This is a genomic window from Xanthomonas sp. LMG 12461 (genome assembly GCF_009192935.1).
Taxonomy (GTDB): domain Bacteria; phylum Pseudomonadota; class Gammaproteobacteria; order Xanthomonadales; family Xanthomonadaceae; genus Xanthomonas_A; species Xanthomonas_A sontii.
Window position 1 is genome coordinate 1 of record NZ_NQYT01000062.1, and the last position, 44695, is coordinate 44695.

The following is a 44695-nucleotide window of genomic DNA, read 5'->3' on the forward strand; positions in this document are numbered from 1 at the left end:
GCGGACTCTGGATACCGTTCGGACACACAAGGGCCAGCATGTGGAGGGCGGAGCCGATCTACGATGCAAGCTCGAAGCTTTAGGAGCGACTGGACCTCCCGCACCTCCTCCGATGATCAGTCGGAAGACATGACGCCTGTTTAGGGGCGACATGTCCAGATACAAGGAGCGACTGGACCTCCCGCACCTCCTCCGATGATCAGTCGGAAGACATGACGCCTGTTTAGGGGCGACATGTCCAGATACAAGGAGCGGCTTCAGCCGCGATGGGCTTGACCGGGAACGCCCCGTCGCGGCTGAAGCCGCTAACGCTGGATCCGGTGCGATTGAGGCGGAAACCGGTGCTGAGAGGCGCCGCTAGTCGCCGGTCCCGCCCGCGCGGCCGCGCAGCTTGTCCAGCCGATCCAGCAGGCCGATCCAGAACGCCGCCGGCAGCTCGGCGACCAGCGGCACGCTGAAGCACCAATCGTTGACGAAGGCGGCGCACTTGACTGCGTCCTTCTCGGTCATCAGCACCGGCAGTTCGCTGCCGAAGGCCAGATCCGCGGCGCGGTACTGGTGGTGGTCGGGAAAGGCATGCGGGACCACGCCGATGCCCTGCGCGCGCAGCATGTCGAAGAAGCGCTGCGGGTGGGCGATGCCGGCCACGGCGTGCACGCGCTGGCCGGCGAAGCTGCGCAACGGCCGCGCACGGCCGCCGTGCAACGGTTGCGCGCTGTCGATGCGCAGGCGCATCGCCCATTCGCCGAAGCCGACTTCGAGCGCGCCGCTGTCGCTGGCCTGTCCCAGATTGACGACCCGGAAATCGCATTCGTTGCCGCGCGCCACCGGCTCGCGCAGCGGCCCGGCCGGCAGCAGGCGGCCGTTGCCGTAGCGGCGCTGGCCGTCCACCACCTCGATCTCGATGTCGCGCTGCAGCCGGTAATGCTGCAGGCCGTCGTCGCAGACCACGATGTCGCAGCCGGCCTGCAGCAGCGCGCGCGCCGCGGCCACGCGGTCGCGGTCCACCCGCACCGGCACGCCGGTCTTGCGCGCGATCAGCACCGGCTCGTCGCCACCCTGCTCGGCCGAGGTGCCCGGCTCGATCCAGCGCGGCTCCTGCGGCTGGCTGCGGCCGTAGCCGCGGCTGGCCACGCCCGGGCTCCAGCCGGCGTCGCGCAGGCGCTGCACCAGGGCGATGGTCAGTGGCGTCTTGCCGGTGCCGCCGGCGGTCAGATTGCCCACCACCACCACCGGCGCGGCGATGCTGTGGCGCTTGCGCCAGCCGCGCCGGTACAGCGCGCGGCGCAACGCGATCGCCGCCGCGTACAGCGGGGTCAGCACGCGCGCGTGCAGCGGCGGCGAACCCGTGCCGTACCAATAGGCGGGGGTGTGCGGCCCGCGCTCGCTCATCCGAACTGCCTTTCGCGGAACTGCATGCTGTGCAGGTGCGCATACACCCCGCCCAGCGCCAGCAGCTCGCGGTGGGTGCCGCGCTCGACGATGCGGCCGTGGTCCATCACCAGCACCTGGTCGGCGTGTTCGATGGTCGACAGGCGGTGGGCGATGACCAGCGTGGTGCGGTCGGGCATCAGCCGGTGCAAGGCGTCCTGCACCAGCCGCTCGGATTCGTTGTCCAGCGCCGCGGTAGCCTCGTCGAGGATCAGGATCGGCGCGTCCTTGAGCATGGCGCGGGCGATCGCCAGGCGCTGGCGCTGACCGCCGGACAGGCGTCCTCCCTTGGCCCCGACCTGCGCCTGCACGCCCTCGGGCAGGTGCTCGACGAACTCCATCGCGTTGGCATCGGCGATCGCCTGCTGCAATTGCGCAGGGCTGGCCTCTCGCATCTCGCCGTAGGCGACGTTCTCGGCGATGCTGCCGTCGAACAGCATCACCTGCTGGCCGACCAGGGCGATCTGTCGGCGCAGATCCTCCAGCCGATAGTCCTGCAGCGGGTGGCCATCGAGCAGGATCTGCCCGGACTGCGGGTCGTAGAAGCGCGGGATCAGCTTGACCAGGCTCGACTTGCCGCTGCCGGAGCGGCCGACGATGGCGGTGACGGTGCCGGGTTCGGCGACGAAGCTGACTTCGGCCAGCGCCGGCCGCGCCTGCCCCGGATAGGCGGCGGTGACCTCGCGGAACTCGATCCGGCCCTGCGCGCGCTCGATGTGGCGGGTACCGCTGTCCTGTTCCTCCGGCGCATCCAGCACCACGAACAGCCGCTGCGCCGAGGCGACGCCCCGCTGCAGCATGTTCTGCACATTGGTGAGGTTCTTCAGCGCCGGGATGATCGCCATCATCGCGGTCATCAGCGAGACGAACTCGCCGGCGGTCAGGCGCCCGGCCAGCGCCTCGTGGCCGGCGATCAGCAGCAGCGCGGCCAGGCCGATCGCGCCCAGCAACTGCACCGCGGCCGAGGAGATGCCGCGGGTGGACTCGACCTTCATCGCCAGGTGCAGGTTGGTGTCGGCCAGGTGCTGGTAGCGCTCCATCTCGCTGGCGCGCGCGCCGTAGACCTTGACCTCCTGGTTGCCGGACAGGGCCTGCTCGGCGGACTGCATCAGCTCGGCGTTGCTCTCCTGGATGCGGTGGCTGACCCGCCGGTAGCGCTTGGCCACGCGGTCCATCACCCACGCCAGCGGCGGCGCCACCAGCAGGATGGTCACGGTCACCGTCCAGCTGTACCACAGCATCACCGCCAGCGCGCCGACGATCTGCAGGGTCTGCTGCACCATCACCTTCATCGCGTCGACCGCGGCCTGCGCCACCTGCTCGCTGTCCGAACCCAGCCGCACCAGCATCGACGCCACCGGCTCGGCATCGAAGCGGCTGCCCGGCAGGCGCAGGTACTTGTCCAGCACGTTGACCCGGAAATCGCGGGAAATGCTCCGCGCCGCGCGTCCCATCGACATGTCGGTGACGTAGCCAGCGATGCCGCGCAGCACGAACAGGCCGACGATCTGCAACGGCAACCACATCGCCACCTCGCGATTGCGGGCGATGAAGGTCTCGTCGGTGATCGGCTTCATCAGCGCCAGGAAGCCCGAGCCGGCCAGCGCTTCCAGCAGCGCGCCGACGGCGGCGATCAGCAGCAGACCGCGGTAGCCGCCGGCATAGGACAACAGGCGGCGATAGGTCCGCCAGGGGGAATCCTGGACGGGCACGTCGGTGGGTACATTCACTTGGAGCTTCCGTCCCTGTTGACTTCGGGGGCAGTGGCGATGGCGATGCGGCGGAACCCGAGCTGGCCCAGCGCGTCCTGCGCGGTGACCACCGCCTGGTAAGGCGTGCGCGCGTCGGCGCGCAGCAGCACCGGCTGCTCGCGGTCGTCGCCGGCGACCTGGGCGATGCTGCGCTTGACCGACTCCACGTCGGTGCGCAGCACTTCCTGGTCGTTGATGAAGTAATGCCCGTCGGCGTTGATCAGCACGCTCAGCGCGCGCGCCGGCGGCGGCGCGTTGCGGTCGCTGGCGTTGGGCAGCTGCAATTGCAGCGTCGAACGCGCATCGAAGGTGGTGGTCACGACGAAGAAGATGATCAGCACCAGGATGACGTCGATCAACGGCACCAGGTCGATGTGCGGCTCGTCCTGGCCACGGTCGTCGCGGATCCGCACCGGCTCAGCCCTTGGCCGACGCGGCGTTCGACGCGGCGCCGCGTGCCGGCGCAACCGCACGGCCATGGCCGTCGAGCGCGTCGGTCAGCGCGGTGGCTTCCTGCTCCATCTCGATCACGTAGCCGGCGATGCGGCCCTTGAAATGGCGATGGAAGATCAGCGCCGGCACCGCGATGATCATGCCGGTGGCGGTGCACACCAGCGCCTTGCCGATGCCGCCGGCGAGCTGGTTCACGTCGCCCAGGCCATGGTCGAGGATGCCGAGGAACATCTGGATCATGCCGACCACGGTGCCGAGCAGGCCGAGCAGCGGCCCGGCCGAGGCGATGGTGCCCAACGCGTTCAGGTAACGCTCCATGCGGTGCACGACGTGCCGGCCGGTATCCTCGATGCGCTCGCGCACGATCTCGCGCGGACGGTTGCGCACGTCCAGGCCGGCCGCGAGCAGCGCGCCCAGCGGCGAATTGCGCCGCAGCGATTCGATGTGGGTGGGGTCGAGCTTGCCGCGCGTGGCCCAGTTGCGCACTTCCTGGCCCAGTCCCGGCGGCAACACCTCGCTACGGCGCAGGCTCCAGAACCGCTCCAGGACGATCGCCAGCGCGACCACGCCCAACAGCAGCAATGGCACCATCGGCCAGCCACCGGCCTTGACCAGTTCCCACACGTCGCAACCCTCCGGCACGCTCGGCCGTTCGTTCACTGGCCGATAGGATAGCAGCCGCCCGCGCCCGCTCCGCCGCGTCCCACAGCCGCGCCCGCCAGGGCCGCCGCTCGCGCAGTTGCAGGCCGGCGCGCCCCAGCCACACGCGCAGCGCACCGCCCTGCGGCGTGCCGGCGACCTCGGCGCCGGCGGCCTGCCAGCGCGCCACTACGCCCGGATGCGGATGACCGAAGCGGTTGCCGTAGGCCGCCGACACCAGCACCAGCCGCGCGCCGGTGGCGGCGACGAAGGCCGGCTGCGAGGAATGCGCGCTGCCATGGTGCGGCGCCACCACGACGTCGGCGCGCAGCGCCTGCGGCGCCTCGCGCAGCAGCGTGCGCTCGACCACGTCGCCGATATCGCCGGCCAGCAACAGCGCGCCATGCACGGTTTCCACGCGCAGCACGCAGCTGGATTCGTTGCGCAGATAGGGAAAGTGCGGCGCCGGATGCAGGAACCGGAACCGCACGCCATCCCATTCCCAGGCATCGCCGGTCACGCAGGGGCGGTCCAGCGGCACCGGCGCGCCGGCCGGAGCCTGGACCAGGCCGATCGGCAGCGCCGCGCGCACCGCGCCCAGGCCGCCGGCGTGGTCGTTGTCGCCATGACTGATCACCGCGCGATCCAGCCGCGCCACGCCAAGCGCATGCAGCGCCGGGACCACCACCCGCTCGCCAGCGTCGTAGCCGTCCTCCACCGCCGGCCCGGTGTCGTACAGCAGTTGATGGTGGGCGGTGCGCACCAGCAACGACAGCCCCTGCCCCACGTCGAACATCACCAGATCGACCTCGCCCGGTCGCGGTCGCTCCAGCGGCGGCCACAGCAAGGGCAACCACAGCATCGCCGCCAGCGGTTTGCCCGGCACCGCGCGCGGCAACAGCAACCAGAACGCGCCCAGCAGGGCCAGCGGCAGCGCCCAGTCGCGCGCCTCCGGTAGCCAGCGCAGGGCGAAGCGGCTCTCGCCCAGGGCGACGAACAATGGCCAGGTCAGGTCGAAGCAGGCCGCGGCCAGGCGCCACAGCCAGGCGCCGGCACCGGCGTGCAACGCCTCCAGCGCGGTGCCGAGCAAGGCCAGCGGGACCACCACCAGGCTCCACCAGGGGATCGCCAGCAGGTTGGCCAGCGGCCCGACCACGGAGGCCTGCCCGAACAGCATCGTGCTCACCGGCAGCAGGCCGACCGTGGCCACGCCTTGCGCGGTCAGGAAGCTGCGCAGCGTCTCGCGCCAGCCACGACCGGCATCGGGCATGCACCAAGCCAGCCAGGCGACGCCGAGGAAGCTCAGCCAGAAGCCGGCCGAGAGCACCGCCAGCGGGTCGCAGAGCAGCATGGCAATCGCCGCCAGCGCCAATGCGTCGACCACCCGCACCGGTCGCCGCCACAACCGTGCCGCCACCAACACCGCGATCATCAGCGCGGTGCGCACGGTCGGCAGGGCCATGCCCGACACCAGGGTGTAGCCGCCGGCGCCGAGCAGCGCCAGCGCCGCCGCGGCCTGGCGGCGCGACCAGTAGCGGCCCAGTTGCGGCCACAGCCGCCACAGGCCGCCGCCGAGCAGTGCGAAGGCGCCGGCGACCAGGCCGACATGGAAGCCGGAAATGGCGATGAGATGGGTCAGGCCGGCGGCGCGCAGGATGCGCCAGTCGCGATCGTCCAGCCGCCGGGTATCGCCCAGCGCCAGCGCCTGTACGTAGCGCGCCGAGGCCTGCGGCACGGCCGCGGCGATGCGTGCGGACATGTCGGCGCGCCAGGCGTCGATGCCCTGCCCCGGCGTCAATTGCGCTGCCGCCTGCGGCGCCACCACATAGCCGCTGGCGCTGATCCGCTGCGCCAGCGCATAGGCCTCGGCATCGAAGCCGCCCGGATTGCTCAAGCCGCGCGGCGCGCGCAGGCGCACCTGCAACTGCCAGCGCGCGCCGGCGCTCAGGGCGCTACGCGGCCCGGCCTGGTGCGTGCCGAAGTCGTCGTACCACGCCAATTGCAGCAGGCGCCCGCGCAACGGCGCCGGCTGCGCCGCGTCGCTGTCCACCCGGAACAGGAAGCGGGTGCGGCGGGTCTCCGCCTGCGGCAGTTCCACCACCTGGCCGCGGACGTCGACCACGCGTTTTTCCCAGTCGGCCGGCAACTGCCGCGCCAGCACCATGCCGGCGATCAGCGCCAGCCAGCCGGCGCCGATCGCGAAGGCGCCCAGCCAGCGCCAGCGCGGCGCCGCCACGTACAGCGACGCCCCGGCGAGCAGGATCGCCACGGCCAGCGGCCAGGGCAGCAGGCGCGGCAGCCACAGCGCGGCCAGCACGCCGGCGGCGAGGCTGGCCGCGACCGCAGCGCCGAACGGCGCCGGTGCCGGCCAGCGGGCAGCGCGAGCCGCGGCGGGGCCCTGGCGAGGCACCGCGTCTGCCGACGGTTGCATGTGCTTGCCCTCCTTGGCATCGATGGATCGGAAGCAGCGAGACGAAGCGGCGCGACATGCGCATCGCGCGACACCGTCTTTATCGCGATGCCAGCGTCGCATCCAGCCTGGACGCGAGCCATCGGTCCATGCCGCGGCACCGCGTCAGAATTCGCCTAACGCGCGAGCGCGCGCCGCGTCACAGTCCCGACGCAGTTCTCCGCAGCTTCATCGCCCCGCGCCTAAGGTGCGATACCCCACGTCGTAAGGAGTTCGCGCATGCGCAAGGGCATCGCATTGATCGTCGGAGTCACTGGCATCTCCGGCTACAACCTCGCCAACGTGCTGGTCGCCGAGGGCTGGACCGTCTATGGGCTGGCACGCCGTCCGGTGCCGCAGGAAGGCGTGATTCCGGTGGCGGTCGATCTGCTCGACCGCGACGCCACCATCGCGGCGCTGCGCGGGCTGCCGATCACCCACGTGTTCTTCTGCACCTGGACGCGGCGCGACACCGAGAAGGAGAACGTCGCCGCCAACGGCGCGATGTTGCGGCACCTGTGCGAGGGCCTGGACGGCGCGACGCTGCAGCACATGGCGCTGGTCACCGGCACCAAGCATTACCTGGGCTCGTTCGAGCACTACGGCAGCGGCAAGGCGGAGACGCCGTTCCGCGAGAGCGAACCGCGGCAGCCGGGCGAGAATTTCTACTACACGCTGGAAGACCTGCTGTTCGACGCCGCCGCGCGCCATGGCTTCGGCTGGAGCGTGCACCGCTCGCACACCATGATCGGCCAGGCCAACGGCAGCAATGCGATGAACATGGGCGTGACCCTGGCGGTGTACGCGACGCTGTGCAAGCACACCGGGCAGCCGTTCGTGTTCCCCGGTTCGCGCGCGCAGTGGGACAGCCTCACCGACCTCACCGACGCCGGCCTGCTCGGCCGCCAACTGGCCTGGGCCGCGACCAATCCGGCCGCACGCAACCAGGCCTTCAACACGGTCAACGGCGACGTGTTCCGCTGGCGCTGGATGTGGGGCGAGATCGCCGCGTTCTTCGGCCTGGACCCTGCCCCTTATCCGGAGGCGCCGATGCCGCTGCAGCCGCGCCTGCAGGACACTGCGCCTGCGCTGTGGCGCGAGATCGCCGAGCAGCATGGGCTGGTGCAGGCGGATGTGAACCAACTGGCGTCGTGGTGGCATACCGATGCCGATCTGGGCCGCGAGATCGAGTGCGTCAACGACATGACCAAGAGCCGCGATCTCGGCTTCCTCGGCTACTACGACAGCCGCGCCTCGTTCCTGGAGCTGTTCACGCGGCTGCGCGCGCAGCGGGTGATTCCCTGAGGGACGAGGCTTGGTCAGGCGCTGTCGGCAACCGGGGCCGACGACATGGTCGGCTGCGTTCGTCGCAATGAAGTCGCTCCCGCATGCGGTTGCACTTGCAGGAGCGGCTAAGCCGCGACAGGGGCTATCGGTAACGTTCGTGTCGCGGCTGACGCCGCTCCTACCGCACGACGATGCGCCGGCGTACCTGTGAGAAGGATCTCCCTGTGGGAGGGACTTCAGTCCCGACGCGGCCTGCGTCAGCCGCAGGACAGCGCTGTCGTCGGGATCGAAGGACGGCCACGGGAAGCATGGCTGCCACGCCAGCCCCCCCCTGAAAGAGGCTTGAGCCCCTCGCGATCGTCAGGCCGCGATCATGCTCGACCACCCGCGGTTCGGGGCCGCCGTGCGGCAGCCTCCCCATTCAAACGTCCGCAGGCGCCAGTTCGCGCAGCTTGCCCTGGTGCAGTTCCAGCACCCGGTCCAGCTTGCGCGCCAGGCTGCGGTCGTGGGTGACCAGGGCCAGGCTGGTGCCCTGCGCGCGGTTGAGTTCGAGCATCAGCGCGAACACGTTGGCCGCGGTCTTGTCGTCGAGGTTGCCGGTCGGCTCGTCGCCGAGCACGCAGGCCGGGCGATTGACCAGCGCACGCGCCACCGCGGCACGCTGGCGCTCGCCGCCGGACAGTTCGCCCGGCTTGTGCTCCAGGCGATGGCCCAGGCCCACCGATTCCAGCAGCGCGCGGGCGCGGGCATCGGCGTCCTGGATCGGCGCGCCGCCCAGCAGCACCGGCATCATCACATTCTCCAGCGCGGTGAACTCGGGCAGCAGGTGATGGAACTGGTAGACGAAGCCCAGCGAACGGTTGCGCAACTGCCCACGCGCCGCGTCGGTCAGCGCCGACATGCGCTGGCCGGCCACGTAGACCTCGCCGGAGGTCGGCACGTCGAGGCCGCCGAGCAGGTGCAGCAAGGTGCTCTTGCCGGCACCGGACGCGCCGACGATGGCCACGGTCTCGCCGGCGGCCACGCTCAGCTCCAGCCCGTCGAACACCGGCGTGCGCATCTTGCCTTCGGCATAGGTCTTGGCCAGGCCTTCGGCGCGGATCGCCGCGTCCGCTTGTCGCTTCTGCATTCCCGATTCCCGATTGCCCATTCCCGATTCCCGGCTCTCATTCATAGCGCAGCGCCTCCGCCGGCTGCGTGCGCGCCGCGCGCCAGGCCGGGTACAGCGTGGCCAGGAAGCTCATCAGCAAGGCGACGATGGTGATCACCATGACGTCGTGCGGCTGCATGTCGGTGGGCAGGCCGGTGATGTAGTAGACGTCCTCCGGCAGCAGCTTGATGTTGAACACCGCCTCGATGCCGGCCAGGATCCGCTCCAGGTTGAGCGTCAGCACGATGCCGCCGATCACGCCGGCGACGGTGCCGATCACGCCGATCAGCGTGCCCTGCACCATGAACACCTGCATCACCCCGCCCGGGCTCAGTCCCAGCGTGCGCAGGATCGCGATGTCGGCCTGCTTGTCGGTCACCAGCATCACCTGCGAGGACACCAGGTTGAACGCACCCATCGCGATGATCAGCGACAGCAGGATGCCCATCACTGTCTTTTCCATCTTCAGCGACTGGTAGAGGTTGGCGTTCTCGCGGGTCCAGTCGCTGACCATGTACGGGCCGTGCAGGTTCAGCGCCAGGTCGCGCGCCACGTTCCAGGCCTGATCCATGTCGTACAACTTCAGGCGCACGCCGGTGACGCCGTCGCCCATGCGCAGCACCCGCTGCAGGTCCGGCATGCTGGTCACCGCCAGGCCGCGGTCGATCTCGTTGTAGCCGGCCTCGAAGATGCCGCTGACGGTGAAGCGCTTGTAGCGCGGCACCATGCCCATCGGGCTGGCCTGCGGCTCGCCCAGCATCACCACCACCTTGTCGCCGACGCCTACGCCCAGCCACAGCGCCAGTTCCTGGCCGAGCAGGATGTTGTAGGACCCCGGGGTCAGGCTGTCGACCGAGCCCTGCTTCATCTTCTGCGCCAGCACCGAGACCTTGGCCTCTTCCTTGGGCAGGATGCCGCGAACGATCGCTGGCTGGTTGCGCTGGCCGGTCAGCAGGGCCTCTTCCTCGACGTAGGGCGCGGCGCCGGCGACGCGCTTGTCGCGCATGGCCACGTCCACCGCGTGCTGCCAGTCCTCCATCGGCGCGCCCTGCGCGCTGACCGTGGCATGCGCGGCCATCTGCAGCAGGCGGTCGCGGATCTCCTTCTGGAAGCCGCTCATCACCGCCAGGGTGGTGATCAGCACGGTCACGCCCAGGGCGATGCCGAGGATCGAGGCCATGGAGATGAAGGAGATGAAGTTGTTGCGGCGCTTGGCGCGCAGATAGCGCAGGCCGATGGCCACGGGTAAGGGTTTGAACATGCGCAGCCACCATCCAGGGAGCGCTATGGTGCCATTTGCGGCGGCGCAGACGAAGCGGCATGGGCGGCAGCGGCCAGACGCAGTTCACGTCGTGCCGCCGGCGGCAGCGTGTCCGGCCACCACGCCAGGCGCTGCGTACGCCCCTGCGCATCGCGCCAGCGCACGAACGCCAGCGGTCCGCGCCAGGCGACCTGCAGCGCGCTCACCGCCACGCCATCGACGCTGGGCGCACCGGCACCGGCAGGAATCAGCAGCGCGCGCGGCGCCCGCCCGGCCTCACGGCGCAGCAGCCACGCCGCGTACAGCAGCGCCAGCGCGGCCGCCGGCCAGGCCAGGTGCGGCGGCAGGTCGGAGCCGAGCAGCGACAGCGGCGCCAGCGCGCCGAGCAGGGTCAGCGCGGCCAGCAGCCAGCGCGACGGGCGCCAGTCAAGCCGGCATGGCGCGGATGGAAGCGATGAGATCGGCGGCGCGCGCATCGGGACAGGCCTCGTAGCCCATGAACCATCGCCACAACTTATCGTCCTCGCAATCGAGCAGGTATAGGAAAACCCCGCGCTCGTCCTCGGAAGCTTCCCCCCAGCGCCGGTCCAGGTAGCGGCCGAACAACTGGTCCAGTTCGCGCATGCCGCGCCGGCAGCGCCAGCGCAGCTTCTTCAGTTCGGTGCTCTCGTCCATCGCATGCGCCCTTGCCTGGGGGCGGCGCCGCACGGCAGCCGCCGAAAACGAACGCGGCACCGAACCCGAAAGCCGGTGCCGCGCGGTCGGCGGGCAGGCCCGCCGTATGGAACGTGTGCCGCTGCGATCAGGCGCGGCGCGCCATCATCAGCTTCTTGATCTCGGCGATCGCCAGCGCCGGGTTCAGCCCCTTCGGGCAGGTCCGCGCGCAGTTCATGATGGTGTGGCAGCGGTACAGCTTGAACGGATCTTCCAGATCGTCCAGGCGCGCACCGGTGTCCTCGTCGCGCGAGTCGATGATCCAGCGGTAGGCCTGCAGCAGGATCGCCGGGCCCAGGTAACGCTCGCCGTTCCACCAGTAGCTCGGGCAGCTGGTCGAGCAGCACGCGCACAGGATGCACTCGTACAGGCCGTCGAGCTTCTTGCGGTCTTCCGGCGACTGCAGCCGCTCACGGTCCGGCGGCGGCGGGGTCTGGGTGCGGATCCACGGCTTGATCGAGGCGTACTGCGCGTAGAAGTGGGTCAGGTCCGGCACCAGATCCTTGACCACGCTCATGTGCGGCAGCGGGTAGATCGGCACTTCCTTCTTGCCGCAGTCGCTGATCGCCTTGGTGCAGGCCAGCGTATTGGTGCCGTCGATGTTCATCGCGCACGACCCGCAGATGCCTTCGCGGCACGAGCGGCGGAAGGTCAGGGTCGGGTCGATCTCGTTCTTGATCTTGATCAGCGCGTCCAGAACCATCGGGCCGCACGCGTCCAGATCCACCTCGTAGGTGTCGGTCCGCGGGTTGCTGTCGTCGTCCGGATTCCACCGGTAGACCTTGAAGGTCCGCACGTTCTTCGCGCCCTTGGCGGGAAAGTGCTTGCCCTTGCCGATCTTGGAATTCTTGGGGAGGGTGAACTCTGCCATGGCTTTAAAATCCGGGAATGGGGATTGGGGAATGGGGAATGGGAAGCGGGAGCGAAGAGCGCATGCGCTGTTCTCGATTCCCGATTCCCTACTCCCGTTTCCCGGCTGTGGTCAGTAAACGCGCGGCTTCGGCGGCACCACGTCCACGTCCTTGCTGAGCGTGTACATGTGCACCGGGCGGTAGTCGAAGCTGCACTGGCCCTTGTCGTCGACGGTGACCAGCGTGTGCTTCTGCCAGTTGACGTCGTCGCGGTCGGGGAAATCCTCGTGGGCGTGCGCGCCGCGGCTTTCCTTGCGCTGTTCGGCCGAGTTGATCGTCGCCACCGCGTTGAGCAGCAGGTTGTTCAGCTCGTAGGTCTCGATCAGGTCGGAATTCCACACCAGCGAGCGGTCGGACACCTTGACGTCCTCGAAGCTGGCGAAGATGTCGGCCATCTTGTCCACGCCTTCCTTCAGCGTCTTGCTGGTGCGGAACACCGCCGCGTCGGACTGCATGGTGCGCTGCATCTTGTCGCGGATCACCGAGGTCGGGGTGCTGCCGTTGGCGTTGCGCAGCTTGTCCAGCAGGCCCAGCGCCTTGTCGCAGGCGTCGCCCGGCAGGCCCTTGTGCGGCGCGCCGGTCTTGATCGTCTCGGCGCAGCGGTTGGCCACCGCGCGGCCGAACACCACCAGGTCGAGCAGCGAGTTGGAGCCCAGGCGGTTGGCGCCGTGCACCGACACGCAGGCGGCCTCGCCGATGGCGTACAGGCCCGGCACCACCGCATCGGGGTTGTCGCCGTCCTTGCGCACCACCTCGCCGTGGTAGTTGGTCGGAATGCCGCCCATGTTGTAGTGGACGGTCGGGATCACCGGGATCGGCTGCTTGTGCACGTCGACGCCGGCGAAGATGCGCGCGCTCTCGGCGATGCCGGGCAGCTTCTCGTCGATCACGCCCGGGCCGAGGTGGGTCAGGTCGAGCAGGATGTGGTCCTTGTGCTCGCCGACGCCGCGGCCTTCGCGGATCTCGATGGTCATCGAACGCGACACCACGTCGCGCGAGGCCAGATCCTTGTAGTGCGGCGCGTAGCGCTCCATGAAGCGCTCGCCGCTGCTGTTGCGCAGGATGCCGCCTTCGCCGCGCACGCCTTCGGTGATCAGGCAGCCGGCGCCGTAGATGCCGGTCGGGTGGAACTGCACGAACTCCATGTCCTGCATCGGCAGGCCGGCGCGCATCACCAGGCCGCCGCCGTCGCCGGTGCAGGTGTGCGCCGAGGTGGCGCTGAAGTAGGCGCGGCCGTAGCCGCCGGTGGCCAGCACCACGCCGTGGGCGCGGAACAGGTGCAGCGAGCCTTCGGCCATGTCCAGGGCGAGCACGCCACGGCAGGCGCCTTCCTCGTCGAAGATCAGGTCGAGCGCGAAGTACTCGATCATGAAGCGCGCGTTGTGCGCCAGCGACTGCTGGTACAGCGTGTGCAGCATGGCGTGGCCGGTGCGGTCGGCGGCGGCGCAGGTGCGCTGCGCGGACGGGCCTTCGCCGTACTTGGTGGTCATGCCGCCGAACGGACGCTGGTAGATCTTGCCGTCCTCGGTGCGGCTGAACGGCACGCCGTAGTGCTCCAGCTCGATGATCGCCGGGATCGCCTCGCGGCACATGTACTCGATCGCGTCCTGGTCGCCCAGCCAGTCCGAGCCCTTGATGGTGTCGTAGAAGTGGTAGCGCCAGTCGTCCTCGCCCATGTTGCCGAGCGCGGCGGAGATGCCGCCCTGCGCGGCCACGGTGTGCGAACGGGTCGGGAAGACCTTGGTCAGGCAGACGGTCTGCAGGCCCTTCTGGGCCAGACCGAAGGTGGCGCGCAGGCCGGCGCCGCCGGCGCCGACCACGACCATGTCGTACTTGTGTTCGGTGATCTTGTAAGCGGACATCGAAATGTGGTTCCTAGAGGGGGCGCCGATGGATCAGGCGATGCCCAGCGCGATGCGCGCCACGGCGAAGATGCTGACGATGGCGCCGAGCACGGCGACGAAGCGCACGATGGTCTGCGCGGCCAAGGCCAGCAGCGAGGTGTGCACGTAGTCTTCCAGCACCACCTGCATGCCAAGCTGGGCGTGCCAGAACGCGGCGATCAGGAAGCCGACAAGCAGGATCGCGTTCCACGGCTTGGCCACGGCCTCGGTGGCGGCGACGTAGTCCGAACCGAGCAGGCTCAGCACGAAGATCAGGAACCAGATCGACAGCGGCACCAGGGCGGTGGCGGTCAGGCGCTGCAGCACGAAGTGCTCGGTGCCGGTCTTGGCCGCGCCCAGGCCGCGGACATTCTTCAACGGGGTGCGATAGCGGCTCATGCGGTGGCTCCCAGCAGCACGTAGGCCCACACCGCGGCGGTCAGCACGAAGCTGAGCACGACCGACAGCCAGCCGATGGTGACGAAGGCGCGGACCGCGTAGCCCTGGCCGAAATCCTGCAGGATGTGGCGCAGGCCGCCGAACAGGTGGAAAGCGAAGCACCAGGTCCAGCCGAACAGGAACACCTGGCCGTACCAGGCGCCGGCGATGTCGCGGAAGCAGTTCCAGGAGGCGGGGCCGAGCATCAGCGCCAACAGGCCGGCGGCGATGATCAGGGCACCGATCGACAGCACGATGCCGGTGGCTCGATTCAGGATCGAGGTCACCATCTGGATCTGCCAGCGATAGACCTGCAGATGCGGGGAAAGGGGACGTTCGCGCGTAGCCATTCGCTGGGCTCGTTGTCTCGGCTGGGCGGCGTGCTTAAGGCCGCGTTGGCTCAAAGCTGCTCAAAAATCGATGCAGCGTCCGTTTTTCTCCCAGTCGCCGTAGCGCGTCGGCTCGAGGCCGCCGCGCCCGCCGATCTCCCGCGGCGCAGGCTCGGCCTGCGGAGGGGTGTCCTCGGCGGGCCGCTGCGTTTCGGGATCGGACTCGGGTGTGGGGGTTGGTTGGCCTATCATGCGGGTCTCACAACTCGTCAATTTTAGTCCTCCCCTCTCGTGCCTGACAACCTGAATCTAGAATCCGGCGGTTTTTCCGCCTTGCCACACCTGCAATACGTCGCATTGCGCGGTCCGGATGCAGCGGCCTTCGCCCATGCGCAATTCGCCAACGACGTGCAGGCGCTGGCCGTGGGCCAGTGGCAGTGGAACGCCTGGCTCACCGCCAAGGGCCGGGTGATCGCGGTGTTCGCGCTGCTGCGCCAGGCCGACGACGCCTTGCTGATGCTGCTGGCCGACGGCGGCGCCGAGGAACTGGCAACGGCACTGGGCCGCTTCGTGTTCCGGCGCAAACTGCGCGTGACGGTCGAGGACACGCTTGTTGCTTTCGGTCGCCTGAGCCTACCCGAGCAGGCCCGCGGCGCGACGTCAGCGCACGATGAGGCCGGCGTGATCGAACTGGACATGGGCGGCGACGGCCTGCCGCGCACCCTGCGCCTGGTGCCGACGCCGGCCGCGGATGCGCCGGCCGCCGACCCGGTGCTGGCTGAGGCCTGGCGCGCGGCCGACCTGCGGCTAGGCCTGGCCCGGCTTGCGCCGAGCCAGCGCGAACAGTGGACGCCGCAGCAGTTGGGCCTGGACCGGCTGCACGCCTTCAGCGTCAAGAAAGGCTGCTACCCCGGCCAGGAAATCGTCGCCCGCACCCACTTCCTGGGCAAGGCCAAGCGCGCGGTGCAGTTGCTGGAAGTGGATGCGCCCGTCGCCATCGATGCAGCGGTGCAGCGCGACGGCCAGCCATTCGGCAGCGTGGTCAGCGTCGCCGGCACCCTGGCATTGGCGGTGCTGCCGCTCGAGGAGGCGCCGCCGGCGGGACTGGACATCGACGGCCACCCCGCAAGGTGGCAGCCCCTGATCGACGGCCTGGCGCGCTGAGCGCGCGCCGTAACGCCAGCTTTCGCTTACGGCTGTTGCGAATCCCCAATCCCCAATCCCGAATCCCGCACCTCCAGACGCCCCCCACTCTCGGCATCGAAGAAGTGCAGCGCGTCGCCGCGCACCGCCACCCGCAGGCGCTCGCCCAGGCCCGGCAGCGCACGCGGCGCCACCCGCATCACCAGCGGCTGCGCGCCGTGGCTGAGATTGATGAAGATCTCGTTGCCGACCGGCTCGATCACCTCGATGGTGGCCTCGAAGCCGCCCTGCGCGTCGTCGCTGGGCTGCAGGTGCTCCGGCCGCACGCCGATCGCCAGCTCACGGCCCAACCACTGCGGCGCGACCTGCGCACCCGGCAGCGGCACCCGCCCGCCGTCCTGCAACTGCAGTTGCAGGCCGCCCTCGTCGACCAACCGCCCGCGCAGCACGTTCATCGCCGGGCTGCCGAGGAAACCGGCCACGAACAGGTTGGCCGGGCGGTCGTACAGCGCCATCGGCGTGTCGATCTGCTGGATCAGCCCGTCCTTGAGCACGACGATGCGCTGGCCCAGGGTCATCGCCTCGACCTGGTCGTGGGTGACGTAGATCATGGTGGTGCCGAGCTTGCGGTGCAGTTGCGCGATCTCGGTGCGCACCGAATGGCGCAGCTTGGCGTCCAGGTTGGACAGCGGCTCGTCGAGCAGGAACACCGCCGGTTCGCGCACCAGCGCCCGGCCCAGCGCCACGCGCTGGCGCTGGCCGCCGGACATGGCCCGCGGCAGCTTGTCCAGCATCGGGGTCAGGCCCAGGGTGTCGGCGGCGGCGGCCACGCGCTGGCGGATGACCTCCTTGCTCTCGCCGCGCAGCTTGAGCCCGAACGCCAGGTTCTCGGCCACGGTCATGTGCGGGTACAGCGCGTAGCTCTGGAACACCATGGCGATGTCGCGGTCCTTCGGCGCCACCTCGTTGACCACGCGCTCGCCGATGCGCAGCTCGCCGCCGCTGATCTCTTCCAGGCCGGCGATCATGCGCAGCAGCGTGGACTTGCCGCAGCCCGAGGGCCCGACCAGCACCATCAGTTCGCCGTCGGCCACTTCGAAGCTGGCCCCGTGCACGGCGACCTGGCCGTTGTCGTAGACCTTGCGGATGTTGTCCAGTTGTACTTTCGCCATGTATCCGGTTTCCGGCAGTGAGGAACGGGCTGCCGCCGGTCCCTCCCGAGGGCAGTGCATACGAATTCGGGTCGCATCATGCCCGCGCGCAGGCAACAATGGATCGCGATGCGGTATTCTGCCATGTAACCGTTTTCACGGGGCAACATCGAGCCTGGGAGGGCATGCAATGCGATCCGCCAGCCGCCGATCCGGCGCGCCGCCGTCATCCTGCCGGATGACGACCGACCTGCAGCATGAGGCATTGGAGAGGTATGCTCAGAGGTCTGGCAGTCGTATTCATCTCCTGGATCGTGCGTTCCCGCCTGGCGGCCCTCCCGCGTCACGCCCTCGCCCGAACCGGCCGGATACAGGCCGTCGCCGCCGTTCGCTTTCCCACGCCACGTCACTCCTAGCCCCCAGGTGATCGACACCATGTCACCCGAAACCGAAACCCGGTCGATGCACGATACCTTCCTGTTGTTCGGCGCCACCGGCGATCTGGCCCAGCGCTACCTGTTCCCCTCGCTGCTGCGCATGCTCGACGACGGCTTCCTGCCGGAAGACTTCCGCATCCGCGCACTGGCGCTGTCGCCGCACGACACCGCCAAGTTCCACGAGATCCTCAAGCCGCGCCTGCAGGCGGCGATGCCGCAGATCGGCGAATCGATCGTGCAGGCGCTGCTGGCACGCATCGACTACCGTTCGGTGGACCTGCGCGATGCCGAATCGGTGGCCGCCGCGGTGCGCGACCTGACCGCACGCCGCTGCGTGAGCTACCTGGCGATCCCGCCGGGGCTGTACATCAGCACCTGCCAGGGCCTGGCCCTGGGCGGCGCCCTGGCCGCGCCGCACCGGCTGATGCTGGAGAAGCCGATCGGCCACGATTCGGACAGCGCCCGCGAGATCGTGCAGGCGATCGGCGCGCTGATCGACGAGGACCGCGTGTTCCGCCTGGACCACTACCTGGGCAAGGCCGCGGTGCAGAACCTGATCGCGCTGCGCTTCGGCAACACCCTGCTGGAAGCGGTGTGGAACCGCAACTACATCGAGTCGGTGGACATCCTGGTCGCCGAGAGCGAGGGCGTGGACGGCCGCGACGCCTACTACGCGCGCTCCGGCGCGCTGCGCGACATGGTGCAGAGCCATATCCTGCAGTTGCTGTGCCTGGTGGCGATGGAGCCGCCGGCGTCGCTGGAAGCCGACCGCATCCGCGACGAGAAGGTCAAGGTGCTGCGCGCGCTGCGTCCGCTCAGCGCCGAGCATGCCGCCCGCGACAGCGTGCGCGGGCGCTACACCGCCGGCACCATCAACGGCCAGCCGGCGCAGGCCTACCAGCCGCCGGAAGGCAGCGACGTGGAGACCTTCGCCGCGGTCACCGCCTACATCGACAACTGGCGCTGGGCCGGGGTGCCGTTCCGCCTGTGCACCGGCAAGCGCCTGGCCGAGCGCTCCACCCGCGTGGTGGTCACGCTCAAGCCGGTCACCCACTGGCTGTTCGAGCGCCCGGCCGCGCAGCAGGTGGCGCCGAACCGGCTGACCTTCCAGCTGCAGCCGCAGGAAAACATCGAACTGGGGCTGATGAGCAGCCTGGCCGGCCCGGAATGGGGCGCGCTGGAACTGCAGCCGCTGGAACTGGAACTGTCGGTGCCCACCGGCCTGCATCGGCGCATCGCCTACGAGCGGCTGATGCTCGACGCGCTCAACGGCAACCATGCGCTGTTCGTGCGCGACGACGAAGTCCGCGCCGCCTGGGCCTGGATCGACAGCGTCAGCGCCGCCTGGGCGCAGGCGCACCTGCCGCTGCTGCCCTACCCGGCCGGCAGCTGGGGGCCGGAGGAAGCGCAGGCCTACGTCTCCTGCGACCAGTCCGGCGCCGCGCCGAAGGTCGCGCAATGAGCGCGCCGCAGCGCCCGGTGCTGGTCGCCGACATCGGCGGCACCAATGCCCGTTTCGCCCTTGCCGATCTCGACGCTTCGGTGCCGCTGCTCGACGACAGCACCCAGACCTACTCGGTGGTGGAGTTCCCGTCGCTGGGCGACGCCGCCCGCCACTACCTGGAACAGACCGGGGTGGACGCGCGCAGCGGCACCTTCGCGGTCGCCGGCCGCGTCGACGGCGACGAGGCGCGCATCACCAACCATCCGTGGGTGATCTCGCGGGCGCGCACCCGCGCCATGCTCGGCTTCGACGAACTGCACCTGATCAACGACTTCGCCGCGCAGGCGATGGCGATCAGCCTGCTGCGGCCGCAGGACGTGGTCCAGGTCGGCGGCGCCAGCTGGACCCCGTCGCCGGTCGAGGTGCCGCGCAACTACGGCGTGATCGGCCCCGGCACCGGCCTGGGCGTGGGCGGCCTGCTGATGCGCGGCGGGCGCTGCTTCCCGCTGGAGACCGAGGGCGGCCATGTCAGCTTCCCGCCGGGCACGCCGGAGGAGATCCGCATCCTGGAACTGCTCTCGCAGCAGTTCGGCCGCGTCTCCAACGAGCGCCTGATCTGCGGCCCCGGCCTGGTCAACATCCACCGCGCGCTCAGCGAGATCGCCGGCGACGACCCGGGCCCGCTGCAGCCGGAGGACATCACCGCGCGTGCCGCGCAGGGCGACTACCGGGCGATGCGCACGGTGGACGTGTTCTGCGCCGTGTTCGGCGCCATCGCCGGCGACCTGGTGCTGATGCAGGGCGCCTGGGACGGCGTGTTCCTGACCGGCGGGCTGGTACCGAAGATGCTCGACGCGATCCAGCATTCCGGGTTCCGCCAGCGCTTCGAGCACAAGGGCCGGTTTTCGTCGATCATGGCGCGGGTGCCGTCGCTGGCGGTGATCCATCCCCGTCCCGGCCTGCTCGGCGCCGCCGCCTACGCGGTGGACGCCGCGCGGCAATCCCCAGGAGCCATCGCATGAGCCCCACGCTGTCCGACCGCATCACGCTGATCCGCTACGACGATCCGGACGAATGGATCGACGCGGCGGCGGCCGAGATCGGCACCGCGCTGCGCGAGGAGATCCAGCGCCGCGGCGGCGCGCGCCTGCTGCTGTCCGGCGGCACCACCCCGGCGCCGGTGTACCAGGCGCTGGCCGAGTTGCCGCTGGACTGGTCGAAGCTGGAAGTCGGCCTGGTCGACGAGCGCTGGCTGTCGCCGCAGGACAGCGACAGCAACGCCTACCTGGTCCGGCACAGTCTGCTGGACCGCGCCGAAGAGGCGCGCTTCGAACCGCTGGTGCGCGTCGGCAAGCCGCTGCAGGACTGCGTGCACGCGGCCAATCTGCACGCGCAGCACGCCCCGGCCCCGTGCATGGCGGTGCTGGGCATGGGCGGCGACGGCCACACCGCCTCGCTGTTCCCGGGCGCCACCGACCTGAACAAGGCCCTGGCCAACCCGCTGCCCTACGCCACGCTCGACGCCACCGGCTGCCCCGGCGCCAACACCTGGCCGCTGCGCATCACCCTGACCCCGGCCGGCCTGGCGCCGATCGGCCAACGCATGCTGCTGTTGCGCGGCAAGCAGAAGCTGGAAGTGCTGGAGCGCGCGCTGGCCGGCACCGATCCGCACGAGTACCCGATCCGCGTCGCCTTCGACACGCCTGGTGCGCGCCTGCGCGTGCATTGGTGCGAGTGAGGCCGGGATTGGGGATTGGGGATTAGGGATTCGCAACGGCTGCGCGCTGACGCTTTTCCGCTCTTCCGATTCCCGCTTCCCGCTCTTCCGATTCCCGATTCCCGATTCCCGACTCCCCCTTCATAGCCACGTCCGCCAATGAGCCTGCATCCGACCCTCCACGCGATCACCGAACGCATCCGCCAGCGCAGTGCGCCGTCGCGGCGCGCCTACCTGGCCGGCATCGACGCCGCGCTGCGCGACGGTCCGTTCCGCAGCCGCCTGAGCTGCGGCAACCTCGCCCACGGCTTCGCCGCCTGCGGCCCCACCGACAAGAGCCGGCTGGAAGGCGGGATCACCCCCAACCTCGGCATCATCACCGCCTACAACGACATGCTCTCGGCGCACCAGCCGTTCGAGCACTACCCGGAGATCATCCGCAGCACCGCGCGCGCGCTCGGCGCCACCGCGCAGGTCGCCGGCGGCGTGCCGGCGATGTGCGACGGCGTGACCCAGGGCCGGCCGGGCATGGAGCTGTCGCTGTTCTCGCGCGACGTGATCGCCCAGGCCACCGCGATCGGCCTCAGCCACGACATGTTCGACACCAGCCTGTACCTGGGCGTGTGCGACAAGATCGTGCCGGGCCTGCTGATCGGCGCGCTGGCCTTCGGCCACCTGCCGGCAGTGTTCGTGCCGGCCGGGCCGATGACCCCGGGCATCCCCAACAAGCAGAAGGCCGAGGTGCGCGAACGCTACGCCGCCGGCCAGGCCACCCGCGAGGAGCTGCTGGCCGCCGAATCGGCGTCCTACCACGCCCCCGGCACCTGCACCTTCTACGGCACCGCCAACTCCAACCAGGTGCTGCTGGAAGCGATGGGCGTGCAGTTGCCCGGCGCCTCCTTCGTCAATCCCGGCACCCCGCTGCGCGAGGCGCTGACCCAGCAGGCGACCGAGCGCGCGCTGCGCATCACCGCCCTGGGCAGCGACTTCCGCCCGCTGGGCCGCTTGATCGACGAGCGTGCCATCGTCAACGCGGTGGTCGCGCTGATGGCCACTGGCGGCTCCACCAACCACACCATCCACTGGCTGGCGGTGGCGCGCGCGGCCGGCATCGTGCTGACCTGGGACGACCTGGACGCGCTGTCACAGTTGGTGCCGCTGCTGGCGCGGGTGTATCCGAACGGCGAGGCCGACGTGAACCACTTCGCCGCCGCCGGCGGCATCGGCTTCGTGTTCCGCGAGCTGATGGACGCCGGGCTGATGCACGACGACCTGGCCACCATCGTGCCGGGCGGCATGCGCGCCTACGGCGACGAACCCTGCGTGCAGGACGGCAAGCTGGCCTACGTGCCGAGCCCGGCCAAGAGCGCCGACGAGGCCGTGGTACGCCCGGCGTCCAACCCGTTCGAGGCGCAGGGCGGCCTGCGCCTGCTGCGCGGCAACCTCGGCCGCTCGCTGATCAAGCTGTCGGCGGTGAAGCCGCAGTTCCGCACCATCGAAGCGCCGGCCGTGGTGATCGACGCGCCGCAGGCGCTGAACAAGCTGCACGCCGCCGGCGCGCTGCCGCACGACTTCGTGGTGGTGCTGCGCTACCAGGGCCCGCAGGCCAACGGCATGCCGGAACTGCATTCACTGGCGCCGCTGCTGGGCCTGCTGCAGAACCAGGGCCGGCGCGTGGCGCTGGTCACCGACGGACGCCTGTCCGGCGCCTCCGGCAAGTTCCCCGCGGCCATCCACGTGACCCCGGAAGCGGCGCGCGGCGGCCCCCTGGCGCGGGTGCGCGAAGGCGACATCGTGCGCCTGGACGGCGAGGCCGGCACCCTGGAAGTGCTGGTGGACGCCGCCGAGTGGGCCGCACGCCCGCTGGCGCCGAACACCGCGCCGGCCGCGCACGACCTGGGTCGCAACCTGTTCGGGCTCAACCGCCGCATGGTCGGCCCGGCCGACCAGGGTGCGCTGTCGATCTCCTGCGGCCCGCCGGCCGCCGACGGCGACCTGTGGAACTACGACGCCGAGTACGACCTGGGCCGCGATGCCGAGGCCGCCGCCGCGCCGCACGAGGCCAAGGACGCCTGACCGGCGCCGCCGTTCGCCCTCCCCCGCCCTGGCCGTGCGCGGCCGGGGCCTCGCCCCCTTCGCAACCGAGACGCCCATGACCATCGCCGAACACCAGACCAAGGCCGAACAGCTGCTGCGCGCGGCCGGCATCCTGCCCGTCGTCACCGTCCACACCCTGGAAGAAGCGCGCCGCGTGTCGGCCGCGCTGCTGGAAGGCGGCCTGCCGGCGATCGAACTGACCCTGCGCACGCCGGTGGCGATGGACGCGCTGGCGATGCTCAAGCGCGAACTGCCGGACATCGTGATCGGCGCCGGCACCGTGCTCAACGCCACCCAGCTGCAGCAGTCGATCGACGCCGGCGCCGACTTCATCGTCACCCCGGGCACCACCCCGACCCTGGCCGACGCCCTGGCGCAGGCACCGCTACCGGTGGTGCCGGGCGCGGCCACCCCGAGCGAACTGCTGGCGCTGATGGAGCGCGGCTTCCGCGTGTGCAAGCTGTTCCCCGCCTCCGCCGTCGGCGGCCTGGCGATGCTCAAGGGCCTGGCCGGCCCCCTGGCCGAGCTCAAGCTGTGCCCCACCGGCGGCATCGGCGAAAGCACCGCCGCCGAATACCTGGCCCAGCCGAACGTGGTCTGCATCGGCGGCTCGTGGATGGTGCCCAAGGACTGGCTGGCCGACGGCGCCTGGGACAAGGTGCGCGAAAGCTCGGCGAAGGCGGCGGCGATCGTGGCGGCGGCGCGGTAGCGCCTAGCCGGGAATCGGGAGTGGGGAATCGGGAATCGTTAAAGCCAGAACCTCGGCTCTCACAACTCGATACTCCAGAAAGAAAAAAAGCGCCGGCATGCCGGCGCTTTTCTTTTGCTGTTGCGATTCCCGATTCCCCACTCCCCATTCCCGGCTTCACCGCACCTCGATCTGCACATCCGCCGGCAACGCGTGGATGCGCAGTTCGCCGTGCTCCCACTGCGCCGCTTCGCCGTTGACCAGGGTGCGGCCCGGTTCGCCCGGGTACGGCCACGGCAGCACCAGGCCGCCGCTGGGCATGCGCAGGCCCTCGGGGATGTTCAGCAGCAGCCGGTTGTTCTGCCGGCGCAGCTGGTAGCTCAGCGGGCCCTGCGGGGTGCGCAACTGCTCGATCGCCACGCCCTTGCCGTCGAGCCAGTCGGCGGGGATGCCGGCGGCCAGCACCAGGCTGTCGTCGACGTCGCGGGCGTAGGCGAACATGTCCAGCACCGAGCGCACGAAGTCCGAGGCGACCCAGGCATGCGGCAGGTCGCCGAGGAAGAACGGCTTGCGCGGCGTGCGCGAGACCACTTCGGCCCACTGGTTCCATGGCTGCGGCGTGCGGTCCTTGAAGAAGAACTGCGTCGCCTCCCACGCGCGCTCGCGCCAGCCCAGGCGCACGAACGCCGACACGTTGCGCCACTCGTACGGCGTGTAGTCCTTCCACTCGCGGGTGCCGTCGCGGCGGCCGACGAACTCGCTCCAGTAGCGCTCGAAGGTATTGTCGAGCAGCGCCTGCGGCAGCCGGCCCTGCTCGCCGCCCGGCGCCAGCGCGATGGTGGTCGAGGTCGGATCGAAATCGCCCAGCTCCGCCGAGCCCGGCAGGAAATTGATGTGGTGCTGCTGGGTGGCCGCGTCCAGCGAGGCGTACAGGTCCTGGCGGAACTGGTCGCGCGAGGCGGCGAAACGCGCGGCATCGTCGATGCGGCCGAGTTCGGCGGCGATGCTCACCGCATCCTTGTAGCCGCGCAGCGCCCAGAAGTTGTCCCAGTACGAGTGCATCGGCTTGGCCGAATAGCCCTCGTGGCTGATCGACACCGGCATCATCCCGTAGAAGGCCGCGTTGCGCGCGCGGTTCTCGTCGGTGCGCTCGCTCAGCCGCAGCTGTTCCATGTAGGTGTACGCGCCGAGCACGTGCGGCCACATCTGTTCCAGGAAGGCGCGGTCGCCGCTGTAGCGGTAGTAGTCGGCGACGCTGTAGATCAGCTCGCCGTGGCTGTCGTTCTCCGGCACCGGGTCGCTGCCGCGATCGTCCACGCAGCACGGCACCATGCCGTTGGCGAACTGGTACGGCGCATACCACTCCACGTACTCGCGCACCACGTCGGCGCGGCCCAGGCGCAGCAGGCCTTCGGAGATCATCGCGCCGTCGCGGATCCAGCTGCGCGAGTACGAACGCGTGCCCGGCTGCAGGCGCGGCCCGATCCGAGAGATCAGCATGTGCGCCAGCGCGGTGCGCAGCGTGTCGGTGACCGCCTTGCCCTGCGCCGGCACGTGCAATTGCACGCGGTCCAGCTTCTCGTGCCACTGCGCGGCGACCTGCTGCTGCGCACGCGCTGCGTCGAAGCCTGCCGGCACGCCGGCGTTGCCGGTCTGCGGGATCACCAGCGCCACCTCGCGCACCTCGCCCGGGGCCAGCCGCCCGCGGTACAGCAAGGCGCCGGAGGCCAGGCCGTCCGGATCCTGTGCCTGCTGCGGCAGGCCGCTGGCGTCGGTACTCAGCCGTTCGACGTCCATACCGGCGTCGAACGCGCTGGCGTAGGCGGCATCGGGCTTCTGCACCGCGAACACCCGCGGCTGGCCGTTGACCTGCACCTGCGTGCCGGCGAAGGCCAGCGAGCGGATCGGGCTGACCCCGCCGACCGTGTTGAGGAACTGGCTGGGCGGATTGACCTGGAACGGACGCACCGCCAGCGCCAGGGTGTAATCGTGCGGCTGCTTGCCCGGGTTGCTGAGCCGGTAGCGCGCTACAAGTTGCGCCTGCTCCGGCTCGCCCTGCACGAACGCGGTCACGCGCAGCGCGGCATTGTCGTGGGTCCAGTCCACGCTGGGAATCGGCAGGTAGTCGTCCTGCAGGCTCTGCGCCGTCTTGACGTCGGCCCAACTCAGACGCTTGCCGTCCAGCAGCAGGAACGGCTCGATACTGAAGCCGCCCTTGCCCACCTCGATCGCGCCATCCTCGCCGACCAGGCCCTGCTCGCGGCCGCCATCCAGGCCGACGATGGTCCAGTACGGCTGCTCGCCGCTGAAGCCGCGCGGGAACCAGCCGCGGGTCGATTGCGCCGCCACCGACTTGATGAAGTCGTTCTGGGTGGCGGCGAAGGCCAGCGGCTGCAGCGTGATGTCGGCGATGCCGTAACGGAAGCTGGGGCCTTCCTGCAGGTCGAAGCGCACGTAGCGCGCCTCGGTTTCCGGCAGCGCCAGCCAGTCGGTGCCGCCGTTGCCGGCGGTCACGCTGCGCAACTCGCGCCAGCTGCGCCCGTCGGCCGAGCCTTGCACGGTGTAGCGCGAGGCATAGACGCCCGGCGCCCACTGCACCTTGGCGCCGCCGAACTCGCGCACTTTGCCCAGGTCCAGCATCACCGTCTGGGTCTTGGCGTTGCCGCTGTACCAGACGGTGTCGGGCTTGCCGTCGGCGATGCGCTGCTCCAGCGCCGGCGCGGTATCGGTGTTGACCTTGACCGTCAGCGGCGAGGTGTCCTGCGGCGGCAACGGGGTCAGGGTCAGCTGATCGAAGCACACCGTGCCGGCGCCACCGACCTGGTTGTAGATGGTGAACTCGATCTGCGCGCTGCGGGTCAGCTCCTTCTCCGGGCTCGGTCCCCAGGCCTTGTCGATCTGCCGCTTCTTGTAGGTGACCGTGCTCCACTGCGTGGGGAAGTCGTAGTGCGGCCGGTTGACCCACCACACGTTGTCGCCGCTGGCGTCGACCAGTTTGAACTGGAGGTCGTTGCTCGGCGACTCGCCGCGCAGCTGGAACGAAAACTGGTAGTTGTCCGGGTACTCGATCGGCACGCTGCGGCGGATCCCGGCATAGCCGGACACGCCGTTGAAGTCGTAGTCCAGGCACAGCGCCTTGGCGCGGCCGCCGCTGGGCGCCTGCACCAGCCGGGTCGAGGCAGTGACCTGGTTGGAGACGACGATCTGCCACTTGTCCAGATCGTTGAAGCTGTCCAGCGTCACCGTGGAGGTCGGCGGCGCGGCGACGGCATGGGCGGCCGCCAGTCCCAGCATCGCCAGCATCGCGCGTGCGCACGTCATCGCCATCCCGTCCCTCATCGCCTTCCCCGTCGCTGTCGTTTCGTTGCGTGTCTGCTTGTATGTATCTGTGCATCCCAGCGGGCATCGCACCCATCGGCGCGCCACGGCATCGCCTTGCATGTTGTCGCGGCTGAAGCCGCTCCTACACGTCAGACCTGGCACTCCATGGCCAGGCATTCGGCGCAACGCGCGCCAGTGGCGCTCGATGTTCCGCTTCACCGCTGCCATCCATGGCGTGACAATCCCACACCAGATCGTCCGGCCTGGCCATCCATGGCCAGGCGTTCACGAACGCGCGAGCCAATGGCTCGCAAGCGCGTTCGCTCACCCCTTCACGCTGCCGAGCAGCAGGCCCTGGATGTAGTAGCGCTGCAGCGCCAGGAACAGCGCCAGCACCGGGACCACCGTGACCACCGCGCCGGCCATCATCATCTCCACGTCCATGATGTGCTCGCGCGACAGCGCCGCCAGCGCCACCGGCAAGGTGTAGTGCTCCTGATCGGTCAGCACGATCAGCGGCCACATGAAGTCGTTCCACGCGGCCATGAAGGTGAAGATGGTCAGCGTCACCAGCACCGGCTTGAGCATCGGCAGCACGATCTGGAAGAAGATCCGCAGCTCGCCGGCACCGTCGATGCGCGCGGCCTCCAGCAGCTCGTCCGGGATCGAACGCGCGTACTGGCGCACCAGGAAGATGCCGAACACCGTCGCCAGCGCCGGCACGACCACGCCGCCGAAGTTGTTGACCAGGTGCAGCTGCTTCATAAGCAGGAACAGCGGCAGCATCGCCACCTGCGCCGGGATCACCAGCGCCGCCAGCAGGATCTGGAAGATCCGCTCCTTGCCGACGAAGCGCAGCTTGGCGAAGGCATAGCCGGCCATGGTGTTGATCAGCAGCGAGCCGAAGGTGATCGCGCACGACACCAGCAGGCTGTTGGCGAAGTTGCGGGCCATGCCGGTGCGCGAGAACAGCTCGCCGTAGTTGGCCAGGGTGGCGCCGGTGGGCAGCATCGGCGGCGGGAAACGACTCGCTTGCCCGGCCGGCATGAACGACACCGACACCATCCACAACAGCGGCGCCAGGCTGATCACGGCGAGCAGCAGCAGCCCGCCGTTGACCAGCAGCGTGTTCCAGCGCGAGGCGCCGATCTCCCGGCTCATACCAAGTCCCTCTTGCGGCCGAAGCGCAGCATCACCGTCGTCACTCCCAGGATGATCAGGAACAGCAGGAACGCCACTGCCGACGCGCGGCCGAGGTTCCACCACTTGAAGCCTTCCTCGAACATGTAATACAGCACGCTGACCGTGCTCTGCAGGGGATCGCCGCGGGTCATCACGTAGGGTTCGGCGAACAGCTGGAAGTAGCCGGACACGGTGATCACCCCGACCACCAGCAGCACCGGCCCCAGCATCGGCAGGGTGATGTGCAGGAATTGCCGCCACTTCGAGGCGCCGTCGATGCGCGCGGCCTCGTACAGGTCCTGCGGAATCGCCTGCAGGCCGGCGAGGAAGATCACCATGTTGTAGCCGAAGTTCTTCCACACCGCGAACAGCATGATGGTCGGCATCGCCCAGTGCGGGTCGCCGAGCCAGTCGATCGGGCCGATACCCAGGTGCGCCAGGCCGTAGTTGACCAGGCCGTAGCTGGTGTGGAACAGGTAGCGCCAGATCACCGCCACCGCCACCAGCGTGGTCACCACCGGCGCGAACAGCGCGGTGCGGAACAGCGCCTTGAAGCGCGCCACCGGCGCGTTCAGCAGCAGCGCCGCGCCCAGCGAAGCGCCGATGGACAGCGGCACGCCTACGATCACGAAGTACGTGGTGTTCCACAGCGACTTCCAGAACATCGGCGTCTGCAGCAACTCGATGTAGTTGCCGAAGCCGACGAAGCGCAGGTTGTGGCGGTCGGCCAGCGAATACAGGTCGAAGTCGGTGACGCTCAGCGCCAGCGCCGACAGCACCGGCAGGCCGAAGAACACGCCGATCACGATCAGCGCCGGGCCGGCGAACAGCCAGCCGATCAGGGAACCGCGCTTCATGGCGCCGCTCCCGCGGCCGGCGCCGCCGTGCCTTCGCGATGCTGCTGGTGGATCCAGCGGCGTTTCTCCAGGATCTCGTCGACCCGCTTGTCCAGTTCCCGCATCGCCTTCTCCTGCGGCTCACCGCCGCGCACCACGCGCTCGGTGGCCAGCCGCATCTCCTGCACGATGCGCTCCCACTCCAGCACCTTCGGTGCCGGCTTGACCCGCTCCAGCTGATCGCGGAAGGCGTGCGCCAGCGGATCGTCGGCCAGCGACGGATATGCCCAGGTGCTGCGCCGCGGCGGCATGTCGCCGATCAGCGCGTGGAAGCGCGCCTGGATCTGCGGCCGCGACAGGAACTCGATCAGCTTCCACGCCGCGTCCTTGTGCTCGGACTTGCGGAAGATCACCAGGCTGGTGCCGCCGGCGATGCCGGCGCCGGGGCCGTCCGGGCCCGGCAGCGGCATGGTGCCCCACTGGTCCTTGAGCGCGGCCGGCTGCACCTTGCGGAACTCGCGGATGTTCCACGGGCCGGAGATGTAGAACGCGTAGAAACCGTTGAAGAACTCGTCCCAGACGTTGGAGATCTGCGTCTCCGACATCTTCGGCGCCCAGCCCTGGTCGAACATGTTGGCGTAGAACGCCAGCGCCTTGCGGAAGCCGGGGCTTTCGAAGTTGCCGTAGTTGTTGTGGTCGCGCAGCAGCGGATCGGGCAGCTGCAGGCCCAGCGACAGTTGCTGCTCGAACTCGTTGAGCGGCATCAGGATGGCGTAGCGCTTCGGCCCGACATGCTTCTTCACCGCCGCCATCGCCTGCTCCCACTCGGCCCAGGTCTGCGGCAGCTTGGTCACCCCGGCGTCGCGCAGCATGTCCTTGCGATAGAACAGCAGGCGCGTGTCCACGTACCAGGGGATGCCGTAGAGCTGGCCATCGATGACGCTGGTGTCCCAGATGCCGGGGAAATAGTCCTTCGGGTCGACCACCTTGGAGCGCTCGACATAGGGCTGCAGCGGCTGCAGCGTGCCCAGCTCGGCGAATTCCGGGATCCAGGTGTTGCCCAGCTGGCACACGTCCGGCAGGCCGTCGGCGGCGAAGGCGGTCAGCAGCTTCTCGTGCGCGGCGGTCCACGGGATGTTCTGGATGTCCACGTGGATGCCGGGATTCTCCTTCTCGAACTCCGGGATCAGCTCAGCCACCACCTCGGCCTCGCGGCCCATCGCCCAGAACCGCACCACCTCGCCCTGCGGCGCGCGCGCGCACCCGCACACGGCCACCATCAGCAAGCCCAGCGACACCCAACGACCGATCATGCGTGCTGCGCTCATTCGGGCTTCTGCGGCTGGCGTTGGTCGGGGTTCTGTTGCGCCTGCGCGGCGGCGGCGCGCGACTCGGCGATGCCGATCGCCCGCGCCGCGGCGGCCTGCTCGTCCTTCTTCGGCACCGGCTGCGCCTCGCCCTCCGGAGTGAGCCAGCCGCCGCTGAAGCCGGCGCGCTCCAGTCCGGTGCGGATGTACTTGTTCTTCTTCATCACGTTCCAGACGAACTCGTTGCGGTAGTTGGCGATCATGGTCAGGATCGGGCCCTGGTCGATGCCGATGTAGTCGCTGGAGACCCAGCCGCGTCCGGGCACGACGCGCCCGGTCTTGAGCGGGATATCGTAGTTGAAGCTGGGGTTGAACGAATCCAGGAAGCCGTAGCTGGAGTAGATGAAGTCGCCGTAGCGCTTGTGCATCTCCTCGGTGGCCGGAATCACCACTTCCGGCGCGAACACCAGCGAGGCCACCGCCGCGGTCGGCGCGATGGTGCCGTCGTCGAAGTTCTCGCGCAGGCCGGCGCCGCGCGAGGAATAGTGGCGGAACTGGCGTTGTTCGCCGCGATACTCCTGCTCGGTGTTCTGCGGCCCGTCGCTGGCGGTCAGGCCCCACACGTTCTCGCCGTAGTCCTTCCACTTCATCGGATTGGCGATGGCGTACTCGCGCTGCGCGAGCACCGCGCGGCGGCTGTTGAGGAAGTAGTCGATGCCGCGCTCGCGCATGTACTGGTCCTGGATGTCGCGGAAGTCGATCCAGACATGGCTGTACTGGTGCGCGAACATCGGCCCGAACGACAGGTATTCCTGGCCGTAGTACACGCCCCAGTCGTTGTTGTAGGTGCGGGTCCACACCGTCCACGCATCCGGGCTCACCGCATGGGTGGGCGATCCCAAGGCCAGCACGTACAGCATCATCGCTTCGTTGTAGCCCATCCAGTCGTGGCTGATGAAGCCGCTTTCGGGGAACCAGCCCATCGAGATCAGCGGATCGCGCTGCTGCAGCCAGGTCCAGTCCACGCGCCGGTACAGCGTGTCGGCGATCTCGCGGATCTCCTTCTCGCGCGGGTCGTCGCCGTCGTAGTACGACTGCGCGAACAGCACGCCCATCATCAGCAGCGCGGTATCCACGCTCGACAGCTCCACCCAGCTGTCGTAACGGTGGCCGTTCTGCATGTCCAGGAAGTGGTAATAGAAGCCCTTGTAGCCGGCCTTGCCGGTGCGCTGCGGGCCGACCGGCGCATCGCGGAAGAACTTCAGCGTGGTCAGGGTGCGATCCACCGCCTGAGTCCGGCTGATCCAGCCGTTCTCGATGCCGATGGGATACGCCGTCAGCGAGAACCCCACCGACGCGATGCTGGCGAACGGACGCGACGGGAAGCGGTCGGGAGTCAGGCCATTGGTGTCGTTGGTGGTGTCCCAGAAGAACTGGAAAGTGCGCCGCTCGATGTCGCTGAACAGTTGCGGCAGCTCGGGCTTCAGCGGTTTGGGCGGCAGTTCCGCCTCGACCAGGATCACCTGCACCGGCTTCTTCTCCACCGCCTTCGGCTCCTCGACCTTCTTACACGCCGTCAGCAGCACCCCTGCTGCCATCACCATCAACGAAAACCTGATGAACCTGCGCTGCTTCTTCATCGTGCCCCCCGTGAAATCGTTTACATGCACGCAAAAAATACCCCACTTCCGCATCGCCGCGGCCCCCGGTGCACGGGAGCCGCGGCGACCTTGCTTACCAGTTCAAGCCGAACGACAGCTTGAACGTCCGCATCGGCGAGGCGAGCACGCCGTTCGGCGTACCGAACGCCGTATTCAGATCGGCGTACGTTCCGGTTGCGGTGTTGTAGTCCGCGTAGTTGGTCCAGTTGAACAGATTGATGACATCGGCGCGCACGTTGAATTTGATGCCCGACCCGGTATCCCATTCCTTGTTCGCCGCCAGGCTGAATTCCTTGTAGCCCAGCGTGGCGTCCGGCTTGTATTGAATGATATAGCACTGGTCGTTGCCCGCCAGGCAGTTGGTGCCGTAGCGCGGGGTCTGGCTGGCCAACGACAGCTTGGCCGACAGGGTGACGTCGTACGGCAGATCGTAGATGCCGGTCACCACCAGGCGGTTCTTCGGGATGCCGCCGGCCTCACGCCAGCCGTAGCCGGCCATCGACGGCTGGTCCAGCGCATAGTGCTCGCCGTACTGGCGGTTTTCCTTCGCGTCGGAGAAGGTGTAGGCCACGGTCAGGCCCCAGCCGGACTCCTTGTCGTAGGGCTTGTCCAGCTTCAGCGCCAGCTGGTTGTTGCGCGTCTTCAGGCCGTTGGTGCCGAGCACGATCGCGCTGTAGCCATTGGGCGAGTCGGTGGGCACGCCGGAGGTGGTGCCGGGCAGGAAGAACGAACCGTCGGCACGGCGGTTGCCGCGCAGGAACACGAAGCCGTCCTCGCTGACGATGTGGCTCAGGGTCACGTCCGTGTACCAGTCGTTGCCCCAGAAATGCAGCATGTTGCGCATGCCCAGGCTGAACTGGTCGGAGTACGGCACTTTGATGTTGTTGTCGATCAGGTACACCTCGCGGCCGCCGCCGGTGCCGGCGGTGGTGGAGGCGGCCAGCCCGTTCAGGCCGGCCTGGGTCGCATAGCTCGGGTCCCATGCCACGCACGGCTGGCCGAGGCACGGCGTGTTGGCGCTGCTGAAGTAGTAGCTGTAGGAGCGGAAGTTGTTGTTGAGCTGCTCCAGCGCCAGGTAGTCGAACAGGTTGCGGTCGTACGCACGGCCGGCACCGCCGTAGATCACGTGCGCCTGGTCGCCGAACAGGTCGTAGGAGAAGCCCAGGCGCGGCTGCCAGGCATCCTTGAACGCCTTGCGGTTGTTGCCGCTGCTGATGTAGTTGGCGATGTCGTAGTTGGCGTTGTCCAGATTGCGCCAGTTCAACAGCGCGCTGGCGACGTCGGCCGGGGTGACGAAGTCGAGGAACGACGGGGTCTTCTCGTAGTCGTAGCGCACGCCCAGGTTCAGGGTCAGGTGCTCGTTGACCTCCCAGTCGTCCTGCAGGTAGATGCCGTACTGCTTGTTCTGCGACTGCACCGAACCGCCGTCGCCGGTGTCGCCGAAGCGCACCCGGTACGGGGTGCCGACATCGCTGAGGATGTTGTAGTAGTACTGCGGATTGGCCGGATTGATCTGGGTCGAATCGAGCTGGATGTCCTTGTACTTCAGGCCCATCTTGATGGTGTGGCTGCCGTGCCAGTCGAGGCTGTTGAGGGTCAGGTCGTCCTGCAGGGTCCAGCCCTTCTGGCCCTTGTTCTGGAAGCTGCTGCCGGCGCCGGCGCTGAGGATGGTGGTCTCGTTGCCGGCCTGCGGCACATAGGACAGCACGTAGCCGCTGCCGTCGGTGAGCGGGGTCTGGGTCCAGAACGCGCTCTCGTAGCTCAGGTTCAGATCGTTGAGGAAGGCCTCGCCGCTGTACTGCCAGCGCAGGTTGGCGCGCTTTTCCTTCTGCCCGTTGCTGCTGCCGTGCTGGTAGGTGGTGGTGTTGCCGATGTCCGACAGCTCGTCTTCCTTGCGGTACTTGCCGGTCAGCTCGAACAGGTTGTTGTCGCCCAGGGTCCAGTCGATCTTGCCGAAGTACAGGTCTTCCTTGAACGGCGTGCTGTAGGTGGCGACCAGCGGCTGCAGCTGCGCCGGCAGCTGGTCGACGCGGTCGGCGTAGATGCCGCCCGGAATCACCGTGTTCGGCGTGGTGTATTCCTTGGCCTCGTAGGCCACGAAGAAGTGCGCGCGGTCCTTGAGGATCGGGCCGCTGAAGGTGGCGCCGTACTGGGTCTCGGAGAAGTCGTCGCGCTGGCCGGCCTTGCGCTCCAGCGGGCTTTCGGCACGCCAGTCGTCGTTGGTCGTATCCCAGAAGAAGCTGCCGTGGAAATCGTTGGTGCCGGACTTGGTCGAGGCGACGATCGCCGCACTGCTGACCTGGTCGAACTCGGCCTTGTAGTTGGAGGTGATGACCTTGTACTCGCCGATCGCCGACTGCGGGAACGGGTTGCCGCGGCTGGAATCCTGGCCGCTGACGCCGCCGGTCAGCACGTAGTTCTTCTGGCTGATGCCGTCGATGTAGACGTTGGTGCCGTTGGCCGAGGTCGCGCCGGAGCGCACCGTGGTGTTGCCCTTGGCATCGCGCTGGAACTGCACGCTCGGCACGCTGTCGGCGAGTTCAAGGAAGTTGCGCGTGGCCTGCGGCAGCTTCTCGATCTGCGCGTTGGAAATGTAGGTGGCGTTCTCCGAGGTACGGGTTTCCACCAGCACCGGCGGCGCCTGCACCTGCACCGCGTCGAGCGTGGTCGCGCCCTGCCCGTTGGCGGTGGCCGCTTCGCCGCCCACGCCCAGATCCAGGGTGGCGGTCTGGCCGACCTGCACGGTGACGTTCTGCGAGGTGGTCTTGCCGTCGGCGGTGACGTCGATGCGGTAGGAACCCGGCGGCAGACCGCCGACCGAATAGGTGCCGTTGCTGGTCTGCACGCTGCGGCTCAGACCGGTGGCCAGGTTGGTGGCAGTGACCTGCGCGGACGCGGCCGGCGCCGAATCGACCTTGACCTGGCCGCGGATGGTGGCACCGGTGCTTTGCGCAAATGCCGGCGCGGCGCCCAGCAGCAGACAACTGGCGAGGGCGCAGCTCAACAGCTTGCGCGTGGGCCGGGCGGAGTGCGGGGTGTGTTGCATGTGGGGTTTTCCCTCCAGGAAGACGTGATGCTCGTTATGGGTGGTGCGTGGTGCTTCGATGGAACGAAGTGGAACAAGCGATGCGGCGCAGAAGAGTGCGTCGCATCAGGAACGGGCCGTGCTGGAATCGCGCACGACCAACGTAGGAACCAGGGTCTGCCGCTGCCGGTCGTCCGCGTCGGGCCGATCGATCAATTGCAGGAGGCGGTGCATCGCCTGCTCACCAAGCCCGGCGATGCTGACGCGCATGGTGGTGAGGGATGGGTGAACGAAACGCGCCAGCGGAATGTCGTCGAAGCCGGCCAACGCGATGTCGTTGGGCACGCGCACGCCGCTCTGGGTGAAGGCGTAGAGGCAGCCGAGCGCGGTCATGTCGTTGGCGGCGAACACCGCATCGGGCAGCGTGCCGGCCTGCAGCATCGCCTGTCCGGCGCGATAGCCGGAGGCTTCGTCGAAATCGCCCGGGAACTCCTGGCCATGCGCTTCGCCGGAATGGCGTGCCACGGCGTCGCGGAAGCCGCGCAGGCGTTCGCGCGCGTCGAAGTTCAGTTCCGGACCGCCGATGAAGGCGATGCGGCGATGCCCCATCGCCAATAGGTGCTCCGTCATCGCCACCGCGCCGGCGTGGTCGTCGATGCTCAGCACGGGATATTCGGTGCCCGGCAGGTGGGTGTTGATCAACACCGTCGGCAACGCCTGCGGCAGGTTGTCGGTGAGAAAGCCCGGGCGCTCGGCATACGGCGACAGCACCAGCAGGCCGTCGACGCGGCCGCGCATCGCCCGCAGCGCCCGCCCCTGCTCTTCCGGGTCGCCGTGGTAGCTGGACACCAGCAGGTGCTGGCGGCGCGCGCGGGCGGCACCGTCGATGCCGCGGATCAGTTCGGAGAAGAATTCGCCGTACAGGTCGGGCAGCACCACGCCCAGGGTCTGGGTGCGGCGGCTGCTGAGGCTGCGCGCCGCCGCATGCGGGCTGTAGCGCAGGCGCTCGGCCACTTCCAGCACCAGGGTGCGCACCGGTGCGGCCACGTTTTCGTGGCCATTGAGCGCACGCGACACGGTGGCCACGGAAACCCGGGCCTCGCGTGCGACGTCTTTGATGGTAACCGCGCTCTTCGCCATCGTGCCGCCCTCCGCGGCAGAGACCTTGAGAAACTGGCGCGGACTGTAATCGTTTTCAGCGCGAGGCAGAAGCCCTTTGTTATTTTTACAATAAACGCCTTATTTTTCAGTCACTTGAATAATGAGAAACCGGTCGGAATCGTGCCGCAATGCAGCATAATCCAGGTGCAGATTCCGCTTTTTCCCGGGGTGCACACCCCTGTTTGGACCGGCGGCAGCCGTCGCCGGCAGGTGTCAGCCGCCCGTGCCCGGCACCTCGGCGCGGATCGACAGCGCGTGGATGTCGGTCTGCATCATCTCGCCCAGCGCCGCGTAGACGGCACGGTGGCGGGCCAGCGGCGCCATGCCGGCAAAGGCCGCACTGACCACGCGGACATTGAAATGTCCCCGGCCATCGCGCGCGCCGGCGTGGCCGGCATGGCGATGGCTGTCGTCCTCGACCTCCAGCGCCTGCGGCGCGAACGCCGCCTCCAGCGCGGCGCGGATCCGCGCCACCCGCTCGGCGCCGACCTGGCTCATGGCAGCACCTTGCGGAACGGCCGCACCTCGACCCGGGCGTAGACGCCGGCATCGACATACGGATCGGCCTCGGCCCAGGCCCGCGCCTCGGCCAGCGAGTCGAACGCGGCCACCACCAGGCTGCCGCTGAAGCCGGCCGGACCCGGATCCTCGGCGTCGATCGCCGGGCACGGCCCGGCCAACAACAGCCGCCCGGCTTCCTGCAATGCGGTCAGCCGCTGCAGATGCGCCGGCCGCGCCGCCGCCCGCCGCGGCAGCGCATCGGCCACGTCGTACCCCTCGATCACGTACCACATCGCGTCTCCGCCCTCGTTGCCTATCCAAAGACCTGTCATTGTAGAACCTGCCCCGGCACGGCGGCGCTGGACACCGACCCCGCCGGCGCATTACCCTTGGTCGTATTGCACGCGGCCGGATGCAGCGGCCCGTCGGTGATCGGCGACCCCAAGCCCCTTCCGACGACCGATTCGCTGCCTGACACCGCCCGCGCAGACGTCCTCCTCTGCAGTTCCCGCCGCCACGACACGCGTGGCGTGCGTCGTGTGTCTTGTTGAAGTACCGAGCGCGTTGCGGGGACGACGCGCCATTGAACCGCAGCACTGCCGGCAAGGAGCCGCGCCGGGTCGCGCCTGCCCGGCCCTTCGCTACCGCAACACCGATGTCCAACCGATGACTTCCGAACTCGCGCTCGACGCGAACCCGCCAACCCAGACGACCCCGCCACAGCAGCAGGAAATGCCGCTGGCGGTCGTGCATGGGCAGCCGGTCCTGCAGATCCCGCAGGATCTGTACATCCCGCCGGATGCGCTGGAAGTGATCCTGGATGCGTTCGAAGGCCCGCTGGACCTGCTGCTGTACCTGATCCGCCGGCAGAACCTGGACATCCTGGACATCCCCGTCGCCGAGATCACCCGGCAGTACGTGGACTACATCAACGTGATGCAGGAGCTGCGCTTCGAACTGGCGGCCGAATACCTGGTGATGGCCGCGATCCTGGCCGAGATCAAGTCGCGGATGCTGCTGCCGCGGCCGCCGGCCGAGGACGGCGAGGAAACGGACCCGCGCGCCGAACTGGTCCGCCGCTTGCAGGAGTACGAACGCTTCAAGCAGGCGGCCGAGGACATCGACGCGCTGCCGCGGCAGGACCGCGACACCACCCCGGTGCACGCCCATGTGCCGGACCGTGCCGCGGTCAAGCTGCCGCCGCCGGTGGAGTTGAAGGAAATGCTGCTGGCGCTGTACGACGTGCTCAAGCGCGCCGAACTGTTCAGCGGCCACGCCATCAAGCGCGAGGCGCTGAGCGTGCGCCAGCGCATGGGCGATGTGCTGGGCCGTCTGGACGACGGCAAGTTCCACCGTTTCGAATCGCTGTTCAGTGCCGAGGAAGGCAAGCTGGGCGTGCTGGTCACCTTCCTGGCGCTGCTGGAACTGGCCAAGGAGCAGTTGCTGGACATCGTCCAGGAACCGCTGGCGCACGTCCCCGCCGAGGCCGCCGAGCGGCCGCCGATGCCGCCGATCTACGTCAAGTCGCTGGCACTGGGCAACACCAACGCGCCGCTGCAGTTCAACAGCGAGTTCGACGACAGCGACGCCGCCGACGCCACCACCTGAGCCACCGAGAACCCGCCCCCGCATGGATCAAGCGCTGATCAACCGCATCGTCGAGGCCGCCCTGCTCGCCGCCAACCAGCCGTTGCCGCTGGCGCAGTTGCACGGCCTGTTCCCGGAGGAGGAACCCGCGCCGCCAGGCAGCATCGAGCGCGCGCTGGAACTGCTGCGCGAGGCATGCGAGGGCCGCGGTGTGGAACTGGTCGAAGTCGCCTCCGGGTTCCGCTACCAGGTGCGCAGCGACGTGCACGCCTGGGTGGCGCGGCTGTGGACCGAGCGCAAGACCCGCTACACCCGCGCCACGCTGGAGACCCTGGCGCTGATCGCCTACCGGCAGCCGATCACCCGCGGCGAGATCGAGCAGGTGCGTGGCGTGGCGGTCAGCAGCAACATCATCCAGGCGCTGGAAGAGCGCGAGTGGATCCGCGTGGTCGGGCACCGCGACGTGCCGGGCAAGCCGGCGCTGTTCGGCACCACCAAGACCTTCCTGGATTATTTCGGGCTCAAGCGCCTGGACGAACTGCCGCCGCTGTCCGAACTCAAGGACATCGGCGAACTGGAGCCGCAGTTGCCGCTGGACCGCGACGCGCTGCCGGTCGGCGACATGGCCCAGGCCGACGCCGCGCCGGGCGACGCGGCCGATCAGGGCAACCAGGGCGACACCACGGCGCAGGCCGCAGCCGCCGGCGAACCCGCCGAGCCTGCCGCGACGGCGCAGGCAGACGCGGCCGATGCCGACGCTGCCGCCGACGCAGAAGCACGCGACACCGCAGCACCGCACACCCCCGTGACCGACGACGCCCACGCGCCGGCGGCCACGGATTCCACGACCGCCCCGACGGGCGAACCCGAAGCCGCGCCGGGAGAGCGCGCGGCGGATGCGAACGAAGCCGAAGACAACGCCGTCGCGACGACGACCGTGGCTGTTGACGATGCCGATTCCGAACCACAGGCCGACGCGCAACGCGCCGGCCGGAGCCAAGTAAATGAGTGACACCTCCCGCAAGCTGTCGTTGAACAAGCTCTCGCTCAAGCGCGACGCCGCTGCCGCCGAGCAGCCGAAACTGGAAGAACGCCTGCACAAGGTCCTGGCCCAGGCCGGACTGGGCTCGCGCCGGGCGCTGGAACAGCGCATCGCCGACGGCCTGGTCAAGGTCAACGGCGAGGTCGCGCAGACCGGCATGTCGATCCGCAGCGGCGACAAGATCGAGCTGGACGGCCGCAGCTTCGTCGCCAGCGCGCTGACCGAGCCCTCGCGCGTGCTGATCTACAACAAGCCCGAAGGCGAAGTGACCACGCGCGAAGATCCCGAAGGCCGCCCGACCATCTTCGAGGCGCTGCCGGCGCTGAAGGGCGCGCGCTGGATCGCGATCGGCCGCCTGGACATCAACACCACCGGCCTGCTGCTGCTCACCACCGACGGCGAGCTGGCCAACGCGATGATGCACCCCTCCTACGAGATCGAGCGCGAGTACGTGGTGCGCGTGCGCGCCCCGGAAGGCGAAGAGACCGTGCCCGACAGCATGATCGAGCGGCTCTCGCGCGGCGTGCTGCTGGAGGACGGCGGCGCCAAGTTCGACGAGATCGAACGCATCGGCGGCACCGACTCGCACGACTGGTTCCGGGTGGTGGTCAAGGAAGGCCGCAACCGCGAAGTACGGCGCCTGTGGGAATCGCAGGGCTGCCAGGTCAGCCGGCTCAAGCGCACCCGCTACGGCAAGATCGCGCTGCCGCGCGAACTGCTGCGCGGGCATTCGATGGAACTGGCGCAGGACAAGGTCGAGGCGCTGCGCGCCGAGCTGAAGCTGGAGGAAGGCACCCCGTCGGCGCTGACCCTGCAGCCGGTGATCGGCCAGCGCAAGGCGGCCAAGGCCACCGTGCAGGTCGGCCGCGGCGGCAATGCCTACGTCAACGGCCACAACACCGCCGACGAAGGCCGCGAGCTGCGCCGCTTCGACACGTTCCGCGAGGACCGCGGCCGCGGCCGCGGCGGCAAGAAGCCGCACGGCGGCCTGACCGTGAGCGGCGAAATGGCCGCCAAGCAGGCGCAGAAGCCGTTCAAGCAGCGCGCCCCGAAGGGCCCCAAGCCGCTGCCGGACGGCAACCCCGCCGCGTTCCGCACCTGGTACGTGCCCGATGGCGTCAGCACCGGCCCGACCGGCCACCGCAACGCCGGTCCCGGCGGTCGTGGCCAGGGTCAGGGCCAGGGGCGTCCCTACGCCAAGCCGCGTCCGGCCGGTGCCGGCGCTGGTGCGGGCGCCGGCCAGGGCCGCGGTCAGGGCCAGGGCCAGCAGCGCAAGGCGCACCCCTACGGGCATCCGGGCAACGCGCCGAGCTTCCCATCCGACCACGCCACCCCCGGCTTCAACCCCTACGGCGCCGCGCCGCGCGCCGCGCGCCCGGCCGGCGGCCAGAAGCGCGGCCCGGGTCCAGGCGGACGCCCCGGCGGCGGCAACCGCCCGGCCGGCGGGCGTCCTCCGGGTGGCGGCGGCCGTCCCGGCGGCGGCGGCAACCGCGGTCCGCGCGGCGGCTGAGGACCACGCCGGCGCCGTGCGCGCCGGCCCGCTCCGCACCCGACAGGGCGCCTGCGCAAGCGGCGCCCTGTTTTTTTTGGGGACGCTATCGACCACGGGGACGGCGCGCGCCATCAGGCCGCGGCAGCCCCTCACCCAGGTGGTGCGACGGCCCGCATCGCGGCCGCCCCACGTGCACTCACGCGCCGGCAGGCGCGTTCTTGCAGCCCGCAAACCCCGCCGGGATCTGCTTGGCGGTCCACTTGCCCTGAGACGCTGTGGAGACGAGCAGCGCGGAGGTTGCATCGTAGCTGGGGGCCTGTGTCGCGCCGGGCCTGGCCAATCCCGTGTCATGGAAGCACAGACGTACGGACGTGGCATCGGCCGACAGCACCTCGAAGCGCATCATCCAGCCCTTGTCGGCCTCGAGCAGGCGCGCGCCATGGGCGGTTTTGGTGACATCCACGAAACCATAGTCCGCGAACGTCGTCTTCCCCGGCAGACGGCGGGGGCCGACCGAGTTGGGGAACGAGGTCAGATCAAGCTGCTGGATGACCGCGTCGACGACGCCTGCCTGCTGCGATACAACCGGAGACGACGCGCCGACGCCCAGCGCGAGAAGGCCAACAAGCATTCCGGAGGTCATGCGGACGATCTCGCGTGCGGAGGCAGGATCGGATGATAAGCGCCGGGAACGCCGGCGCCCGATGGAGATTGCCGTGCGCGGTGGCCGCCGACCAGGCGGCGCCCGACAGCGTCTCGCAGGCTCGAACGACAGGGACGTGGCGACATCAGCCCACCCGCTGTCGCGCCGTTCGCCCTGCACGGGCGAAGCCGATATCCTGGCGCATCTGGCGGCCGCCGCGGGTGGCCGCCCTCACCGACCAGGAATTCCCGATGACACGGAAGATGAAGATCGCCCTGCCGCTGCTGATCGCCGGCGTGCTGAGCCTCGGCGCCTGCCAGAAGGCGCAGCAGAAGGCCCAGGAAGAGATCGCCGCGGCGCAGAACCCCTACCCGGCCAGTTCGCCGCTGCACGCGCCGTTCGATCGCATGCTGCGCAAGCTGGCCAACGACCCGCGCTACGTGGCGCTGCTCAAGCAGAGCGGCCCGCAGGCGCAGCAGGCCGGCTTCCAACTGGCGCAGAACGGCATCGCGCGACTGGACCACGCCACGCTGGAACAGCGCCTGCAGATCCTGTCGCAGGTCAGCGACAAGGTCGACGTACCGCAGTGCGCCGTGCTGGCGCGCGGCGGCAACCCCAACGATGCGCAGGCGCTGAGCGCGGCGATGCTGTCGGGCCTGGAAAAGCTGCCGCAGGCGCAGATCGACCGCTGGTTCGAGGTCTCGCTGAAGGCCACCGACGCGGAGTTGAACAAGACCCCGGCGCAGCCGGTGAGCCAGGAGCAGATCCAGGCGGCGATGGGCACCCTGGTCAAGTCGCTGCCCGCCGACCAGCAGCAGCGCCTGATGCGGGTGCTGCCGGAGATCGCCAAGGCCAGCGACGAGGACGCCTGCTGGACGGCGCGGACCCTGTACCGCCAGGCCCTGGCGACGCCCGAGCCGGTACGCGGCCAGTTGGCCTGGGTGTTCGCGCAGCAGTGATGGGCTTGCTGCACGGCGCAGCGGCCGCGCTGGCCGCTGCCTGTGCGGCAACACGTACATGCCGCGCAACCGAACGGCGACCGCGCCGCTATCTCTCGCCTGCCAGCTCCACACGAGCATGACCGCCTGGCCGCATCACGTTCGAGTACCAGGATGCGGGAAAACTGCGCGTACCTGCGGTCGCGCAATTGTCGTCCTGCAGCACGCGCGCCGCTCCCAGGTTCGCGCCCCGGCCCAGCAAGGTGCGCGGCAGCGCCAGCAACACGAACCGGCCGTCCTGCAGCACGGTCAGGGCCAGCCCGTAGCGTTCCAGGTTGCCGCTGGCACCGGGCAACTCCTCGGCCACGCGCAGGAACGGGCTGCGCATTGCCAGTTCCGCCTCGCTCAGCGTCCGCAGGTAGTAGCGACGGCCCTTTAGCCAATATCCGTTCCAGTGTGCATCCCAATACGGGCCTGCCACCGCCAACTGCTCACGGATGTCCGCGCGCAGACAGGCGATGTGCAGGTGCAACTGGTTCTGCGAAGGCAGCGTCTGCGCATCCACCACGACGGCCACCGCAGTATCCGGAACCGGCGCACCCAGCAAATCCGACAGCACGCCACGGGCCCGCCATGCCAGCCAGAAGTAGTTCGGCGTGTCCTGGCGCTGCAACGCGAGATTGGCGGCTCCGATGATGCGGCGGGTCGGCACCAGCCAGGCATGCGCTCGGCCGCGCTCGTCCTGCAGGAGAGCATAGCCCTGCGCAGGGTCCAGGGTCCGGCACGGCGCCGGCACCCCGGAGCCCCGCGCACTGACCTCGCAGCGCCGGTGGACGAGATGCCACAAGGCATTGGCATGATGGCGATATATCGCCAGTGCGGTCCCTAGCCACATCAAAGCGAGCGCCACGATGCCGAAGGCGCGATATCCGGATCTGCTCATCTACGACTTCTCTTCCACAGCCGCGTACGCAGCCGACAAAAAGAAACGCGTCCTCGGACGCGCTTGTGACCAGGAAAATGAAAGGAAGCGCCGGCCGACACAGAGGCGTCCGGCCGGCGCCAGCGGTGCTTGTTACCAGACCACACCCGCGCCGACGGCCACGCCGGCATCGCCGCGCGTGGTGGCGCTGGCGTTGACCTTGAACAGGTAGCGGCCGCTTCCGCTGATCGTGGAAACGCCGAACGCGATCGCCTGTTCGCCACGGAACGAGCTCAACGAGACGCCCGCCGCGCTCTGGTCCGGTTGATACGCCTGGGGCAGGCTGGCCATCGCCATCGCCGCGGCCACGCCGGCGCTGGCGCGCCGATCCACCTGATCCACGCGGGAGTCGGTGTAGGCGCGCGACCAGTCCTCTACGCTGTCCAAGCCATCCTGCAACTGTCCCAGGTTGACCGCATCGGTGCGTTCGGTGCCGGCGGCGACGTTGGTGATCTGGCGCTGGTTGCTCGCCGAACCGACCGAGACGGTGTCGGCACGGTCGGCGACCGAGCCCTGCCCCATGGCAACACTGTTGGACTCCGTGGCAGTGGCGCCTTTGCCTACGGCAACGCTACCCGCACCTGATGCGACCGCATCCGCCCCCACCGCCGTCGCGTTCGTGCCACTGGCCGTGGTGTTGCTGCCCATCGCCGTGGTGCTGGCGCTCTTGGCCGACGCAGTAGGCCCAACCGCGACCGAGGTGCCGTCATTGCCCACGACGACCAACCCATCGTTCGTCGCCGATGAGGCGCTCGAACCGTTGCTGCCATTGCTGCCATCGCTGGCGGGGCTGACGCTGCCGCTGCCGCTTTTGCTGGGATTTCCGGAGATGCCGCCAATGGACTGCTCGAGCGTGGTCAGCGAACTCTGTAGCGTGGAGAGCGAATTGGAGTTGTCCTGCACCTTCTGATTCGTGGCATACAGCTGCGAACCGTTCACCGCATCGGTGCTGCTGGCGCTCAGACGGCCTGCGGCCACATTCTGAATCTGCCGCTCCGCCCCCACCGCGCCGACACTGAACGCACCGACCGGCGCGCTGCCGGCGAAGTTGTAGCTGGAGCCACCGAGCGTTGTGGAACTCACCGCCGTGGTCTCCACGGTACGAGTACCCGAGCCGATCGCCACGTCCTTCGCATTGCTGGCGACCGCATCGGGGCCGATCGCGACGCTGTCGGTGCCGGTCGCGACGCTATCGCTGCCCGTCGAATTGACCCGCAGGTACTTCACACCGTCGCCGCCCTGGATACCCTTGACTGCATCGTCGAGCTTGCTTAGCTCGGTGTTGGTGGCATACAGCTGCGAGCCGTTGACCGCATCGGTGCTGGTCTCGGACACGCGGCCGGCGGCCACGTTGGTCACCGTCCGCTCGTGGCCGGCGCTGCCCACGCTCACCGTGCTGCCCGGCGCGGCGCCGGCGTAGGTGTAGGCGGTGCCGTTGAGGGTCCCGCCGGTGGTCGCCACCGCCGCGTCCGTGGTGCTGCCGCTGCCCAGCGCCACGGCGCCGGCCTGCGCCGCCGCCGCGCCTGCGCCCAGCGCCACCGCGCTGTCGCCGTACGCGTTCGCCGCCGCTCCCACCGCGGTGCTGTCGGCACCAGTGGCGGTGGGGGTGTATCCTCTTACATCCTCTGACTTCTTCCATGAGTT

The 44695-nt window shown here is 69.1% G+C and carries 38 protein-coding genes; 11 read left to right on the top strand and 27 right to left on the bottom strand.

All coding sequences use genetic code 11. The features are described 5' to 3' along the window. Window positions 1–357 precede the first annotated feature (357 nt). The 5 genes from lpxK to CEK68_RS16350 are packed head-to-tail and all read right to left on the bottom strand — an operon-like array spanning window position 358 to window position 6705. A complete protein-coding gene (gene lpxK / locus CEK68_RS16330; RefSeq protein WP_152240014.1) occupies window positions 358–1392 on the bottom strand; it encodes a tetraacyldisaccharide 4'-kinase in 1035 nt (344 codons plus the stop codon). Further along, on the bottom strand, window positions 1389–3161 hold the full coding sequence (gene msbA, locus CEK68_RS16335) for a lipid A export permease/ATP-binding protein MsbA (RefSeq protein ID WP_152240015.1): 1773 nt from the start codon (window positions 3159–3161) through the stop codon (window positions 1389–1391). The genes lpxK and msbA overlap by 4 nt, the downstream gene beginning before the upstream one ends. After that, a complete protein-coding gene (locus tag CEK68_RS16340; protein ID WP_010342642.1) occupies window positions 3158–3595 on the bottom strand; it encodes a biopolymer transporter ExbD in 438 nt (145 codons plus the stop codon). The genes msbA and CEK68_RS16340 overlap by 4 nt, the downstream gene beginning before the upstream one ends. A 4-nt stretch (window positions 3596–3599) precedes the next feature. Beyond that, a complete protein-coding gene (locus tag CEK68_RS16345) occupies window positions 3600–4259 on the bottom strand; it encodes a MotA/TolQ/ExbB proton channel family protein (RefSeq protein ID WP_026143405.1) in 660 nt (219 codons plus the stop codon). Next, window positions 4153–6705 (bottom strand): DNA internalization-related competence protein ComEC/Rec2, encoded by a 2553-nt coding sequence (locus CEK68_RS16350; protein ID WP_152240016.1) that lies wholly within the window; start codon window positions 6703–6705, stop codon window positions 4153–4155. The genes CEK68_RS16345 and CEK68_RS16350 overlap by 107 nt, the downstream gene beginning before the upstream one ends. A gap of 258 nt (window positions 6706–6963) precedes the next feature. Here CEK68_RS16350 and CEK68_RS16355 point away from each other — a divergent pair, with 258 nt between their 5' ends. Then, window positions 6964–8028 carry an SDR family oxidoreductase gene (locus CEK68_RS16355; RefSeq protein WP_148828431.1) on the top strand — a complete coding sequence of 355 codons (1065 nt, stop codon included), beginning with the start codon at window positions 6964–6966 and terminating at the stop codon, window positions 8026–8028. 403 nt (window positions 8029–8431) lie between these two features. On the opposite strand, the gene lolD is transcribed toward CEK68_RS16355, so the two are convergent. From lolD to CEK68_RS16400, 9 genes are all read right to left on the bottom strand, one after another. After that, entirely contained in the window at window positions 8432–9139 is a 708-nt protein-coding gene (lolD, locus tag CEK68_RS16360; protein ID WP_017909302.1) for a lipoprotein-releasing ABC transporter ATP-binding protein LolD, read from the bottom strand. Window positions 9140–9176: 37 nt separating this feature from the next. After that, complete coding sequence (locus CEK68_RS16365) at window positions 9177–10421, bottom strand: lipoprotein-releasing ABC transporter permease subunit (protein ID WP_010342649.1); 1245 nt, start codon at window positions 10419–10421, stop codon at window positions 9177–9179. 23 nt (window positions 10422–10444) lie between these two features. Beyond that, entirely contained in the window at window positions 10445–10897 is a 453-nt protein-coding gene (locus CEK68_RS16370) for a hypothetical protein (RefSeq protein ID WP_152240017.1), read from the bottom strand. Continuing rightward, window positions 10848–11096 (bottom strand): succinate dehydrogenase assembly factor 2, encoded by a 249-nt coding sequence (locus CEK68_RS16375; RefSeq protein WP_017912578.1) that lies wholly within the window; start codon window positions 11094–11096, stop codon window positions 10848–10850. The genes CEK68_RS16370 and CEK68_RS16375 overlap by 50 nt, the downstream gene beginning before the upstream one ends. Before the next feature lie 127 nt (window positions 11097–11223). Next, window positions 11224–12006: a succinate dehydrogenase iron-sulfur subunit gene (locus tag CEK68_RS16380; protein WP_017908442.1), complete on the bottom strand. Its 783-nt coding sequence runs from the start codon at window positions 12004–12006 to the stop codon at window positions 11224–11226. A 111-nt stretch (window positions 12007–12117) separates the two neighbouring features. After that, window positions 12118–13908 (bottom strand): succinate dehydrogenase flavoprotein subunit, encoded by a 1791-nt coding sequence (gene sdhA / locus CEK68_RS16385; protein ID WP_017908441.1) that lies wholly within the window; start codon window positions 13906–13908, stop codon window positions 12118–12120. A gap of 33 nt (window positions 13909–13941) precedes the next feature. Further along, entirely contained in the window at window positions 13942–14328 is a 387-nt protein-coding gene (gene sdhD, locus CEK68_RS16390; protein ID WP_010342655.1) for a succinate dehydrogenase, hydrophobic membrane anchor protein, read from the bottom strand. After that, window positions 14325–14717, bottom strand: a complete 393-nt coding sequence (gene sdhC, locus CEK68_RS16395; RefSeq protein WP_017912577.1) for a succinate dehydrogenase, cytochrome b556 subunit — start codon at window positions 14715–14717, stop codon at window positions 14325–14327. Before sdhC ends, sdhD begins: the two co-directional genes overlap by 4 nt. Window positions 14718–14777: 60 nt before the next feature. After that, complete coding sequence (locus CEK68_RS16400; protein ID WP_152240018.1) at window positions 14778–14948, bottom strand: DUF1674 domain-containing protein; 171 nt, start codon at window positions 14946–14948, stop codon at window positions 14778–14780. A 39-nt stretch (window positions 14949–14987) separates the two neighbouring features. Here CEK68_RS16400 and CEK68_RS16405 point away from each other — a divergent pair, with 39 nt between their 5' ends. Continuing rightward, window positions 14988–15860, top strand: a complete 873-nt coding sequence (locus CEK68_RS16405; RefSeq protein ID WP_193314228.1) for a folate-binding protein YgfZ — start codon at window positions 14988–14990, stop codon at window positions 15858–15860. 26 nt (window positions 15861–15886) lie between these two features. Here CEK68_RS16405 and ugpC read toward each other — a convergent pair whose 3' ends face one another. Further along, window positions 15887–17011, bottom strand: coding sequence for a sn-glycerol-3-phosphate ABC transporter ATP-binding protein UgpC (gene ugpC / locus CEK68_RS16410; RefSeq protein WP_152240020.1), 1125 nt, complete (start codon window positions 17009–17011; stop codon window positions 15887–15889). A 441-nt stretch (window positions 17012–17452) separates the two neighbouring features. On the opposite strand from ugpC, the gene zwf reads away from it, so the two are divergent. The 5 genes from zwf to CEK68_RS16435 all read left to right on the top strand — a co-directional run bounded on the left by zwf (window position 17453) and on the right by CEK68_RS16435 (window position 23394). Further along, complete coding sequence (zwf, locus tag CEK68_RS16415) at window positions 17453–18889, top strand: glucose-6-phosphate dehydrogenase (protein ID WP_026144039.1); 1437 nt, start codon at window positions 17453–17455, stop codon at window positions 18887–18889. Continuing rightward, window positions 18886–19893 (top strand): glucokinase, encoded by a 1008-nt coding sequence (gene glk / locus CEK68_RS16420; RefSeq protein ID WP_017909678.1) that lies wholly within the window; start codon window positions 18886–18888, stop codon window positions 19891–19893. The genes zwf and glk overlap by 4 nt, the downstream gene beginning before the upstream one ends. Further along, window positions 19890–20609, top strand: a complete 720-nt coding sequence (gene pgl, locus CEK68_RS16425; protein WP_017917731.1) for a 6-phosphogluconolactonase — start codon at window positions 19890–19892, stop codon at window positions 20607–20609. Before glk ends, pgl begins: the two co-directional genes overlap by 4 nt. Before the next feature lie 138 nt (window positions 20610–20747). Continuing rightward, window positions 20748–22664, top strand: a complete 1917-nt coding sequence (gene edd, locus CEK68_RS16430) for a phosphogluconate dehydratase (protein WP_148828437.1) — start codon at window positions 20748–20750, stop codon at window positions 22662–22664. A gap of 76 nt (window positions 22665–22740) precedes the next feature. Beyond that, window positions 22741–23394 carry a bifunctional 4-hydroxy-2-oxoglutarate aldolase/2-dehydro-3-deoxy-phosphogluconate aldolase gene (locus tag CEK68_RS16435; RefSeq protein ID WP_017909681.1) on the top strand — a complete coding sequence of 218 codons (654 nt, stop codon included), beginning with the start codon at window positions 22741–22743 and terminating at the stop codon, window positions 23392–23394. A gap of 156 nt (window positions 23395–23550) precedes the next feature. Here the strand turns inward: CEK68_RS16435 and CEK68_RS16440 are convergent, their stop codons facing one another. The 9 genes from CEK68_RS16440 to CEK68_RS16480 all read right to left on the bottom strand — a co-directional run bounded on the left by CEK68_RS16440 (window position 23551) and on the right by CEK68_RS16480 (window position 36660). Further along, on the bottom strand, window positions 23551–26667 hold the full coding sequence (locus tag CEK68_RS16440; protein ID WP_193314230.1) for a discoidin domain-containing protein: 3117 nt from the start codon (window positions 26665–26667) through the stop codon (window positions 23551–23553). Window positions 26668–27018: 351 nt separating this feature from the next. Beyond that, complete coding sequence (locus CEK68_RS16445) at window positions 27019–27855, bottom strand: carbohydrate ABC transporter permease (RefSeq protein ID WP_017909683.1); 837 nt, start codon at window positions 27853–27855, stop codon at window positions 27019–27021. Further along, on the bottom strand, window positions 27852–28733 hold the full coding sequence (locus tag CEK68_RS16450) for a sugar ABC transporter permease (RefSeq protein WP_010342668.1): 882 nt from the start codon (window positions 28731–28733) through the stop codon (window positions 27852–27854). The genes CEK68_RS16445 and CEK68_RS16450 overlap by 4 nt, the downstream gene beginning before the upstream one ends. Then, on the bottom strand, window positions 28730–29992 hold the full coding sequence (locus tag CEK68_RS16455; protein ID WP_223875798.1) for a sugar ABC transporter substrate-binding protein: 1263 nt from the start codon (window positions 29990–29992) through the stop codon (window positions 28730–28732). Before CEK68_RS16455 ends, CEK68_RS16450 begins: the two co-directional genes overlap by 4 nt. Window positions 29993–30036: 44 nt before the next feature. Next, a complete protein-coding gene (locus tag CEK68_RS16460) occupies window positions 30037–31617 on the bottom strand; it encodes a glucoamylase family protein (RefSeq protein ID WP_173003417.1) in 1581 nt (526 codons plus the stop codon). A 136-nt stretch (window positions 31618–31753) separates the two neighbouring features. After that, a complete protein-coding gene (locus tag CEK68_RS16465) occupies window positions 31754–34726 on the bottom strand; it encodes a TonB-dependent receptor (RefSeq protein WP_152240021.1) in 2973 nt (990 codons plus the stop codon). Between the two features lie 105 nt (window positions 34727–34831). After that, window positions 34832–35845, bottom strand: coding sequence for a LacI family DNA-binding transcriptional regulator (locus CEK68_RS16470; protein WP_152182033.1), 1014 nt, complete (start codon window positions 35843–35845; stop codon window positions 34832–34834). A 234-nt stretch (window positions 35846–36079) separates the two neighbouring features. Next, entirely contained in the window at window positions 36080–36364 is a 285-nt protein-coding gene (locus CEK68_RS16475; protein ID WP_152182034.1) for a BolA family protein, read from the bottom strand. Continuing rightward, the gene (locus tag CEK68_RS16480) at window positions 36361–36660 is read right to left on the bottom strand and encodes a YciI family protein (RefSeq protein ID WP_017909689.1); all 300 of its coding nucleotides are present in this window, start codon (window positions 36658–36660) and stop codon (window positions 36361–36363) included. The genes CEK68_RS16475 and CEK68_RS16480 overlap by 4 nt, the downstream gene beginning before the upstream one ends. Before the next feature lie 373 nt (window positions 36661–37033). On the opposite strand from CEK68_RS16480, the gene CEK68_RS16485 reads away from it, so the two are divergent. The 3 genes from CEK68_RS16485 to CEK68_RS16495 are packed head-to-tail and all read left to right on the top strand — an operon-like array spanning window position 37034 to window position 40506. Further along, on the top strand, window positions 37034–37975 hold the full coding sequence (locus CEK68_RS16485; RefSeq protein WP_017909690.1) for a ScpA family protein: 942 nt from the start codon (window positions 37034–37036) through the stop codon (window positions 37973–37975). A 22-nt stretch (window positions 37976–37997) separates the two neighbouring features. Beyond that, on the top strand, window positions 37998–38966 hold the full coding sequence (gene scpB, locus CEK68_RS16490) for an SMC-Scp complex subunit ScpB (protein WP_152237425.1): 969 nt from the start codon (window positions 37998–38000) through the stop codon (window positions 38964–38966). Continuing rightward, entirely contained in the window at window positions 38959–40506 is a 1548-nt protein-coding gene (locus CEK68_RS16495; protein WP_152182037.1) for a pseudouridine synthase, read from the top strand. Before scpB ends, CEK68_RS16495 begins: the two co-directional genes overlap by 8 nt. A gap of 178 nt (window positions 40507–40684) precedes the next feature. Here CEK68_RS16495 and CEK68_RS16500 read toward each other — a convergent pair whose 3' ends face one another. Continuing rightward, on the bottom strand, window positions 40685–41131 hold the full coding sequence (locus CEK68_RS16500; RefSeq protein ID WP_152240022.1) for a pesticin immunity protein: 447 nt from the start codon (window positions 41129–41131) through the stop codon (window positions 40685–40687). 263 nt (window positions 41132–41394) lie between these two features. Between CEK68_RS16500 and CEK68_RS16505 the strand changes: the two genes are divergently transcribed. Further along, window positions 41395–42090: a hypothetical protein gene (locus CEK68_RS16505; RefSeq protein ID WP_152182043.1), complete on the top strand. Its 696-nt coding sequence runs from the start codon at window positions 41395–41397 to the stop codon at window positions 42088–42090. 88 nt (window positions 42091–42178) lie between these two features. Here CEK68_RS16505 and CEK68_RS16510 read toward each other — a convergent pair whose 3' ends face one another. Beyond that, entirely contained in the window at window positions 42179–43012 is an 834-nt protein-coding gene (locus tag CEK68_RS16510; RefSeq protein WP_226977922.1) for a CDP-diacylglycerol diphosphatase, read from the bottom strand. Between the two features lie 132 nt (window positions 43013–43144). Further along, the coding region (locus CEK68_RS16515) for a YadA-like family protein (RefSeq protein ID WP_193314229.1) at window positions 43145–44695 on the bottom strand (1551 nt) is incomplete at its 5' end.

Coding starts and splice junctions, on each gene's coding strand:
- lpxK (WP_152240014.1), bottom strand. CDS start 1,392: ATGAGCGAGCGCGGGCCGCACACCCCCGCCTATTGGTACGGCACGGGT.
- CEK68_RS16350 (WP_152240016.1), bottom strand. CDS start 6,705: ATGCAACCGTCGGCAGACGCGGTGCCTCGCCAGGGCCCCGCCGCGGCT.
- CEK68_RS16355 (WP_148828431.1), top strand. CDS start 6,964: ATGCGCAAGGGCATCGCATTGATCGTCGGAGTCACTGGCATCTCCGGC.
- lolD (WP_017909302.1), bottom strand. CDS start 9,139: ATGCAGAAGCGACAAGCGGACGCGGCGATCCGCGCCGAAGGCCTGGCC.
- CEK68_RS16365 (WP_010342649.1), bottom strand. CDS start 10,421: ATGTTCAAACCCTTACCCGTGGCCATCGGCCTGCGCTATCTGCGCGCC.
- CEK68_RS16370 (WP_152240017.1), bottom strand. CDS start 10,897: ATGCGCGCGCCGCCGATCTCATCGCTTCCATCCGCGCCATGCCGGCTT.
- CEK68_RS16375 (WP_017912578.1), bottom strand. CDS start 11,096: ATGGACGAGAGCACCGAACTGAAGAAGCTGCGCTGGCGCTGCCGGCGC.
- CEK68_RS16380 (WP_017908442.1), bottom strand. CDS start 12,006: ATGGCAGAGTTCACCCTCCCCAAGAATTCCAAGATCGGCAAGGGCAAG.
- sdhA (WP_017908441.1), bottom strand. CDS start 13,908: ATGTCCGCTTACAAGATCACCGAACACAAGTACGACATGGTCGTGGTC.
- sdhD (WP_010342655.1), bottom strand. CDS start 14,328: ATGAGCCGCTATCGCACCCCGTTGAAGAATGTCCGCGGCCTGGGCGCG.
- sdhC (WP_017912577.1), bottom strand. CDS start 14,717: ATGGCTACGCGCGAACGTCCCCTTTCCCCGCATCTGCAGGTCTATCGC.
- CEK68_RS16400 (WP_152240018.1), bottom strand. CDS start 14,948: ATGATAGGCCAACCAACCCCCACACCCGAGTCCGATCCCGAAACGCAG.
- ugpC (WP_152240020.1), bottom strand. CDS start 17,011: ATGGCGAAAGTACAACTGGACAACATCCGCAAGGTCTACGACAACGGC.
- zwf (WP_026144039.1), top strand. CDS start 17,453: ATGCACGATACCTTCCTGTTGTTCGGCGCCACCGGCGATCTGGCCCAG.
- glk (WP_017909678.1), top strand. CDS start 18,886: ATGAGCGCGCCGCAGCGCCCGGTGCTGGTCGCCGACATCGGCGGCACC.
- pgl (WP_017917731.1), top strand. CDS start 19,890: ATGAGCCCCACGCTGTCCGACCGCATCACGCTGATCCGCTACGACGAT.
- edd (WP_148828437.1), top strand. CDS start 20,748: ATGAGCCTGCATCCGACCCTCCACGCGATCACCGAACGCATCCGCCAG.
- CEK68_RS16435 (WP_017909681.1), top strand. CDS start 22,741: ATGACCATCGCCGAACACCAGACCAAGGCCGAACAGCTGCTGCGCGCG.
- CEK68_RS16440 (WP_193314230.1), bottom strand. CDS start 26,667: ATGCTGGGACTGGCGGCCGCCCATGCCGTCGCCGCGCCGCCGACCTCC.
- CEK68_RS16445 (WP_017909683.1), bottom strand. CDS start 27,855: ATGAGCCGGGAGATCGGCGCCTCGCGCTGGAACACGCTGCTGGTCAAC.
- CEK68_RS16450 (WP_010342668.1), bottom strand. CDS start 28,733: ATGAAGCGCGGTTCCCTGATCGGCTGGCTGTTCGCCGGCCCGGCGCTG.
- CEK68_RS16455 (WP_223875798.1), bottom strand. CDS start 29,992: ATGGTGGCCGTGTGCGGGTGCGCGCGCGCGCCGCAGGGCGAGGTGGTG.
- CEK68_RS16460 (WP_173003417.1), bottom strand. CDS start 31,617: ATGGCAGCAGGGGTGCTGCTGACGGCGTGTAAGAAGGTCGAGGAGCCG.
- CEK68_RS16465 (WP_152240021.1), bottom strand. CDS start 34,726: ATGCAACACACCCCGCACTCCGCCCGGCCCACGCGCAAGCTGTTGAGC.
- CEK68_RS16470 (WP_152182033.1), bottom strand. CDS start 35,845: ATGGCGAAGAGCGCGGTTACCATCAAAGACGTCGCACGCGAGGCCCGG.
- CEK68_RS16475 (WP_152182034.1), bottom strand. CDS start 36,364: ATGAGCCAGGTCGGCGCCGAGCGGGTGGCGCGGATCCGCGCCGCGCTG.
- CEK68_RS16480 (WP_017909689.1), bottom strand. CDS start 36,660: ATGTGGTACGTGATCGAGGGGTACGACGTGGCCGATGCGCTGCCGCGG.
- CEK68_RS16485 (WP_017909690.1), top strand. CDS start 37,034: ATGACTTCCGAACTCGCGCTCGACGCGAACCCGCCAACCCAGACGACC.
- scpB (WP_152237425.1), top strand. CDS start 37,998: ATGGATCAAGCGCTGATCAACCGCATCGTCGAGGCCGCCCTGCTCGCC.
- CEK68_RS16495 (WP_152182037.1), top strand. CDS start 38,959: ATGAGTGACACCTCCCGCAAGCTGTCGTTGAACAAGCTCTCGCTCAAG.
- CEK68_RS16500 (WP_152240022.1), bottom strand. CDS start 41,131: ATGACCTCCGGAATGCTTGTTGGCCTTCTCGCGCTGGGCGTCGGCGCG.
- CEK68_RS16505 (WP_152182043.1), top strand. CDS start 41,395: ATGAAGATCGCCCTGCCGCTGCTGATCGCCGGCGTGCTGAGCCTCGGC.
- CEK68_RS16510 (WP_226977922.1), bottom strand. CDS start 43,012: ATGAGCAGATCCGGATATCGCGCCTTCGGCATCGTGGCGCTCGCTTTG.